This window comes from Pseudovibrio sp. W74 (genome assembly GCF_001623085.1).
Classification (GTDB): Bacteria; Pseudomonadota; Alphaproteobacteria; order Rhizobiales; family Stappiaceae; genus Pseudovibrio.
Genome location: NZ_LMCJ01000017.1, coordinates 191,754 through 249,424 on the forward strand (window position 1 = coordinate 191,754; position 57,671 = coordinate 249,424).

General features: G+C 51.0%; 55 protein-coding genes and 3 tRNA genes (1 of these 58 only partly in view). 27 read left to right on the top strand and 31 right to left on the bottom strand.

The window, feature by feature from the left end:
* From addB to PsW74_RS12235, 7 genes are all read left to right on the top strand, one after another.
* On the top strand, positions 1-2,375 hold a 2,375-nt coding region (gene addB / locus PsW74_RS12205), incomplete at its 5' end, for a double-strand break repair protein AddB (RefSeq protein ID WP_208987953.1).
* Positions 2,375-5,845: a double-strand break repair helicase AddA gene (gene addA / locus PsW74_RS12210; RefSeq protein ID WP_063286501.1), complete on the top strand. Its 3,471-nt coding sequence runs from the start codon at positions 2,375-2,377 to the stop codon at positions 5,843-5,845. The genes addB and addA, both read left to right, overlap by 1 nt.
* A 112-nt stretch (positions 5,846-5,957) precedes the next feature.
* Positions 5,958-6,278, top strand: a complete 321-nt coding sequence (gene trxA, locus PsW74_RS12215) for a thioredoxin (protein WP_063286502.1) — start codon at positions 5,958-5,960, stop codon at positions 6,276-6,278.
* A 197-nt stretch (positions 6,279-6,475) separates the two neighbouring features.
* A complete protein-coding gene (gene grpE, locus PsW74_RS12220) occupies positions 6,476-7,120 on the top strand; it encodes a nucleotide exchange factor GrpE (RefSeq protein WP_082830547.1) in 645 nt (214 codons plus the stop codon).
* 352 nt (positions 7,121-7,472) lie between these two features.
* Positions 7,473-8,990: a hypothetical protein gene (locus PsW74_RS12225; RefSeq protein ID WP_153041649.1), complete on the top strand. Its 1,518-nt coding sequence runs from the start codon at positions 7,473-7,475 to the stop codon at positions 8,988-8,990.
* Entirely contained in the window at positions 8,968-9,720 is a 753-nt protein-coding gene (locus PsW74_RS12230) for a PEP-CTERM/exosortase system-associated acyltransferase (protein WP_063286504.1), read from the top strand. The genes PsW74_RS12225 and PsW74_RS12230 overlap by 23 nt, the downstream gene beginning before the upstream one ends.
* A gap of 141 nt (positions 9,721-9,861) precedes the next feature.
* Positions 9,862-10,500: a trimeric intracellular cation channel family protein gene (locus PsW74_RS12235; RefSeq protein WP_063286505.1), complete on the top strand. Its 639-nt coding sequence runs from the start codon at positions 9,862-9,864 to the stop codon at positions 10,498-10,500.
* Between the two features lie 110 nt (positions 10,501-10,610).
* Here PsW74_RS12235 and PsW74_RS12240 read toward each other — a convergent pair whose 3' ends face one another.
* The 6 genes from PsW74_RS12240 to PsW74_RS12265 form a co-directional block, all read right to left on the bottom strand.
* Entirely contained in the window at positions 10,611-11,573 is a 963-nt protein-coding gene (locus PsW74_RS12240) for an ornithine cyclodeaminase family protein (RefSeq protein ID WP_063286506.1), read from the bottom strand.
* 43 nt (positions 11,574-11,616) lie between these two features.
* Positions 11,617-11,847 (bottom strand): LapA family protein, encoded by a 231-nt coding sequence (locus PsW74_RS12245; RefSeq protein WP_057462714.1) that lies wholly within the window; start codon positions 11,845-11,847, stop codon positions 11,617-11,619.
* Positions 11,848-11,982: 135 nt separating this feature from the next.
* Complete coding sequence (locus tag PsW74_RS12250; protein WP_057462715.1) at positions 11,983-12,285, bottom strand: integration host factor subunit beta; 303 nt, start codon at positions 12,283-12,285, stop codon at positions 11,983-11,985.
* Positions 12,278-13,285, bottom strand: a complete 1,008-nt coding sequence (gene sppA / locus PsW74_RS12255) for a signal peptide peptidase SppA (protein WP_057462716.1) — start codon at positions 13,283-13,285, stop codon at positions 12,278-12,280. Before sppA ends, PsW74_RS12250 begins: the two co-directional genes overlap by 8 nt.
* A gap of 222 nt (positions 13,286-13,507) precedes the next feature.
* Positions 13,508-13,819: a chorismate mutase gene (locus PsW74_RS12260; protein ID WP_063286507.1), complete on the bottom strand. Its 312-nt coding sequence runs from the start codon at positions 13,817-13,819 to the stop codon at positions 13,508-13,510.
* Positions 13,820-14,687: 868 nt separating this feature from the next.
* Complete coding sequence (locus PsW74_RS12265; RefSeq protein ID WP_063286508.1) at positions 14,688-15,392, bottom strand: SDR family oxidoreductase; 705 nt, start codon at positions 15,390-15,392, stop codon at positions 14,688-14,690.
* Between the two features lie 445 nt (positions 15,393-15,837).
* Between PsW74_RS12265 and PsW74_RS12270 the strand changes: the two genes are divergently transcribed.
* The gene (locus tag PsW74_RS12270) at positions 15,838-17,040 is read left to right on the top strand and encodes a GNAT family N-acetyltransferase (protein WP_208987955.1); all 1,203 of its coding nucleotides are present in this window, start codon (positions 15,838-15,840) and stop codon (positions 17,038-17,040) included.
* A 162-nt stretch (positions 17,041-17,202) separates the two neighbouring features.
* Here the strand turns inward: PsW74_RS12270 and rpsA are convergent, their stop codons facing one another.
* From rpsA to aroA, 3 genes are all read right to left on the bottom strand, one after another.
* Positions 17,203-18,900, bottom strand: coding sequence for a 30S ribosomal protein S1 (gene rpsA / locus PsW74_RS12275; protein WP_063286510.1), 1,698 nt, complete (start codon positions 18,898-18,900; stop codon positions 17,203-17,205).
* Positions 18,901-19,095: 195 nt separating this feature from the next.
* On the bottom strand, positions 19,096-19,731 hold the full coding sequence (gene cmk, locus PsW74_RS12280) for a (d)CMP kinase (protein WP_063286511.1): 636 nt from the start codon (positions 19,729-19,731) through the stop codon (positions 19,096-19,098).
* Positions 19,728-21,083 carry a 3-phosphoshikimate 1-carboxyvinyltransferase gene (gene aroA, locus PsW74_RS12285; protein WP_063286572.1) on the bottom strand — a complete coding sequence of 452 codons (1,356 nt, stop codon included), beginning with the start codon at positions 21,081-21,083 and terminating at the stop codon, positions 19,728-19,730. The genes cmk and aroA overlap by 4 nt, the downstream gene beginning before the upstream one ends.
* A gap of 205 nt (positions 21,084-21,288) precedes the next feature.
* Between aroA and PsW74_RS12290 the strand changes: the two genes are divergently transcribed.
* The 11 genes from PsW74_RS12290 to hutX all read left to right on the top strand — a co-directional run bounded on the left by PsW74_RS12290 (position 21,289) and on the right by hutX (position 31,432).
* Complete coding sequence (locus PsW74_RS12290) at positions 21,289-21,666, top strand: TIGR02300 family protein (RefSeq protein WP_063286512.1); 378 nt, start codon at positions 21,289-21,291, stop codon at positions 21,664-21,666.
* A 132-nt stretch (positions 21,667-21,798) separates the two neighbouring features.
* Positions 21,799-21,874, top strand: a tRNA-Ala gene (locus tag PsW74_RS12295).
* 124 nt (positions 21,875-21,998) lie between these two features.
* Positions 21,999-22,074, top strand: a tRNA-Ala gene (locus tag PsW74_RS12300).
* Between the two features lie 260 nt (positions 22,075-22,334).
* Positions 22,335-23,750: a deoxyribodipyrimidine photo-lyase gene (locus PsW74_RS12305; protein WP_063286513.1), complete on the top strand. Its 1,416-nt coding sequence runs from the start codon at positions 22,335-22,337 to the stop codon at positions 23,748-23,750.
* Positions 23,751-23,871: 121 nt separating this feature from the next.
* Positions 23,872-24,360, top strand: coding sequence for a fasciclin domain-containing protein (locus tag PsW74_RS12310; RefSeq protein ID WP_063286514.1), 489 nt, complete (start codon positions 23,872-23,874; stop codon positions 24,358-24,360).
* A gap of 685 nt (positions 24,361-25,045) precedes the next feature.
* Positions 25,046-26,353 (top strand): extracellular solute-binding protein, encoded by a 1,308-nt coding sequence (locus PsW74_RS12320; protein WP_063286516.1) that lies wholly within the window; start codon positions 25,046-25,048, stop codon positions 26,351-26,353.
* Between the two features lie 177 nt (positions 26,354-26,530).
* Positions 26,531-27,412, top strand: a complete 882-nt coding sequence (locus tag PsW74_RS12325; protein WP_057462725.1) for an ABC transporter permease subunit — start codon at positions 26,531-26,533, stop codon at positions 27,410-27,412.
* A gap of 10 nt (positions 27,413-27,422) precedes the next feature.
* On the top strand, positions 27,423-28,265 hold the full coding sequence (gene ugpE, locus PsW74_RS12330; protein ID WP_057462726.1) for a sn-glycerol-3-phosphate ABC transporter permease UgpE: 843 nt from the start codon (positions 27,423-27,425) through the stop codon (positions 28,263-28,265).
* A gap of 2 nt (positions 28,266-28,267) precedes the next feature.
* Entirely contained in the window at positions 28,268-29,371 is a 1,104-nt protein-coding gene (locus tag PsW74_RS12335; RefSeq protein ID WP_057462727.1) for a sn-glycerol-3-phosphate import ATP-binding protein UgpC, read from the top strand.
* 199 nt (positions 29,372-29,570) lie between these two features.
* Complete coding sequence (hutW, locus tag PsW74_RS12340) at positions 29,571-30,941, top strand: heme anaerobic degradation radical SAM methyltransferase ChuW/HutW (protein WP_063286517.1); 1,371 nt, start codon at positions 29,571-29,573, stop codon at positions 30,939-30,941.
* Positions 30,938-31,432 (top strand): heme utilization cystosolic carrier protein HutX, encoded by a 495-nt coding sequence (hutX, locus tag PsW74_RS12345; protein ID WP_063286518.1) that lies wholly within the window; start codon positions 30,938-30,940, stop codon positions 31,430-31,432. The genes hutW and hutX overlap by 4 nt, the downstream gene beginning before the upstream one ends.
* Before the next feature lie 112 nt (positions 31,433-31,544).
* Here the strand turns inward: hutX and PsW74_RS12350 are convergent, their stop codons facing one another.
* Positions 31,545-32,111 carry an MAPEG family protein gene (locus PsW74_RS12350; protein WP_063286519.1) on the bottom strand — a complete coding sequence of 189 codons (567 nt, stop codon included), beginning with the start codon at positions 32,109-32,111 and terminating at the stop codon, positions 31,545-31,547.
* Positions 32,112-32,462: 351 nt separating this feature from the next.
* Between PsW74_RS12350 and PsW74_RS12355 the strand changes: the two genes are divergently transcribed.
* Positions 32,463-32,891 (top strand): Hsp20 family protein, encoded by a 429-nt coding sequence (locus PsW74_RS12355; RefSeq protein ID WP_057462731.1) that lies wholly within the window; start codon positions 32,463-32,465, stop codon positions 32,889-32,891.
* A gap of 161 nt (positions 32,892-33,052) precedes the next feature.
* Positions 33,053-33,313 (top strand): DUF1150 domain-containing protein, encoded by a 261-nt coding sequence (locus tag PsW74_RS12360; protein WP_008548441.1) that lies wholly within the window; start codon positions 33,053-33,055, stop codon positions 33,311-33,313.
* A gap of 151 nt (positions 33,314-33,464) precedes the next feature.
* On the opposite strand, the gene ptsN is transcribed toward PsW74_RS12360, so the two are convergent.
* From ptsN to PsW74_RS12400, 8 genes are all read right to left on the bottom strand, one after another.
* Positions 33,465-33,932, bottom strand: a complete 468-nt coding sequence (ptsN, locus tag PsW74_RS12365; RefSeq protein WP_057462732.1) for a PTS IIA-like nitrogen regulatory protein PtsN — start codon at positions 33,930-33,932, stop codon at positions 33,465-33,467.
* A gap of 75 nt (positions 33,933-34,007) precedes the next feature.
* Complete coding sequence (raiA, locus tag PsW74_RS12370; RefSeq protein ID WP_082596743.1) at positions 34,008-34,598, bottom strand: ribosome-associated translation inhibitor RaiA; 591 nt, start codon at positions 34,596-34,598, stop codon at positions 34,008-34,010.
* A gap of 218 nt (positions 34,599-34,816) precedes the next feature.
* Positions 34,817-36,355: an RNA polymerase factor sigma-54 gene (gene rpoN, locus PsW74_RS12375; RefSeq protein ID WP_063286520.1), complete on the bottom strand. Its 1,539-nt coding sequence runs from the start codon at positions 36,353-36,355 to the stop codon at positions 34,817-34,819.
* 74 nt (positions 36,356-36,429) lie between these two features.
* Positions 36,430-37,173 carry an LPS export ABC transporter ATP-binding protein gene (gene lptB / locus PsW74_RS12380; RefSeq protein WP_244271713.1) on the bottom strand — a complete coding sequence of 248 codons (744 nt, stop codon included), beginning with the start codon at positions 37,171-37,173 and terminating at the stop codon, positions 36,430-36,432.
* A gap of 70 nt (positions 37,174-37,243) precedes the next feature.
* Entirely contained in the window at positions 37,244-37,813 is a 570-nt protein-coding gene (gene lptA, locus PsW74_RS12385; RefSeq protein ID WP_208981640.1) for a lipopolysaccharide transport periplasmic protein LptA, read from the bottom strand.
* Positions 37,810-38,472 (bottom strand): LPS export ABC transporter periplasmic protein LptC, encoded by a 663-nt coding sequence (gene lptC, locus PsW74_RS12390; protein ID WP_208980846.1) that lies wholly within the window; start codon positions 38,470-38,472, stop codon positions 37,810-37,812. Before lptC ends, lptA begins: the two co-directional genes overlap by 4 nt.
* A gap of 252 nt (positions 38,473-38,724) precedes the next feature.
* Complete coding sequence (locus tag PsW74_RS12395; RefSeq protein WP_057462737.1) at positions 38,725-39,345, bottom strand: ribonuclease D; 621 nt, start codon at positions 39,343-39,345, stop codon at positions 38,725-38,727.
* Between the two features lie 112 nt (positions 39,346-39,457).
* A tRNA-Leu gene (locus tag PsW74_RS12400) sits at positions 39,458-39,544 on the bottom strand.
* 230 nt (positions 39,545-39,774) lie between these two features.
* On the opposite strand from PsW74_RS12400, the gene PsW74_RS12405 reads away from it, so the two are divergent.
* Both PsW74_RS12405 and PsW74_RS12410 read left to right on the top strand, forming a co-directional pair.
* Complete coding sequence (locus PsW74_RS12405; protein ID WP_082830549.1) at positions 39,775-40,761, top strand: complex I NDUFA9 subunit family protein; 987 nt, start codon at positions 39,775-39,777, stop codon at positions 40,759-40,761.
* Between the two features lie 250 nt (positions 40,762-41,011).
* Positions 41,012-42,208 (top strand): hypothetical protein, encoded by a 1,197-nt coding sequence (locus PsW74_RS12410; RefSeq protein WP_063286522.1) that lies wholly within the window; start codon positions 41,012-41,014, stop codon positions 42,206-42,208.
* A 48-nt stretch (positions 42,209-42,256) separates the two neighbouring features.
* Here PsW74_RS12410 and PsW74_RS12415 read toward each other — a convergent pair whose 3' ends face one another.
* The gene (locus PsW74_RS12415; RefSeq protein ID WP_057462739.1) at positions 42,257-43,066 is read right to left on the bottom strand and encodes an undecaprenyl-diphosphate phosphatase; all 810 of its coding nucleotides are present in this window, start codon (positions 43,064-43,066) and stop codon (positions 42,257-42,259) included.
* Positions 43,067-43,215: 149 nt separating this feature from the next.
* Between PsW74_RS12415 and PsW74_RS12420 the strand changes: the two genes are divergently transcribed.
* Both PsW74_RS12420 and queG read left to right on the top strand, forming a co-directional pair.
* Entirely contained in the window at positions 43,216-43,908 is a 693-nt protein-coding gene (locus tag PsW74_RS12420) for a glutathione S-transferase family protein (RefSeq protein WP_057462740.1), read from the top strand.
* A gap of 20 nt (positions 43,909-43,928) precedes the next feature.
* The gene (gene queG, locus PsW74_RS12425; RefSeq protein ID WP_063286523.1) at positions 43,929-45,065 is read left to right on the top strand and encodes a tRNA epoxyqueuosine(34) reductase QueG; all 1,137 of its coding nucleotides are present in this window, start codon (positions 43,929-43,931) and stop codon (positions 45,063-45,065) included.
* 12 nt (positions 45,066-45,077) lie between these two features.
* On the opposite strand, the gene PsW74_RS12430 is transcribed toward queG, so the two are convergent.
* The gene (locus PsW74_RS12430; RefSeq protein ID WP_063286524.1) at positions 45,078-45,992 is read right to left on the bottom strand and encodes an oxidoreductase; all 915 of its coding nucleotides are present in this window, start codon (positions 45,990-45,992) and stop codon (positions 45,078-45,080) included.
* A gap of 118 nt (positions 45,993-46,110) precedes the next feature.
* Here PsW74_RS12430 and PsW74_RS12435 point away from each other — a divergent pair, with 118 nt between their 5' ends.
* A complete protein-coding gene (locus PsW74_RS12435) occupies positions 46,111-46,800 on the top strand; it encodes a TetR family transcriptional regulator (protein WP_063286525.1) in 690 nt (229 codons plus the stop codon).
* Positions 46,801-46,806: 6 nt separating this feature from the next.
* Here the strand turns inward: PsW74_RS12435 and PsW74_RS12440 are convergent, their stop codons facing one another.
* The 3 genes from PsW74_RS12440 to PsW74_RS12450 all read right to left on the bottom strand — a co-directional run bounded on the left by PsW74_RS12440 (position 46,807) and on the right by PsW74_RS12450 (position 48,987).
* A complete protein-coding gene (locus PsW74_RS12440; RefSeq protein WP_063286526.1) occupies positions 46,807-47,289 on the bottom strand; it encodes a helix-turn-helix domain-containing protein in 483 nt (160 codons plus the stop codon).
* Between the two features lie 132 nt (positions 47,290-47,421).
* Entirely contained in the window at positions 47,422-48,477 is a 1,056-nt protein-coding gene (gene hisC, locus PsW74_RS12445) for a histidinol-phosphate transaminase (RefSeq protein WP_063286527.1), read from the bottom strand.
* A gap of 57 nt (positions 48,478-48,534) precedes the next feature.
* Positions 48,535-48,987: a MarR family transcriptional regulator gene (locus PsW74_RS12450; protein WP_063286528.1), complete on the bottom strand. Its 453-nt coding sequence runs from the start codon at positions 48,985-48,987 to the stop codon at positions 48,535-48,537.
* A 115-nt stretch (positions 48,988-49,102) separates the two neighbouring features.
* Here PsW74_RS12450 and PsW74_RS12455 point away from each other — a divergent pair, with 115 nt between their 5' ends.
* Positions 49,103-49,420: a DUF1992 domain-containing protein gene (locus PsW74_RS12455; protein WP_063286529.1), complete on the top strand. Its 318-nt coding sequence runs from the start codon at positions 49,103-49,105 to the stop codon at positions 49,418-49,420.
* 109 nt (positions 49,421-49,529) lie between these two features.
* Here PsW74_RS12455 and PsW74_RS12460 read toward each other — a convergent pair whose 3' ends face one another.
* The 8 genes from PsW74_RS12460 to PsW74_RS12495 form a co-directional block, all read right to left on the bottom strand.
* Positions 49,530-50,030 (bottom strand): RNA pyrophosphohydrolase, encoded by a 501-nt coding sequence (locus tag PsW74_RS12460; RefSeq protein ID WP_063286530.1) that lies wholly within the window; start codon positions 50,028-50,030, stop codon positions 49,530-49,532.
* A 118-nt stretch (positions 50,031-50,148) separates the two neighbouring features.
* Positions 50,149-51,372, bottom strand: coding sequence for a divergent polysaccharide deacetylase family protein (locus PsW74_RS12465; protein WP_208980847.1), 1,224 nt, complete (start codon positions 51,370-51,372; stop codon positions 50,149-50,151).
* Between the two features lie 175 nt (positions 51,373-51,547).
* A complete protein-coding gene (locus PsW74_RS12470; RefSeq protein ID WP_057462750.1) occupies positions 51,548-52,882 on the bottom strand; it encodes a S41 family peptidase in 1,335 nt (444 codons plus the stop codon).
* Positions 52,879-54,255: a peptidoglycan DD-metalloendopeptidase family protein gene (locus PsW74_RS12475; protein ID WP_208981645.1), complete on the bottom strand. Its 1,377-nt coding sequence runs from the start codon at positions 54,253-54,255 to the stop codon at positions 52,879-52,881. The genes PsW74_RS12470 and PsW74_RS12475 overlap by 4 nt, the downstream gene beginning before the upstream one ends.
* 278 nt (positions 54,256-54,533) lie before the next feature.
* Complete coding sequence (locus PsW74_RS12480; RefSeq protein WP_153040669.1) at positions 54,534-55,733, bottom strand: hypothetical protein; 1,200 nt, start codon at positions 55,731-55,733, stop codon at positions 54,534-54,536.
* 122 nt (positions 55,734-55,855) lie between these two features.
* A complete protein-coding gene (gene rlmH, locus PsW74_RS12485) occupies positions 55,856-56,338 on the bottom strand; it encodes a 23S rRNA (pseudouridine(1915)-N(3))-methyltransferase RlmH (RefSeq protein WP_057461558.1) in 483 nt (160 codons plus the stop codon).
* A gap of 155 nt (positions 56,339-56,493) precedes the next feature.
* The gene (gene rsfS, locus PsW74_RS12490; protein WP_244271711.1) at positions 56,494-56,901 is read right to left on the bottom strand and encodes a ribosome silencing factor; all 408 of its coding nucleotides are present in this window, start codon (positions 56,899-56,901) and stop codon (positions 56,494-56,496) included.
* 150 nt (positions 56,902-57,051) lie between these two features.
* Positions 57,052-57,671 carry the 3' portion of a nicotinate-nucleotide adenylyltransferase gene (locus tag PsW74_RS12495; protein WP_082830550.1) on the bottom strand. Its footprint extends 46 nt past the window's final position, so the window shows 620 of its 666 coding nt (coding positions 47-666); its start codon lies off the right edge, out of view; the stop codon is at positions 57,052-57,054.

Below are 57,671 nucleotides of genomic sequence, written 5' to 3' on the forward strand. Positions count from 1 at the left end.
TCAGCCTTGAAAACGGAGCCCTTGTGCTTCCCGCGCTTGATAGGGGCATGGATCCAGAAAGCTGGCAGGCCCTCGGCACCCCGTCAGACCCGCAACGTATTCCCGGTCATCCACAATACAGCCTCCGCCAACTGCTCCTTGCACTGGATATCAAGCGAGAACACGTCACCCCGCTGGGCAAGCCGGAAAGCGAAGCCCTGCGCCTGCGCTGTGAGATCGTCAATGAAGCACTCCGCCCGGCAGAGACAACGGAAGAGTGGCAGAACTTCTTCACCTCAGAACTAGCAGAGCACAGAGAGACCGCCTTCGCAGGCACGCAGCTGATCACAGCGCGAAACGAATCCGAAGAAGCGCTCTCAATCGCCCTGCTGCTGCGTGAAGCGGTGGAAGCAGGCAAATCAACCGCGCTGATCTCACCCGACAGAACACTGGCCCGCCGTGTGGCATCAGAGCTGACCCGCTGGGGCATTGTGGTAGACGACACCGCTGGCCGCCCGCTGGAGCAAACGCCGCCCATGGTGCTTGCCATCCTCACCGCAAAGCTCGCCCTGCAAGGCCTCGATCCCGTCAACCTGCTGGCTCTGCTCAAACATCCGCTCGCCTTCCTCGGTATGAAGGCCAAGGAAGTCCGTTCCGCCGCCCGTGCATTGGAACGCGGCGTGCTGCGCGGCCCGCATCCAAGACCGGGGCTCAGTGGTCTGCGCGAAGCGGTTACTGCTGCCCATGATCTGGCCATGGAGAAGGCGGACAGACCAGTCTCCCGCTGGCGCAAGCTGGTGGAAGAAGACTGGAACGCCATCAACACCCTGCTGGACCGTCTGGAACAAGCGCTCGGCCCACTCGAAGCCCTGCTGCAAAACCCAAATGAGATCCCGGTCGAAGACATCATCAAAACCCATGTGGATGCAGTCCTGCTGCTTGGGGCTGATGAAAACGGCTCCACGGAAGAGCTGTTCAGCGGCGAAAACGGTAAGGCGCTTGCCGAAACTCTGACGTCCTTGCTGGAAGCTGACGCTGCTGGCCTCTGCGTGCCTGCCAATGAATGGCCCGGCGTGTTTGGTGCTCTTATCACCGGCGGTGCCGTCCGCTCCCGCACACCTGCTGATCCACGCATCCACCTGCTCGGCCCCATGGAAGCCCGCCTACAGCGCTACGACCTCGTCGTCCTCGGTGGCCTCAACGAAGGCACATGGCCGCAGCGCACACGCAACGATCCTTGGCTCAACCGCCCCATGAAAGGCCAAATCGGCCTCGATCCGCCAGAGCGTAAAATCGGCACCTCCGCCCACGATTTCCTCTGGAACCTTGGCGCGCCGGAAGTAGTGCTCTCCCGTTCTGAGCGTGTGGATGGGTCCCCAACCGTGGCTTCCCGCTGGCTCCAGCGCATTGTCACGTTGGCAGGCCAAAGCGTAGAGCAGCAAATGCGCGCCAAAGGCAAACGCTATACCGAGCTTGCCCTCGTGCTCGACCGCTCAGAAACACCTGTCCGCCCAGCCAAGCGCCCGGAGCCAAAACCGCCAGTGGAAGCGCGTCCGGTTCAGCTCTCCGTAACAGCCATCGAAAATCTGATCCGCGATCCGTACCTCATCTATGCCAAAAACGTCCTGAAGCTGGATGAAGTTGACCCGATCGGCGGCGAACCCGGCGCTGCCGACAAAGGCAACATCATCCACGATGCGCTGGCAAACTTCCTTGAGGATTGGGATGGGCCATTCGACGACAAGGCAGTTCGAGCACTAAAAACCGAAGGTGGCCGACTGTTCCGCCCACTGGATGCCTTCCCTGCCATCCGCGCTCTGTGGTGGCCGCGCTTTGAGCGCATCGCAGAAGAGTTTGTCGCGTACGAAGGTGAAGTCGCGCCTAAAATCTATGATCGTTTCCTTGAGGAGTACGGCAAAGTGGAAATGCAGCGCCCGGAGCGCAACTTTACGCTCACAGGCCGTGCAGACCGCATCGACCAGATGAAAGACAACAGCTTGCGCGTGGTGGACTACAAAACCGGCCAGCCGCCCTCCGCCAAACAGGTCGAATCGCTGCTCTCACCACAGCTGCCACTGGAAGTCGCTATGATCCGCCGTAAGGGCTTTGAAGATCTGCCCCATGACATGCCCATCTCCGACATGCTCTACATCCAGCTTAAAGGTGGCAGTGATGCCGTGAAGCTGGAAAGCCGTGTGCCAAAAGAAAGCACTGCCGAAGAGCTGGCAGAAGAAGCATGGAAACGCTTGGAACAGCTCGTCGCCGCCTATGAAAACCCACGCAAAGGCTATCTCTCCAGAGCACGTGTGCTGAAGGAGAGGGAATGGGCCGCCTCCTATGACCATCTTGCCCGCGTGCAGGAATGGTCCCTTGGAGAAGACGGGGAGGATGCATAATGGATATTCCGGCAAAAACCCTCGATAGCCAACAACGCGCAGCGCATCCTGAAAATTCCGCATGGGTGAGTGCAAACGCAGGCTCCGGCAAAACCTTCGTGCTTGCCCGCCGCGTCGTCCGCCTGCTGCTGTCCGGCACGGACCCATCCCGCATCCTCTGCCTCACCTTCACCAAGGCAGCCGCGGCGGAGATGGCAACCCGCGTATTTGATTCCCTCGCCAAGTGGACACAGCTGAGCGATGCCGAACTGGCTGCTGAGATTGAGGACATCGAGGGGCGTCCAACCTCTACCAAGCAGCTGGCTAACGCCCGCCGCCTCTTCGCCAAAGCACTGGAAACACCGGGCGGTCTGAAAATCCAGACCATCCACGCGTTCTGCGAAGCGCTGCTGCACCAGTTCCCGCTGGAGGCCAATGTTGCAGGCCACTTCTCCGTACTGGATGACCGCTTGGCTGAAGAGCTGCTCAATGAGGCCCGCGCAAGCGTTCTTCGTCGAGCAGAGAACGAGCCGTTATCTGATACTGGGTCAGCTTTATCCCGGCTGATTGCGCTCTTATCGGACTCAGGCGTCGAGAAGGCTCTCTCTGAGTTGATCAGCCGCCGCGATGCGTTCTATCGCTGGGTTGCTCCTTATGGTGATTTGGAAACCGCCATTTCTGCGCTATATTCTGATTTCTCCGTCATGCCGGGTGATGATATATCTGGCTTTGCATCTGCGTTACGACGGAATGTTTCTCTCTCTGACGACGAAGTAAAAGCGTTTGCGGAAGCCTTACGCGTCGGCTCCAAGACAGATCAGGACCGTGCGAATGATCTGAATCAGGCAATTACGCTCAAAAGCGATGAAGAATGGCGCATCGCATGGTTGAAGATCTTCCTCACCAGCACCCTTAACCCGCGCAAGTCTCTCGCCACCAAGAAGGTCCAAACAGCCTTCCCGGAAGTGGTCGAGCGCTTGTTTGCCGAGCAAATGCGCGTATTGGAGGCTCTGCAGCACCTGAATGCCGTCATAACGGTTTCTGGAACCAAAGCGATCCTCACCCTATCAGATGCGGTTCTACGCTATTACGAGACGGAAAAACTCCGTCGCGGTTATCTCGATTTTGAAGATCTGGTGGTTAAATCTGCGCAGCTCCTGTCTCGCGCTGAGGCCGCTCAATGGGTGCAGTACAAACTGGACCAAGGCCTCGACCACATCCTAGTTGATGAAGCACAGGACACCAGCCCGCGCCAGTGGGAGGTAATCCGCGCGCTGGCAGAAGAATTCTTCGCTGGTGACAGTGCACGAGAGAAAGTCCGCACCATCTTCGCGGTAGGCGACGAAAAGCAGTCCATCTACTCTTTCCAGGGCGCTGTTCCGGCTTACTTTGCTGAGATGCGCAAGTTCTTCGCCCGTCGGGCTGAGGAAGCGCAGAAGAACTTCGAAGGCATCGAACTCAACCTCTCCTTCCGCTCCACACCGGATGTGCTGGGCGCGGTCGATAAGGTGTTTGACACACCGGAAACCTACAAAGGCCTGTCGCAAGATAACGTTGCACCCGTGCACGAAGCCATCCGCCACAACGATCCGGGCCGTGTCGAAATCTGGCCTCTGGAAGAAGCCGTTGAAACGTTGGAGCCAGACGACTGGACCCAGCCGATTGATGCCATCGGCACCGGCAACCCCATGCTGCGCCTTGCCACCCGCATAGCAGAGCAGATCAAGGACTGGGATCAACGCAAAATCGCCGGTCCGGGGGATGTTTTGGTACTGGTCCGCAAGCGCGGCCAGTTTGTGGAAGCGCTCAACCGCGAGCTCAAACGCTTAGATGTTCCCGCAGCCGGTTCTGACCGCCTCGTCCTCACAGACCACATCGCCGTCAAAGATCTCGTTGCGCTGGGCCGCTTTATTCTGCTGCCGGAGGATGACCTCTCTCTCGCCTGCGTCCTCAAAAGCCCGCTCTTTGGCTTGGTTGATGATGATCTCTTCGAGATCGCCCACGAAACACCGGGTGTCCCAAGACCGGGCACTCTCTGGCATGAGCTGCTGAGAAAATCAGAAAACAGCGAGAAGTGGCAGGAAATTCGCAAGCAGTTGGTTGTCTGGCGTGACCGTGCCGACTTCGTTCCACCCTTCGAGTTTTTCGCCAAGATCATGGGAACCGACGGCTATCGCCAGAAGTTCCGAGAGCGCCTCGGCACGGAAGTCGATGACGTGCTTGATGAGTTCCTTTCATTGACGCTCACCTATGAAAAGAGCGGCACCCCCGGCATGGAAGGCTTCCTTGCGTGGCTTGCCGAAGCGCCAACTGAGATCAAACGCGAGCTCAACGCCGCCAAAGGTATGGTCCGCATCATGACGGTCCACGGCTCCAAGGGATTGGAAGCGCCCTACGTTATTCTCGCTGATGGCTGCAACGCACCCGTCTCCAGCCTGCATGCGCCGGTGATGGTTGAAAAACAGCGGGCAGGGGATACGCAGGCCGCACCCGCTCTTGTCTGGTTGCCCAACAAGGCACAGCGCACCGAATGGCATGAAGAAGCGCTGGAACTGCTGGCAGAAGAGCAGAAAGAAGAATATCGCCGTCTGCTCTATGTAGCGCTCACCCGTGCCAAGGATCGTCTTGTCGTGTGTGGCTGGTCACCAAAGCGTGGCCCGCATGATGAATGCTGGTACACACTTACCCGCAACGGTTTGATTGAGGAAGCACGCGAGCAAACAGATGCCAACGGCGAAGTGTCAGCGTGGATCTGGACCAAGAATGGCATAGAAAAGCCAGAACCGATCCTGCCGCAATCTGAGAAGATTGAGAGCCGGAAACAAGCTGTTATGCCGGACTGGGTCTCAACAAACGTCAGCACGCCTGAGCGTATCCGCCGCGTAAAACCATCTGCCGCCTTTGAGGAGATGGAAGCAAAAGAGAACATCGAGCAGCAAGACCCGAAAGATGCTCTGGAAGCAGCCCGCCAGCCAGAAGACTGGCCGCTGGTCCGTGGCCGTATCGTTCACAGACTGCTGGAGTTCCTGCCCGATCTGCCAGAAGAACAACGCATGGCATCTGCCGAAAGGTTCCTTGCCAGTTCCCTGCCAGAACGGTTTGAGGACAAAAAAGAACGTCTGCTGGATGATGTGTTGGGTACGCTGGGCAACCCAGAGTTTGCAGAGTTGTTCAGCGCCAATGGCAGAGCCGAAGTTCCAATACAGGGTATGCTCACGGGAGAGGATGGCAAGCCGGTTGAAATCTTCGGTCTGATTGACCGTTTGCTGGTCAATGACGAAGAAGTGATTATTCTCGACTTCAAGACAAATGCCTACGTCCCAAGGAGCGTGCACGAAGTCTCCGAAACGTATGTTGCGCAGCTGGCTGTTTATAGAAAATTGCTTTCTGAGCTTTATCCTGATCGGAGAATAAGAGCGCTGCTCCTCTATACGTCAGGTCCCCATTTGGTAGAAATACCAGTGGAACTGATGAAATCTTTTAAATTCTAGTCGAATGTTGAGAATTCGTTCGCTTGACGCTCGGCACTTGCGTTCTTACTTTCAGGGCAACAGAGTTTGCTCAGTTGGGGCGACTCAACCTGCACTATGAAAAGAGGCAAAAATGGCCACTGTGAATGTTGAAGACGGTAACTTCGAAGCTGAAGTACTCCAGAGCTCGACCCCTGTTCTCGTAGATTTCTGGGCGACCTGGTGTGGTCCTTGTAAAATGATTGCGCCGTCCCTGGAAGAAATCTCTGAGGAAATGGCTGGTCAGGTCAAAGTTGCTAAGTTGGATATCGACAGCAACCAGCAGAGCGCAATGAATTACGGCGTTCGCTCTATCCCAACCATGATCCTGTTCAAGGATGGTCAGCCAGCTGCAACCCTCGTAGGCGCACAGCCTAAGGGCAAAATTGCTGATTGGATCAAGCAGTACTCTTAATTTTGAGGGTATCTGCAACGAAATGCTGAGTAAAATCGGGCATTCTGAGGATCTCCGGTCATGGAAGTGGCCGGAGGTCTTTTGTTTTTGTCAAACAGCGACTAAATAAAGACCGGATAGATTTTTGCGCGGGCGCCTTAGGGCAGCCCTTGCAGTGCTTTGCTCCATGGTAAAAAGAGCAAGTTTTAAGAGACGGGATGACGATGAGCGATCAAAATAAAACTCCGCAGGCAGAAGAGCAGGTAAATCCGGAAGCTGTGGTTGACGAAACTGCGAATGGAGCCGAGCAGACAGAAGTTGCTGCGGAAGTAGATCCAATCGAGGCGCTGAGAGAAGAAAATGCTGCCCTGAAGGACCGCGCTCTGCGCACCATGGCAGAAATGGAAAACCTGCGCCGTCGGACTGAAAAAGAAGTTAAAGACGCCAAAGCCTACGCAGTCGCAGGCTTCGCGCGCGACATGCTGGTGGTCAATGACAACCTTGGCCGTGCAATCGATGCATTGCCAGATGACGCACGTGAAAACGACGAAAACCTGAAGGCGCTGGTTGAAGGCGTTGAAATGGTAGAGCGCGAAATGCTCAACCACCTGGAAAAGCACGGTGTGAAGCGTCTTTCACCTGAAGGCGATAAGTTCAACCCGCATTTCCATCAGGCAATGTTTGAAGTGCCGAACACAGAAGTTCCAAACAACACCGTTGTTCAGGTTGTTCAGGCTGGCTACGTCATCGGCGAGCGCGTCCTGCGCCCTGCAATGGTCGGCGTCTCCAAAGGCGGCCCAAAAATCGCTCCAGTTGCCGACAAAGCAGCAGAGCCAGGCTCCACAGTAGACAAAGAAGCCTAAACACCAAAGCCCTCAAAACACCGAGGGCTTCTCAAAGAATTTCAAAACGGAGGTCGATACACGGCCTCCGTTTTTTGTTGCGGGGGCTATGAAATATTGAGGCCCCAAATAAGTAAGATGTGGTGCGCTACGTGTTAATACTACAGAATTAATGACCTATCATTTTAGAAGTATTGATGCACTGAAAGAACATATGATTTAGTCACTTCCGCAAGTTGCAGAGTTAGTGCATATGAGAAATTTCCCATACTAAGAGCTTTATAAATATTCATTGCTCAGCAGGCTGAGGCTTTGCTGTAAAAATTTGAACTCTACTTTCATAACAGACCAATCCAACCTTCTGCGCATCATTGTGTCGAAGAATGATGATCTGTGCCCTGATCCGGGTGTTCACTCGGCTTTAATTACTAAATCAAAGAGATTTGTGATGTCGATACGTTCATGGCTGCAGAAACGGCAGAGACGCAGCACGTTAAAACAACTTGCGCAGATGCCCTCCGAAAAAATGAACAAGGTAGCCCAAAAGCGAAGGGTATCTACTTTGAAAGGGGCGTGCTCTCGCTCAGTGTTCTATAAGAAAATTCTGGATGAGCAAAAGTGTGACCTATCGTTTGACAGAGGCTTGGAACACTTATGGTCACGTCTTCCTATTTTAGATAAACACAACACCTTTGAGAAGTTTGACCTGAGTGACTTGATCATGAACGGCAGGCCGACTGATATTGCATCGGTTCTGACGAGTTCTGGCCACAGCGGTGTTTTCTCCTTTGGAATATGTAATCGTAAACAATATGATAGCAGCTATATCGACATGGATATGGTTCTGGAACAGCTTTGTGGTTCAGATCAGAAAAAGACGCTTGTTATCAATATGTTGCCGATGGGAGTGCGGTTCAGCTGCAGTACCGTAGCTATTGCTGAAACCAGCGTCCACGAAGATATGGCGTTTGGTATTCTGACAAAGCTGGAAAGGTATTTTGAGCAAGTTATTCTTGTTTCAGATCCCCTCTTCCTGAACCGCTTTTTCGAATATGCGAGAGAAAAGCAGTATGTCTGGCCTGCGAATAAGGTTGGCTGCATTATTGGGGAAGAGACGTTTCACGAAAACTTCCGAGACTATGTCGCATCGCAGCTCAATACGGATCTGAGCGATGACACAGCACCTCTGGTTAATTCCTCCATGGGAGTTGGAGAGCTTGGCTTAAACCTGTTTTTTGAGACCAGAGAGACCATCCGGATCAAACGTGCTCTAGATCGGAATGACGATTTGTTCCGGCGGCTATTCGGCTTTTCTCCTGAACGTGGAAACTTGATGCTGTTCTCGTACAATCCGCTTCGGACGCATATTGAGGCCAACGAGTGTAATGCCGACAAGATTGGAGATCTGCTCGTTTCCATACTTGGCTTGGACCATATGATCCCGTTATTAAGATATCGGACCGGAGACCGAATTCGGTTGCTACAGTGGGAGGAGGTTTCAGAAGCGTTCTCTGCAGCTGGTCTCCCTGTTCCTAACCGGCCATCGACGCCCCTGGTTGCTCTGCAGGGACGGGACAGAGATGTCCTGTCCAACGGAGTAAATCTCTCTCGTATTAAAGATCTGCTCTATAAAAATCCGTCGATTGCACAGGAGCTTACAGGCGCGTGGCGTATGGAGCAGCGAGGTGATGATTGGAACCTTAATCTGCAACTGAACCAGTCGGGCGCTTTGAATGATGCGCAGATCAAGGAACTCTCCAACTCAATGCCTATGAAAACTCATCTGAAAATATGGAGTTACTCGGATTTCCCGTTTGGTGTCAGCACCGACTATGAACGCAAGTTCTGCTATTTCGAGGAGCAGACGGATGTTGCGCCTGAAATCGCTTGAGAAGCTGAGCCTTGCAGAATTAAAGACCCGGGAAGAGGTTGTCTCCAGCTTCAAGCTACGCTTTCAGATCTTTTGTGAAGAGACCGGCTTTTTGCCAAAAGAAAACTATCCGAATGGGTATGAGCGCGACCGATATGATGACACCTCCATTCATATTGGCTGCTATTTTCACCCATCACCCACTGAAAGGATCTTAGCCGGGTCTGTTAGAGTAGTGGACACACCAAGCGGTCAAACGCCGATGTTGGACCACTGTATCATTGATGAAAAATTCAAGGACCTGTTTGGTGGGCGCGAGGATGTTGTCGAGTTGTCCCGAATGTGCGTGCGATCTTCTTTTCGGAGAAGATATACAGGTAGCCCAAAGGCTTCAGGAGCTTCGATAGATTTAGATCAGCCCGCACAGGAGTCCGCTATTTTTCTCTGCCTGATGAAGGGCGTTTATCAAGTCTGTAAGCGCAAAGAAATCTTGAACTGGTTGATTGCGACAGAAGCCTCTGTTCATCGAAACTTACAACGCAACATGATTTTCCTTCAACCGATAGGACCGGAAGTTGATTACTTTGGCCCTGTTAGGCCTTATCTGGTCAACATTCCCGCGATGGAAGAACAATTGCTTCGAAAAAACATCGGCTATTTGAAATTCATGAATGAGGGATTGGAGGAAAACCATAGATGCAGTTGTCTTGAGGCCAATCGTGTCACACCAAGGGAGTTCTCTTCTGTATGATGATTTCCTCTTGTTTTTTGCTCAGGATCTAAGGCTATTTAAATCTCACAAATGAAGTAGTGTAGTTCTCCGGTTGCTTTTTTAAGATGGCTGGCTAAAACCACCAGACTTGAAACCAACGAATTTGCGGGCATGACGTAGATGCAATCTGAGATCTGGCAGTATCTGGACTTTTTGGGAGTGGCCGTTTTCGCCGTGACTGGCGGTTTGGTGGCTGCACGTCTACGTCAGGATTTTATCGCTTTTTTGTTCTTTTGCTCGCTGACCGGAATTGGCGGCGGAACTCTGCGCGATACTCTTCTTGATGTGCCTGTGTTCTGGGTTGAGAATGAGAGCTACCTCTATGTCTGCCTCATCGTCTCTGTCATCATGTGGTTCTACGCCCATAAGGTTGAAGCATGGGGCCGTCCGCTGCGGTGGCTGGATGCTGTTGGAGTCGCGTCTTACTCAGTCATGGGCGCTGCGAAAGCGATCTCGCTTGGCGACAACGCTGCGGTGGCTGTGCTGATGGGAGTCGCATCGGCAACATTTGGTGGAATCCTGCGCGATATCATCGCTGGTCAACCCTCCGCCTTGCTGCAAAGAGAGATTTATCTGGCCGCTGCGTTTGCTGGGGCGATCACCTACTCCGTCACGCTTATGGCAAGCGGACAAAGCAACCTTGCAGCAGCCCTTGGCTTTGCTATGGCCATGGTTTTGCGCGGTGGTGCAATCGCAAAAAACTGGCATTTGCCCAGCTACACACCACCGAAGAAGAAAGACATGGATGAGCTGGACTAAGGTCCTCAGCTACAGCGTGATCCTGAAGAGCAGCTCCGATTTGCGATGAGATTACGCACGCAATATAGAACTAGAGCTTCATGTGCGAAAGCGCCTGCACGCGACACGCTTTAAACGCGCAGATAAACGTGTCCGGCAACGGCAAGATCAGCCAGAGCAGTGCCAGTTGACTTAAACAGCGTGATTTGCTCGTAAAAGCGCCGGCCTGCGCGGTCGCCCTGACACAACTCCGCCAGATCAGACGCAATGTCCTGCAAGTTCAGAACGCCATCGGTGAGCGGCTCTTTGAGATCACCAGCGGTTGTTGGTGTGTTGTCATAGCTGTCCAGAAACAACCGCGCCTGCGAGATAACCGTATCATCGCACTCACGCTGATCAGCATGCATGGAGCCAACCAGGTCCAGATGCGTGCCTTCTTGTAGCCATTCCCCTTGAATGATCGGCGTGTTCGCACTCGTCGCACAGCACACAATATCTGCGCCTCTGACAGCCCCACCCAGATCCGTCGTCGCTGAAACCTTAGAAGATTGCCCCTGCATATGCTCCACCAACTGCTGAGCAGCAGCAGGGCTTCGATTCCAGACCAGAACCTCCTTGATGGGGCGGACAGAAGCATGCGCATCAATCAGATAAGGTGCAAGGTTTCCAGCACCCACCATCAGCAAACGGGAAGAGTCTTCTCGCGAAAGATAAGAGGAGGCCAGCGCCGATGTTGCAGCTGTGCGCCAGTTGACGAGCGCTTTGCCATCCAGAAGCGCAAGCGGCGTCCCCGTTTTGCCAGACTGCAAAAGATACACACCAGCAACAGCAGGTGCGTCATGCTCCAGTGATGTGGGAAGACAACTTTCCAGACGCGTGCCAATAAAACCGCGCTCAACAGTGTCTTGAGCTGCAAAGTCATGCCAAGCAGAGGAGATGGTGAGAGAGCCGTCATCAAGGCCGGTTGGACGTGCAATTCTTTGTGTGTGCGGGGAAGGGGCCACCACACCAACACGAAATGCACGTCTCAGCGTCTCAAGAAGATCGCGAAAGCTCATCACCCCCTCAATGTCCTGAGCTGTGATGATCCGCATTCGCAATCCCCGTGTTAAACGTCAGGGCAGAGTAATAAAGCGGTTAGGCTGCTTTTTTATGGTCTGGTGATGGCAAACCGGGTGCAATGTCACCCTGTGCCACCTTACGCAGTGAATCCGCTTCATGTTTCAGTTGGTTCGCTTCGCGTCGTTGAACACGAGCCTCTTTGCGAAACCGTCCTTGTCGCATCCAGGTCGCCACTCCGCCAAGCATCACGCCCAGTCCAACAGCGCCAAACAGCAGCCAGAAAACCGGAATGTTGAACGTCAACATCGGATCCTCTGGGTTAAAGGGGTTAAGCGAAATCAGCGTGGAATGCCGGTTCGCAACCGCAAGGACAACAAGTAGAGCTGCTATAGGTATAAGCAGCAAATTCCGAAGGAAACGAGCCAATGTATTACTCCAGGATCAGTCGTCTTCGCCGTGATCCGTACCGTCGTTCAGTCGTTCGCGCATTTCTTTGCCGGTTTTGAAGAACGGAACGAACTTTTCGCCAACTTCAACTTTTTGGCCAGTTCTTGGATTGCGTCCAACGCGTGCCGGGCGGTTCTTCACTGAGAACGCACCAAAGCCACGCAGCTCGACGCGGTCACCGCGCATCAGCGCTTCAGTAACTTCATCAAGAATGGCGTTTACGATATTCTCTACATCGCGTTGATAGAGATGCGGATTACGCTCCGCAATAGTCTGTACTAATTCCGATTTAATCATGCTTTGCCCCCCCAAGTGCTGAGACTGTTGCCGCATCCGGAGCCTGCCAAACAGACACGAGACCGTCAAGCGGTAGGCTTGAATCTACGACACTTTTTGCTGTTTTGAGAAGTGAGATGACCAAATTCTGGTTCTCACTACCCAAAAAGCCTAATAAATTTGCAGGGAACGGGAGTGACCGCTCGTCTGATTCTGGTTTCCAGTCGATTATTTCCAAATCACTGGAAAGTCCTTTTTCGTCAATAAGCCACTGATGCGCGGCCTGCTCGCCACCAATCTCATCGATCAGTTCAAGGTCTTTTGCCTGGTGCCCGGTGTAAACCTGACCGTTCGCCAGCTGAAGTGCACGCTCTTTAGAAAGGCCTCTGCGCTCTGCAACAAGTCCAACGAACCACATATAAGTATCGTCGATCAGCTCCTGCAAAGTTTCTTTCACTTCCGGCGTGGCTGGCTCGTAAAAGTTTGGCTCAGCTTTCAATGGTGCGCTTTTGATCGCATCCATTTCAACGCCAATCTTCTCGAGCAACCCTTTTGCATTACCATACTGGAAGAGAACACCGATAGATCCGGTCAAAGAGGTGTATTGAGCAACAAGGTGATCACTGGCAATTGCGGAAAGATAAGCAGCCGAAGCGCCAAGCGTCGTGATGGACGCTGTCAAAGGCTTCTTCTCAGCAATCTTGCGCAGCGCATTGTAAAGCGCTTCACCACCGGAAGTGGTGCCACCGGGAGAATTAATGGAGACGATGACGCCTTGCACGGTGTCATCTTTTGCGATTGCTTCAAGCATCTCCAACTGGCGGCGATCATAGGTGATCGGTCCGTTGATTTCGATGCGAGCAATATGCTTTTCAGAACGGGCAAGCTCACCAAGGCCAGTTGCCTCAGCGCCTCCCCACAACAGCAAAGCTGCAAGTGCTAAAAAACTAACGACGCGCCAGAACGAAACTTTACGTCTCAGGCGTCTGCGATCAATAAGAACGTCACTGTCTAGACTCATGGGGTCTTCCCGGTCAAACTCATTTAAGCGACTATAGGGAAACAATACCTAAGCTTTTGAATAAGCCAAGTGTTCTTTCTCTGCAGACGGTAAAAACACGACCATAAATTAAGCTTTGTCCCTGCCAAACGGTTAATTTGGGGAAGTAGGCTCTTAATTCTCCGAAAATTTCTGGTTGTAATGCTAGTCGACTAAGATGCCAGAGAAAATGGCGATACTATGTTATTTTGCGTTTTCCTCTGCTTCCATAAGGTCTTCTTCGTGCGCAATCGCACTTTCCATCAGTGCGCGCCACATGGTCTCATAGGTCTGCGCATTCAGGCCATGCGCACGGGCATGGGCTTTTACGTTGCTGGCAACTTCCTCAACCCGGCTTTCAATGCGGGCAGACAGGCCAATTGGTTTTTTGATTTCAGCGGCGCGTGTGATGTAAGTCCAGCGCTCTGCAAACAGGGAAATCAGCTCGGAATCCAGACGATCAATTTCTGCGCGGATCTGAGTCATATCGTGACATTCGCTAGCAGAGTTCTTCATTAGTTTTTTGCTGCCTATCGGATTGAATGACGTGGCTGGGGAGTGCCACCTTTTGAAATGTCATACCCGAAATAAATGCATGGTCGCAACTAGCATATGTTTATCGCATAAAAAATCCGTTCCGTTCATCAGGAGGTGGGGGGGAGCTGAGAACGGAACGGGATCTGTATGGCCATGGGGCCAGTTGGACTTTTCGTCTTTTTTGGGCCACTGTTTTATCGATTGCTCTGAAAACCGATAGATTCAGTGATCTTAATTCTTGACGCGAGAACTAGGGGCATAGTTCACCGCGCGCTGTTGGAAACCCAAAGCCGATTGCTGCAAGGACGGCGTAAAACGGGTTTCCAGTTAGCCCTGCGGTTTCGGGCGGACCGCTAGGGCATTCCGAAGTCTTGAAGCTGCCGGACCTTATTTTTGTTATTGGCCTCAACGATGTTTCAAGACAAACAGCACAGTGGAGTTTGAGAGAATGGGATACTCTCTTGCTCTCCATGTAAAGTAATATACAGATGTTACTTGAAGATAAATAGAAATCAGAAATAGAAAATTTCAAAAAACGACTCTATCTTAGGTGGTGTATAGCAAATTAAAAGTTGTTATCAAAACTTATCATCAATTTACTATTGCTTATCTATTATGTTTATTTTGATTAAAGTGAATTAATATTTACATTAATTAAAATTGAGCACATGTAAATGCTCCATATCACACAATTTGCTTTGTTTCTTTCTGGAGAGGAGGAGTTGTGGCGTTAAAAAAGGGGCGTTTCCGCCCCTTTCGGATCGTACAGGTTTAAGATCTCTCCGATTAATCGAGAGAGAATGGCATCCCGCAAATTGCGACAGATGCCTTCGTAAAATTGTCCAGCCTATATTGAGCGCGTAATTCCGCCATCAATGCGGATATTTTGTCCGGTCATGTAGCTGGAGGTGTCTCCCGCAAGGAAAGCAATCAGATCAGCCACTTCCTGCGAGGTGCCATAACGCCCCATTGGAATGCGACCCCGGCGCTCTTCCTTCTCTGGCAAGCTGTCAATAAAGCCCGGCAGCACGTTGTTCATGCGAATGTTTGAGGAAGCATACTTGTCTGCGAACAACTTGGTAAAAGCAGCAAGGCCAGCTCTGAACACACCGGAAGTCGGGAAAAGCTCCTCGGGCTCAAACAAGGCATAGGTGGAAATATTGACGAAGCTGCCTTTGCCCTGAGCTTCCATGATTGGGGTAACGATGCGAGTGATACGCACCACGTTCATGAGATAGAAGTCCATCCCTCTCGCCCAATCTTCATCGGTGAGCTCAAGGACCGGCCCTTTAGGCCCATGGCCAGCACTGCTGACAACCGTATCAATACGGCCCCACTTCTCCATCGCAACATCAACAAGACGCTGGAGGTCCGCAGTTTCAAGGTTGGAGCCAGTCACACCGACACCACCAAGTTCCTCAGCCAGCTTCTCGCCTTTGCCAGAGGAAGAGAGGATGGCGACTTTATAACCGTCCTCTGCCAGCTTACGTGCAGCAGCAGCACCCATACCACTGCCACCAGCAACAATCAGCGCAACTTTCAAATCACTCATGAAACCCTCCTGAATTAAATCAGGACTATTCCATTTTCTGCTGGGCAATAAATCAAGTGACGATTTGTCATCACCCTGAGAGAAACCATGCTGAGGAGACAATATTTCTAGAACTGAGGTCCCTAACGGAAATGTGAGAAATTCAAATGCTCAGATTTCTATAAAATACTTCTACTTTTAACTGGTTGAAAATAACTATGTATAAAAATCAGGTGTTAGAGCGTGTTCTGTTTGATTGGATTCAATCAAACGATCAGAATTCGCTCCACCGAAGATATTAGAGCATGGTGTGTGAATGCGAATGAACGCGACGTGCTCTAGGGCGAGAGCCACGAGATTCAGTCATTTAAAGCATATCGCCGAAAAGTAGACGCCGGATTTCGGACAAAGATACGCAAACTGCTTTAGTTAAAGTCATTTTATGCATCAATAAGGGAGAAGTTTGTTGCAGGCAGATGTTATCACATCAAACGAGCTCGCCTTTGTGCAGCAGAGCTCTGCAACAAAAGCACTTCAAAACCCGTCTGTGTGCGTGTTGCAGTCTGCTGTTGAAGTAGCTGAACTGCAGCAGCAATGGCACCAGCTGGAGCAGGCCTCCAAAGGCAATCCGGTCTTTCAAAGCTATGCCTGGACCATGGCGATGCTTGAAAATCCTGCATCGGTCCATTCAGCCAAGATCTTCGCTGTCTACGACCAGCAAAGCCTGATCGCGGTTCTGCCGCTGTGCATTGAAAAGCAAAAGTCCCTGAAAGCACTGACTGGTTTAGGAGAGCCTTTTCAGCAGTACTCAGAGATGCTGCTGACTCCCGGCTATAACCCTGCTGCCGTATTGGATTACCTGAAGCCACACCTTCAAAAGGCTGGTGCAGATGTCATCCACCTCCGCCAGATCAGAGAGGGCGGTGCACTCTATGAGTACGCCAGCACTCATTTTACCGAGGTCGGAGAGGCTGATGGCGCTCCATGGCTGGATCTGAACCAGTGGGATAGTTTTGAGGACTATCTGAAGTCCATCTCCGCCCGTTCCCGCAAAACCATCCGCAACCAGCGCAATCGTCTCCACAAATCAGCAGGCCTTTCGCACCGCGTGATCCGGCAGGAAGACCCGGAACTCGAAACCATGCTTCTACGAACTCTAAATGGGCGAGAGAACTGGGTCGAAGCCATGGGTTACTCATCGCGCGCTCTGGAAGGCGATGGCTTGCAGAACGTCCTTCTGTCATTAAGTAAGGGCACGGCCAAAGGCTGCGAACTCATCGCTTTCGAGCTGAAGCATGGTGATTTGCCAATCTCTACCGAATGGGGTTTCCTGTTCGAAGGCTGCTATTCCGCTTACATGGCCGATTGGAACCCGGACTACGAACAATCCAGTCCCGGTAAACTTCACCAGATGGACGTCATCGAGGCGTGTTTTGCGCTTGGGATCGATAAAGTCGATTTCCTCAAGCCAGCATCCCGCTACAAGATGACATGGACCTCACAGGTCGCCAGCGTCTTCGATGCCGTCAGCCCGCTTTCCTTCAAAGGACAGCTCTATGCCAGCCTCTGGCTCAAGAACCTGCGCCCGTTAGCAAAGCGCATCGTACTCGCAATGCCAAAAGGTCCGAGAGCATTCCTGATGAGCTCCCTGAAGAAGATCAGGGGCTAACTCTGCCGAGAGGCAGAACTCCCTGAAACAGGACGCTCCAAAGCTCTTTTCAGACATAAGCGCGCAAAAGAATGCCAAACAACGCAAATGAACGCACTCATCAACGCAACAAAAAAGCCCGCTCAAATGAGCGGGCTTTTTCGCAAAATCTATTGCTAGATCTTATTCGTCGTCGTTCTGCTTCTTCATAGCTGCAGCGAGGATGTCGCCGAGAGAAGAGGAAGCGTCAGAAGAACCGTACTGTGCAACCGCTTCTTTTTCTTCAGCGATTTCAAGTGCCTTGATGGATACACCAACGCGGCGGGTCTTCTTGTCGAACTGAGTGATACGAGCTTCGATCACATCGCCAACGTTGAAGCGGGTAGGATCCTGCTCACCACGTTCACGGGACAAGTCAGCGCGACGGATGAATGCAGAGAGGTCGCCGTCTACGAGTTTAACGTCGAGACCACCGTCTTTGATTTCAGTCACTTCACACTTAACGATTGCGCCCTTACGAACAACATCGCCAGCGGATTCAAACGGATCAGCGTCGAGCTGTTTGATGCCGAGAGAGATACGCTCTTTCTCAACGTCAACGTCAAGAACGACTGCTTTAACAACGTCGCCCTTCTTGTACTCTTCGATGACCTGCTCGCCCGGACGGTTCCAGTCCAGATCGGACAGGTGAACCATGCCGTCAACATCGCCTTCAAGACCGATGAACAGACCGAACTCGGTCTTGTTCTTAACTTCACCTTCTACGGTGGCGTTAAGTGGGTACTGCTGTGCGAATGCATCCCATGGGTTCTGCAGAGTCTGCTTGAGGCCCAGGGAGATACGGCGTTTGGAAGCGTCCACTTCAAGGATAACCACTTCAACTTCCTGGGAAGTAGAAACGATTTTGCCTGGGTGTACGTTCTTTTTGGTCCAGGACATTTCGGAGACGTGGATCAGGCCTTCGATGCCTGGCTCCAGTTCTACGAATGCACCGTAGTCGGTGATGTTGGTAACACGACCGGAGAACTTGGAATCCAGTGGGTATTTGGCTTCGATGCCATCCCATGGATCGGTTTCCAGCTGCTTCATGCCGAGGCTGATGCGGTGTGTTTCCTGGTTCACACGAACGATCTGCACCTTCACGGTCTGACCGATTGTCAGAACTTCGCTTGGGTGGTTGATACGACGCCATGCAATGTCGGTAACGTGCAGGAGGCCATCGATGCCACCAAGGTCAACGAATGCACCGTAGTCAGTGATGTTCTTAACAACACCCTCAACGGTCTGACCTTCTTCCAGGCTCTGAACGAGTTCAGAACGCTGTTCAGCGCGTGTTTCTTCCAGAACGGTACGACGGGATACAACGATGTTACCACGGCGCTTGTCCATTTTCAGGATCTGGAAAGGCTGTGGAGTGTGCATCAGAGGAGTAACGTCGCGTACTGGACGGATGTCTACCTGAGAGCGTGGCAGGAATGCTACTGCGCCGTCCAGATCAACGGTGAAGCCACCTTTAACCTGGTTGAAGATCTGACCAGTAACTTTTTCACCAGCTTCGAAAGCAACTTCAAGGCGAACCCAGCTTTCTTCGCGGCGTGCTTTGTCGCGGGACAGAACAGCTTCACCCATCGCGTTTTCAACGCGCTCAAGGTAAACTTCTACTTCGTCGCCAACGGCCATTTCGCCGTCACGGCCTTTAGCGCCGAATTCCTTCATAGGAACGCGACCTTCAACCTTAAGACCTACGTCGATGACTGCGAGGTCTTTTTCGATAGCAACAACGATGCCTTTTACAACGGTGCCTTCAAAAAGGTCGGAAGTCGCAAAGGATTCTTCCAACAGAGCTGCAAAATCTTCAGCAGCAAAGTTTTGATTTTCCATAAAATCTCCTGATGCCATAAGAATGGCGCTCGCCGGCGGGTTTGTGTTAACACTAAAGGACAAGGGCTCCCGGTTTTCAACTCGCGTTGAAAAACAACCACTTACAAGTAAGTGGGCCGGCGAAAGCGGTCACACTTGTCCAAATTCGGTATCGTAACAGTCGCTTGATATAACAAACGCGAACTCCGAAGGCTGTTATGAAACAGCTGAATTCCGGGCGCGTTCGACGATATCCACAGCCGCACGAAATGCGGAGTCTATATCCATTTCTGTCGTATCAAGCAAGTGTGCATTTTCAGCGGGTTTTAATGGAGAGTCTTTTCTGGTGCTATCGCGCTCGTCACGACGCTCCAGATCCACTAGGATTTCATTAAAATCTGCTGGAATTCCCTTGCCGTTCAACTCGTCTGTCCGGCGCTTTGCACGGGCGGCCGGAGAAGCGGTAATGAACAGTTTCGCGGTCGCGTCCGGGCACACAACAGTCCCGATATCACGGCCATCTAAAACAGCACCTGGCTCTTGCTCAGCAAACGCACGCTGAAGGCTCACCAGTTCCTCGCGCAGGCCAGAAAGAACTGCAATGCGAGAGGCCGCCTCACCAATTTCATGGGAAGAGAGCTGATTGCGATCCAAATTACCCAGATCAAGGTTCTGGGCGACAGAGATTGCAACGTTTTCATCACCAAGTGGCAAGCCGCGCGCAAGCAGCGCAGCGGCGACAGCACGATACGTCAAACCAGTATCCAGATGGCGGAGTCCAAAATGCGCAGCGAGCTGGCGTGCGAGCGTTCCCTTGCCAGATGCCGCTGGTCCATCCAGAGCAATAATCATGCAGCTTCCTCATTTTTATTTTCAAGCTTGCCACCCAGCTCACCAAACATGGAGAGGAAGGTTGGGAAGCTTGTCGCGATTGGCGCTGCATCATCGACCTGAACCGGCTTGTGTGCAGCGAGCCCCAGAATAAGGAAGCTCATTGCGATCCGGTGATCCAGATGTGTTGTAACAGTGCCACCGCCAATATTGTTTGCCCCACCAGTAACAGTCAGACTGTCCTGTTTTTCAACGCACGGAATACCGTTTGCTTCCAAACCACGTGCAACAGCAGCCAGGCGGTCTGACTCTTTGACACGCAGTTCTTCAAGACCAAGCATGACAGTGTCACCTTGAGCAAAAGCAGCAGCAACAGAAAGAATTGGATATTCATCAATCATGGAAGGTGCTCGGTCCGCTGGAACCGTAATACCCTTTAATCGCGAATACTTGGCGCGAATATCGCCAATCTTTTCTCCGCCGCTTTCCCGTTCATTCGAGATGGTAATGTCTGCGCCCATTTCAAGCAGACTAGTAATAAGTCCAATGCGATGCTCATTCAAAAGCACACCTTCAACGGTGACATCAGAACCCGATGTGATCAGGGCAGCAACAATCGGGAAGGCAGCTGAAGACGGGTCACCAGGAACCGTAATATCCTGAGGCTGCAGCTTCGGTTGGCCTTGCAGCGTGATGATACGCTCACCGCTCTCGTTCACTTCAACCTTCAGGTCTGCGCCAAAACCAACCAGCATTTTCTCTGTATGGTCACGTGTCGCAACAGGTTCGATAACAGTTGTTGTACCAGCGGTATTCAAACCAGCCAGCAACACAGCGGATTTCACCTGCGCAGATGCCATTGGCACGCGGTAAGTGATTGGAATTGGTGTGTCACTACCGCGGATAGAGGCTGGCAGACGGTCGCCGTTACGCGCAACAACCTGAACACCCATCTCACGCAACGGGTTAAGGACGCGACCCATTGGGCGTCCAGATAGCGAGGCATCGCCAGTCATGGTGACGGCAATCGGGTGGCTCGCAAAAATACCCATTGCCAGACGTACGCCTGTACCCGCGTTTCCAAAGTCAATAGGAGCTTCCGGCTCAAGCAGGCTACCCAGTCCTACACCCTCAACCGTCCATGTGTCATCTTCCTGACGAACACACTTGGCGCCAACCGCATTCATAGCATTTGCTGTGCCAATCACATCTTCTGATTCGAGAAGGCCAGAGATGGTGGTTTTGCCAAGCGCCAACGCGCCAAACATCAGAGAACGATGGGAGATAGACTTGTCACCTGGAACTTTGATTTGACCATTGAGCGGAGAGCCGCTGTGAGCGGTCACAATTTGCGGTGACGAATTATGGGACATGTTCATTTCCGGGGTTGCGAGACTTAAAAAACTAGTTCCTCCTAGCACGGAAGAAAAAGACAGTCACCCTAGGGCGCATTGAACTATTGCGAAATTTCGGCAGTGAATGTACGACTTCGGGTAGATTTCTAAGATTTATCTTTGACATGATGGCCAACCTGAGGCTAAGGGGGCCGTCAACGAGATACAAACAAAGGTGAGAACCGTGGCAAGACCGGAACTCGGAACCAAGCGCCTGTGCGCGGCGTGTGGCGCTAAATACTACGATTTGAAACGTGACCCGATCATCTGTCCTAAGTGCGGCGACATGTTTGATCTGGGCATGACAGCAAAAACAGCCAAGGCTGTAAAAGCTGTTCAGAAAGAAGAAGCTAAGGAAGCATTGGTCAAAGACGATGCAGAACTGGTTTCTCTGGAAGAAGCAGACGCTGAAGCATCTGGTGAAGATATTCCTGAGCTGGAAGATGAAACGATCACTGATGATATCAGTGGTGATGACTCCGATGTGTTCCTCGACGATGAAGATGATGAAGACGCTGCCGTACCAGGCATCGTTGTGGCTCGCGACGACGACGAAGTCTAAAATTTCCACAGCTTGTGAAACTGCAGGCTGTTAAGAGAGTATTCTCTTGAAATGTGGGGGCGGCCCATCTATGTTCCGCCTCCATCGGCACACAAACTTCATTGAAGTTTCAGTGCCTAAGGAAGAAATGATGGGGCCTTAGCTCAGCTGGGAGAGCGCTTCGCTGGCAGCGAAGAGGTCAGGAGTTCGATCCTCCTAGGCTCCACCAAAGACATTTTACAAAAATGTCTGATGTTCTGCGAAGAATGTCTAGTATTTCGCGAGAAATGCACACCTTCCTTGAAGATTGCGTAGCAGGGCAACCCAAGCCCGTTTCAAATGCTACATGGTATGGGGCCTTAGCTCAGCTGGGAGAGCGCTTCGCTGGCAGCGAAGAGGTCAGGAGTTCGATCCTCCTAGGCTCCACCAAAATCATTCTGCCAAAAAATTCAGCTAAGAATATCCGGCTCTTTCAAAAAAGCTCCCAACAATGCTTTTAGTTTATACCTGATCGTCCTCTCAACGTTTTGGGCTGACTTTACGTCGTTTTTGAACGTGTTTGATAAACAAAGCCAATCTCGCGGCAATGATGCTTTGCGCACTATGAGAATTGAAGCTCTATCGCCATTGATACGCAAGGAAATTGCTATACATCTGCCGCAACTGGTTCTTTTGAGCAGAGGCTGTCGATGACTGCACCCGTTGTTATCCATTGGTTCCGTCAGGATCTTCGTTTGAGTGATAATCCTGCTCTGACTGCGGCCTGCGAAGCCGGCGCGGTTATTCCACTCTACATCCTGACTGACGGCGAAAAAGGCGCGCGCGAACATGGTGGAGCGACGCTGAACTGGCTGCACCATTCTTTAAAAGCTCTCAATAAAAGCTTGAAGGGGCAGCTGTTGATAATGCGTGGTGACCCATCTGTCATTATCAAGACCCTTCTTCAGGAGACGGAAGGGACGGGCGTTTTCTGGAACAGATGCTACGAGCCCTGGCGCATAGAACATGATGCACAGCTGAAGTCTGAGTTGGAAGAGACTGGCGTAACTGCTAAGAGCTTCAACGGTTCGCTTCTTTGGGAACCATGGCAAGTGGCAAAGCCAGATGGTGACCCATACAAAGTCTTCACTCCGTTTTATCGTAAAGGTTGTCTGCAGGCTTCAGAGCCGCGTAAGCCCATACCTACCCCTGAACCTATGCAGTTGCATCAGGTGAGTACAAATGGAGCGCTGTCTCTTGATGACCTGGGACTGATCGACAACCGTCCATGGTCAGCGCGACTGAGCAACTGTTGGGAGCATGGAGAGCAGGCGGCACAAAACAGGCTCTATTCGTTTCTCGAAGACGGTATCTCCAATTACAAGGAGGGGCGTAATTTCCCCGCTCTCACGCATACTTCACGGCTTTCGCCTCACCTGCATTTTGGAGAGATTTCGCCCAATCAAGTCTGGTGGGCGCTCAATATGCACGAAGAGACACATGACATTGACCATTTCCGGAGCGAGTTAGGCTGGCGTGAGTTCTCTTATTCCCTGCTGTTCCATAACCCAACGCTTCCTCAAAACAATCTCAATACTAAATTCGATCGCTTTCCGTGGGTTTCTGACGACCAACGCTTGTTGGCTTGGCAAAACGGGCAGACGGGTATCCCAATCGTAGATGCAAGTATGCGCGAGTTGTGGCAAACCGGTTATATGCATAACCGCCTGCGGATGGTCGTCGGCTCGTTCCTCGTAAAGAACCTGCTGCTGGATTGGCGCTCAGGTGAGGCATGGTTTTGGGATTGCCTGGTGGATGCAGATCTCGCCAACAACTGTGCAAGCTGGCAATGGATTGCTGGCTGTGGTGCAGATGCAGCCCCGTACTTCCGTATCTTCAATCCCGTGCTACAGGGCGAGAAGTTTGATGGCCACGGTGATTACACCCGTCGCTTTCTCCCGGAGCTCAAAGAATTGCCGGACAAATACCTCTACAAACCATGGGGAGCTCCCAAGGACATCCTGCAAGATGCAGGTGTTGTCCTAGGAAAAACGTATCCGCTGCCAGTCGTTGATCTCAAAAAATCACGAGATGAAGCGCTGCGTGCTTTTGAGGAAACAAAATAAAATTCAGAACAGAGTGATCTGCCTTCAATACCGGTCAGTATAAGAACTTGTGCGCGGCAGGATGTCGCAGTCAAATCTAATGTAATTCCCTGGTTTACATCTCTGGGGAGTGGAGGGTTCTATGCGTTTATCTATGATTTCTTTTGTAAGCTCGCTTGTTCTTGTTGGATCAGTAAGTGCTAATGCAGGAACTATTGTAGAAGTAGCTCAAGGGGCAGGGCAGTTTAACACCCTTATCGCTGCAGCTCAGGCCGCTGGTTTGGACGGCGCATTAGCGAACGGTGAAAATCTGACGGTCTTTGCTCCGACCGATGAAGCGTTTGCTGCTCTTCCGGATGGAACAGTAGAAATGTTGCTGAAGCCTGAGAACAAGGATCAGTTGATCGCGGTCCTGAGCTATCATGTCCTGCCACGAAAGCTCGCGTCCACTGACCTTCCAGGCCGGACAATTCATGTGAAGACAATCAAGGGTTCTGGAGACAAGACACTTTCCGTCTCAAAAACATCGTCAGGTGTGACAGTCGACAAGGCAAACGTGATCAGCGCCGATATTCCTGCAGATAATGGAATTATCCATGTGGTCGATGCAGTATTGCTACCCTCCAACTAGTTTGGGGCATATCTTCAGTCTGAAGAAGCTCAACTTGGGGGCGTGGAGCGTAAGTTTCGCGCCTTCAGTGCTGTCACAAAACGCGATTAGATGACTCTATTTGATTGAAACGAATACATTTCATCTTTTCGAGCATGCAAACTTTTGCATTAGAAGTTGCATTCGGTGAGTTGCACACAGTGCGCCTGTGGATAAGTTTGAGCGCCTTTCGCATTCGAAAAACTGCGCCTTAAAGCATTAAGACAGCTCATCCGCAGAAACGTGCAAGGCGCAAAAATAGATTTTATTCGCCGTCTAGGTATTTCTCCTTTATATCAAGTGATTAGCCGACAAATTTTTGCATAATGCTCAACATTCGAAATCTTTCGTATCGAATTTTTTCGAAACAAAACTTCCAATTTTAGACACTTCAATCATGCTGAACGGCAGAAAATATTGCATAAAAAACAGTCGCCTTGGATCGGTTTCACTTTTCCGAAACATGACAATCTCATGATAATTATGAAAAAAAACGAAGATCCAATTGCAATTCATCGAAACTTCAAGAAACTGTCATCCTAGTGTGAAACACCTAAGTGATATCGCAGATGAGGCGTAGGGGATGGATCGTCACTGCGATGGATCAGGTGTTAACTCCGCTTCGCATGTTAGATTTTTTCAACTTTCCCAATGGGGGGCAACAAAAATGACTCTTCGTAAAGCAACTGGTGTCGCAACCTTTGCAGCACTCGCAATGTCTTCAACAGCATCTTTCGCTGCGACAGAAATCAACTGGTGGCACGCAATGGGCGGCCGTCTGGGTGAAGTTGTCAACGAAATCTCCACCAAATACAATGCGTCTCAGGACGCGTGTCAGCTGACCCCAGTCTATAAAGGTAACTACGAAGAAACCTTGACTGCTGGTATTGCGGCATTCCGTGCTGGCGAACAGCCAAACATTCTTCAGGTATTTGATGCAGGTTCCGCTACCATCATCGGTGCAAAGGGCGCAGTTGTTCCAGCTGAAGACCTTCTGAAAGACGCTGGTGTTGAATTCAACATCGAAGATTACATTGCTGGTGTTCGTTACTTCTACGCTGACGCAGCTGGCAAAATGATCGGCATGCCGTTCAACTCCTCTACCCCGATCCTCTACTACAACGTAGAAGCACTGGCGAAAGTAGGCGTTGAAGCTCCTAAGACTTGGGAAGAGTTCGAAGCGATCGCTCCTAAGCTGAAGGCTGCTGGTTATATTCCTTTGGCACAGTCACACCTGCCATGGATCTTCACCGAAAACTTCATGTCCCGCCACAACCTGCCATTCGCAACCAACAACAACGGTTACGACGGCGCGAAAGGCACTAAGATCCTCGTGAACAACGATGCGATCAAAATGCACTTCACAAAGGTTAAAGGCTGGCTCGACGCTGAGCTGTTCGGTTACTACGGCACTGGCTGGGGTGACAACCAGAAGGTATTCCAGGACGGTTCCGCTGCAATGTGGCTCGGTTCTTCAGGTTCCTTCGGTGGCCTGACAAAATCCACAGACTTCAAATTCTCCGCAACCTACCTGCCTCATTGGGCTTCTGTTAGCGAAACAGGCACCAACACCTTCATCGGTGGCGCTGCACTCTTCGCAATGTCCGGTAAGCCAAAAGCAGAAAACGACTGTGTTGCGAACTTCTACTCCTTCCTGACTTCCGCAGAAATGCAGTACTACTGGCACCAGGAAACTGGTTACGTGCCAATCACCAACGCTGCATATGAGCTGGCAACTAAGGATGGGTACTACGACCGCGTACCTGCAGCTGAAATCGGCATCAAGCAGCTGACACTGCCAGGTGGAGACAACACCAAGGGTTACCGCATGGGCTTCTACGTTCAGGTGCGTGACGTGATGAACCGTGAATACGGTAAAATCTTCTCCGGTGACAAATCCGTAGACGACGCATTCCAGACCATCGAAGACGAAGCTAACAAGCTTCTGGCTCGCTTTGCTAAGACGTCTAACTAAGACTTAGCATTGAGACTTTCGCTAAGACCGGAGACGCTTTTAAGTGTCTCCGGTCTCAGGTTGTTTTGGAAATAGAATGTTCCCATGCGTCAAAGAGCGCAGTGAGCTTTTCTGAACAAGCGGTCAGGCTTGCTAAGCAACCGGCCACCACAACGAAAACAGCGACCAGGCCAGTCCATGAAACGAGTTCAATTCTCACATCCATTGATGCCATACATGCTGCTGCTTCCGCAGTTGGCAATTGTTGGCGTCTTCTTTCTGTGGCCAGCCGCAGAAGCAATCAGGGCGTCTTTCTATCTTGAAGACCCGTTTGGCTTCGGCTCCACCTTTGTTGGCCTAGACAACTTTAAAGATGTTGTTTCCGCGAGCGAGTACAGCAGAACTGCATGGTTCACGCTGATCTTCTCAGCTGCGGTGACATTCTTTTCTCTCAGCATTGCTCTTTTGCTGGCAGTCAAAGCAGACAACGTTATCAAAGGCGCCTCCACATACCGCACTCTGCTCATGTGGGTTTATGCGATCGCCCCTCCCGTCGCAGGCCTTGTAGGCGTGATGCTGTTTGACCAGCACATTGGCCCACTCAACGATCTTGCCCACGCCCTTGGTTGGAACATGCAGATCGGTGTGAACTATTTTGATACTGCATTTGCTATGACCGTGATTGCGGTTTGGAAGCAAATTCCGATCAACTTCATCTTCTTCCTCTCTGGTCTCCAGAGTGTTCCAAAATCCGTTCAGGAAGCAGCTGCGGTTGATTGTAGATCTTCTTCACGTCGCTTCTGGACTGTGACTTTCCCACTGTTGGCTCCAACCAGCTTCTTCCTGCTGATCATCAACATCACTTACGCGCTCTTTGATACATTCGGTATTATCGATCTGGTGCTTAAGGGTGAGCCAGGCAACAACCCTGTAACGCTCGTTTATAAGGTGTTCCTTGATGGCTTCCGCGGAAACGACCTTGGTGGGTCCTCAGCACAGTCTGTGATCTTGATGATACTCGTGTTCGCTCTCACTGTGGTTCAATTCCGCATGATCGAACGTCGCGTGCACTACAGTTAAGGAGGGATAGATGAAACGCTCACAGTTTTGGGATCACGTGATCCTCGTTCTCGGCGCCCTCTTTATGCTGGTGCCAGTTGTCTACGCACTCATGACGTCCAGTCATGATGCTGTATCCATTTACAAAGATGGCCTTCAGCTCTCTCCAGGCGGCCATTTCGTTGACACTTATAAGCAGGTGTTGACAGAAGCTGGCGGTTTTACCAAGTCTGTGACTGGTCTGACTATGCTGTGGAACTCTTTGGTTCTCGGCCTCGGCTTTGCCTTCGGTAAGATCATCATTTCCATGCTCGCGGCTTACGCAATCGTGTATTTCCGTTTCCCGCTTGGAACGTTCTTCTTCTGGATCATCTTCTCCACCCTGCTGCTACCTCTGGAAGTGCGCATTCTGCCTTCCTACGAGATCGTACAGGGCCTCGGTATGGCGAACACCTATTCAGGCCTGATCATCCCATTGATTGCGTCTGCAACAGGCACTTTCTACTTCCGCCAGTTCTTTAAGTCCGTTCCGGATGAGCTGGTTGAAGCTGCGCGTATCGATGGTGCAGGACCGCTGAAGTTCTTCATCGACATTCTTGTTCCACTCTCCAAGACCATGATTGCTGCAATCTTCATCATCATGTTCGTGTTTGGTTGGAACCAATACCTCTGGCCAACACTCATCACCACAGATGAAAGCCTCTTCACGCTGGTGCGTGGTATGAAGCAGATTCTGCAGGTGTGGATTGGTGCGCAGATCCCAGATACGAACCAGGCAATGGCGCTTGCAGTACTTGCAATGCTTCCACCTGTTCTGATCGTGGTGATCTTCCAGTCTTGGTTTGTTAAAGGGCTCGTGGAAAGCGAGAAATAAAAATGGCAGGCATTCAACTTAATACCCTTCGCAAAATCTACGCAGGCAACGTAGAAGCGGTAAAAGGCATCTCCATCGACATTAAGGATGGTGAGTTCATTGTTCTCGTCGGCCCTTCCGGTTGCGGTAAGTCCACTCTGCTGCGCATGGTGGCAGGTCTGGAAACCATCACAGATGGTGAGCTGTTCATCGGGGATCGCCTGGTCAACAATGTAGAGCCCGCTGATCGTGACATCGCAATGGTGTTCCAGAACTATGCGCTCTATCCGCACATGACCGTTTACGGCAACCTCGCGTATGGCCTGAAAAACCGCAGCATCCCTAAGGATGAGATCGAAAAGCGCGTTCGCAAAGCGGCTGAAATTCTGGAAATCGGAGATTTCCTTGATCGTCGGCCACGTCAACTTTCCGGTGGTCAGCGCCAGCGTGTTGCAATGGGTCGCGCGATTGTTCGCGAACCTGCCGCGTTCCTGTTCGATGAGCCTCTGTCTAACCTTGATGCAAAGCTGCGTGTGCAGATGCGCATGGAGATCAAGAAGCTTCAGAAAGAACTAGGCACCACAAGCCTGTACGTGACCCACGATCAGCTTGAAGCAATGACACTGGCAGATCGCCTCGTTGTTCTCAGCGGCGGTGTTGTAGAGCAGATCGGGTCTCCGATTGATGTCTACGAAAAGCCAGCGTCTACATTCGTTGCGACCTTCATCGGCTCTCCTGCGATGAACCTGCTGCCTCTGGCAAAGAGCGGCAATGAGTGGAAACTCGACAATGGCGCAACCGTTGACGTGAAACTGAACACAGATCTGTCTGACCTGATCCTCGGCGTTCGTCCGGAAGATTTGGTCATTGAAGAGCTGAGCGAGAAGTTCGACTCCGGACTGCACACTGCACTGACCGTGCATGTTGTTGAGCCTGTGGGCGCTGAGAGCTACGTTCACGGCACCATTGGTGAAGGCAGCGTTGATGTTGTTGTTCGTGCTCCTGGTAAGCTGCACTTCGAGCCAGGCCAGATCCTGAAAGTGACAGCAAAGCCAGAAAAGCTGCACACGTTTGACACCAAATCCGGCAAACGTATCGAGCTGGAAGGCGCACTCGAAACAGCTTAAACGCTGCTCAGATAGAACTTTCAAAAGGCCCGGCATCTGCTGGGCCTTTTTTGTGTGGTACACATAGATGCAGTCGAAAACCTGTGCCATTTTATCGCACATGAGCGAACTTCTCTTCTCAAAAACAAAACTTGATGTAAATACTCATATTTAGCCAGCGCATTGCGAGCCAACCAAATTAACAAAGCTAGGTTGACCGATGAAAGCTGCGCTGGAAAAATTCTTCGCTCAGGAAACAGACGATCCTCTCCGCTATGCATTTGAGCGCCGTGGTGCCCATATGCTCGGCTCTGCTGGTGAGGCTGTATCGGAAGAGGAGCACCAGCTTGTTTGGCAGGAAATTCAAAAGCCCAAACGGTCAGGCATGGCCGTCATGTATTTGCATGTCCCATTTTGCGCCAACCATTGCTTGTTCTGCGGGTTCTACCGCAACAAATGGCATGAAGAACACTCAGCCCCATATGCTGATGCATTAATCAAAGAACTTGAGCTGGAGGCATCTTCCACCGCTTCTCAAAGCTCACCAATCAACGCCGTTTATTTTGGCGGCGGCACTCCGACAGCTTTGCATGCCAATGACCTTGCAAGAGTGATACGTCGTATCCGAGAACTTTATCCTCTCTCAGCCGATTGTGAGATCACAGTTGAGGGACGCATCTTTCACTTTGATGATGACAAGATTGATGCCTGTCTGGATGCAGGTGCCAACCGCTTTTCAACTGGAGTTCAATCCTTCAACACCAAAGTCCGCAAGCGGCAGGGTCGTAAGGCGAGCGGATCAGAAGCAATCCGCTTTTTTGAAGGCCTGAGAGACCGTAACCGTGCTGCAATCGTCTGTGACCTGATATTAGGTCTGCCCTATCAAACCGCAGAAATCTGGCGTGATGATTTAAGAACTGTTGTGGATCTGGGCTTGGATGGTGTCGATCTATACACACTCGCAGTCTTTCCCGGCAGTCCCCTTTCAAAAGCGATTGAGAAGGGGGCTTGTGATCCTGCAGCGACCTTACCGCAGCAGGGAGCCATGTACGGCGAGGGTTTAGAGTACATGCACCGCCAAGGTTGGAAACAGATCTCTTCCAGTCATTGGGGCCGACAGACCCGCGAGCGCAATCTTTACAACACATTGATCAAGTCCGGTGCGGACTGCCTAGCCTTCGGTTCCGGGGCAGGCGGCAACATCAACGGATATTCCTACGGCATCCATGGAGGAATCGTGGACTACATGCGGTGTCTGGAGGAGGGGGAGAAGCCATTGTCGCGTTTGCACAGGACCGACCCAATGTCTTCTCCCCTCAATTTCCTGGCTGCTGGAATAGAAGAGATGCGCCTCGACCTCGGGCATCTGGAGCGCACAGAAGTCAGCGCCCGTGGTTTTCGCAAATCCATAGACTCATTGTTGAGTAACTGGCAGTGCTCTGGCCTGATCGCGGGTGAGGAGCTCATCTCCCTCACCACAGCAGGGCGCTTCTGGCACCAAACCCTTCTCACTTATCTCAAGGCTGCCTTTAAGCTGCATTCCCCAAGCTTGCAGCCAGAAACCAAAACCTATCAGGAAGAGGCAGCATGAACGCACAAATCACAGAGCTAAAAGAGAAACTTGCAGAAAACCCCGCAGGCATTCTGGAGAGCATTGCCAAGGAGCACGGCCTCTCAATGGCTGACACAATCCGCTGCTTGCCAGAAGAAATGTGGCGTGAACATTCAGGCGAACGTTTTGACGAGGTGATCAAGGCGATCCCTGCCTGGGGCAACGTCACAAGCATCGCAAACACTGGAGACATGATCTTTGAAGTGAAAGGTCCGTTCCCGGAAGGCAGCTATGCGCGCGGGTTCTATAATCTTAAGCAGACAGAAGGCGGCTTCTCCGGCCATATCAAGGCAGATGCGTGCCACTCTATCATGTTCTTGAAGCGCCCATTCTTCTCCAAGCTGGCGGTGTCCATCAATTTCCTGAATGCAGATGGTAACTGTTATCTGAAAATCTTCCTTGGCCGTGATGAGGAAGGTCAGATCAAGCCGGATCAGATTGAGAAGTTTGATGAACTCGCGAGCTGGTGAGTTGGTGAGCCTGTGAGACGTCGAAAATCACAGACCACCGATTTCGCTCACGGTGATCTGTGAAAAGCAGAAGTCGGGGCATTGCCCCGGCTTTTCTGTTTGGCGTTGAGGATCAAACAAGCATCGCCATTACGAGATAACTGGCCATCCCATAAAGGCTGAGCAAGCTCAGGCTCATAAACAAGCCTCGTAGGCCGGTTTGGGCTGACAGATAGCTGTAAGTGTAGCCAAGCCGGGCAACGGCAAATCCAACTATCCAAACCTGCACCATAAGAGTGGCAGGCGAAACGACAGCCACAACAGTTGCCAACAGCACAAAGTAGACCATGTTCTCGGTGGTGTTGCGATGAGCATTGTGACGACGTTCCAGCGCGTCACGAGCATCCTGAGCAATTGAAGACGGACGCCCGCCTTTCTGCTCCCATTCTTCTGGTGTTGTCGCCAGATCATGCTTAGCGCGCGTGAGCTCAGTGACAGTCATCAGCCAGGTATGATTGCCAAGAAGCAGGACCGCAGCGATGATCAAGGCTTCGATTGCTTCTGGAGAGGGAAGAGTGATGACGAGCGGTTTAATGCCGAAGACGAACAAGTTGATGAGCAGGCTGATAGCGATCAGCGCAAACGGATAAGCCTTCACCATCAAAGTGGCACGTGAGTTATCTACCTCAGCAATATCCATTCCTATCACTCCCCTTGAAGCAACTTTCTCCAAAAGCAGACGCTACGATTTCTTAAGGGGGACGTAAACCTGTCATTCCCGGCATGGCAGCAGAGAAGCGAACCGAAGGACCAAACAGACCAAAGGCTCAAGGTCGCACTGTTTAAAGTCCTGCGAGTTTACCACCCAAGCTTGTCGTGGGGCCTGAGAATGCCGTTGCGATCCGGGAGAATTAATTGAGTATCATTAAGTTAACTTGAAACCTTCGCCGCTAACCGCCATATTCCAGAGGAAAGACCGAGGGCGAGATGCTCTCACACCGGATGCCTAATGAGGGTCTGGAGCTGGGTCGCTTGAAGAAGGACTTGGATTATGACGCGAGTATCTGCGTTTTCGAGCCCATTTATGTTGGGGTTCGATGATATTGAGCGCGTATTGGACAGGGTGAGCAAAGCAGCCAATGACGGCTACCCACCCTACAATATTGAACGCCTCGTTGCCACTGAAGAGAAAGGTGAAGTCATCCGCATCACGCTTGCGGTTGCTGGCTTCACACGTGACCAACTGGATGTTTCTGTTGAGGAAAGCCAATTGGTAATCCGTGGTCGCCAACAAGAAGACAAAACTCGCCAATACCTACACAGGGGTATAGCTGCACGACAGTTCCAACGCGCATTTGTGTTGGCCGAAGGCATTGAGATTTTAGGGGCAGACCTGCGAGATGGTCTGTTGTCTATTGATCTTGCTCGTCCTGAGCCAGAGCGTATCGTTCGCCGGATTGAAATCTCGGCGGGGGACTGAATTAAAGGAGCAATCCTTTCTTCGCGCTGATCTGAATATTGAAGCGTATCTCCGGAAAGCGGAAAATCGATTTTTGGGCAAAGATGCGCGCGACAATAAAGACTTAGAGCTTGAAGCGAAAACATGCGCAGCCTGCTCTAGTAACTCTCAAGGAGAAGGCGATGACACGCGCCCCTTCTGTGCTGGCCGACGACCCGTACGAAAATTTTGAAGAACTCGGAGCTGGTGAAGTCGCCTATGTTAGGCGCGTTTCTCCAAATGATCTGAAGAAGATGTTCCCTGATGCAGAGCTGCAGGATGCAGACCTTCCTGCTTGGGCTCTTTTGGCTGCTGACGGAACACCACTGGTTCTGACTGATACACGCAATGCAGCAATTGCAAACGCAATTGAGAATGATCTGGAAGCTTTGAGCGTCCACTAAACCAATTACTGGGAGCTCTCAGAGGGAGTAATAGAGAAAGACAGCGTTTCACAGCGTAGAAAAACTCTTCAGACCCAGTGAATTAGGCAAAGAAAAAGCCTGGATTGGAATGCGTCCGATCCAGGCTTTTTTGTTTTTGAGCTGACGTGCCTCAGGCTGCGTTAGGCGAAGCCTGTGGGTGGGTCAGAATAGAATAAATTGCAGCAGCATCTGTTGTTGCGCGCAGCTTGCTTGCAACATCAGAATCCCTCAAAAGTCGTGCAACACGTGCCAGAGCTTTCAAGTGGTCCGCTCCAGCGCCTTCTGGCGCAAGCAAAACAAAGATCAGATCAACAGGCTGGTCATCCAAGCTGTCGAACTCGATCGGTTTGTCCAGTCGCGCAAACAGGCCGTGTAACCCGTCAAGGTCCACGATTTTTCCATGCGGAATTGCAATGCCGTTTCCGACACCTGTAGAGCCGAGACGTTCGCGTTGCAGCAGCGTATCAAAGATATCGCGCTCAGTTTCTCCGCAAATCTCAGAGGCCCGTTCTGCAAGTTCCTGCAGGGCTTGTTTCTTGCTGTTTGCCTTGAGGTTGGCAATGACAGCCTCAGGACGAAGAAGTTCGTTCAGATCCATTCCTTGATCCGTGTCCATGCAAAATACAAAGCCGGTGAAAACCGGCTTTGTACAGGGTCGTGATGACCATGATTATCAGTTAGGAGCAGCCCCGTTAGCGAGATTTGGATCAATCCAGCCAACGTTTCCATCGTGACGACGGAATACGACATTTACCTCACCATTACCAGCGTTGCGGAACACTACAACGGGAGCTTCACTTAAATCTAGCTCCATAACTGCCATTCCGACAGTCAGTGTTTTCACTTTCGCTTCAGTTTCTGCAACCACAAGTGGGCTGTAGTCGGCGGGTACCTCTTCTTCCTGCTCAGGATCAGCAAGAACATACGATGTTGCGCCGTATGTTTCCCACTCTGCAGGGAGGCCATTTGTGTGGTGGTCGTTTAACTTTCTGTTGTAGCGCCTTAGCCTTTTCTCAATGCGTTCGGCTGCTTTGTCGAAACTTTGTCGCGGATCCTGACTGTCACCCGAAACCTGAAGCACAACTCCCGTGCTGAGGTGGACTGTGCAGTCGGATCGGAAGCCTGAGCCTTCGCGAGCGATTGTCACATGACCCGTGTATGCTCCTGGGAAATATTTATCCAGTGCATCGGAAATCCGGTCTTCGACGTGTGTCCTGGTTGCGTCACCAATGTCCACGTTCCTCCCCGAAATTCTAATTGTCATGGGAACCTCTTATGTTGTGTCGACTTATTCGCTGACAGGTTCTTCAGCCAAAGAGCAAAGAACCCTTCAACACATGTAGTTTGGACCAGCTAAGTTTAAAGTGCTACTGTTTTCGAGTTCTTATAAAAATCTATGAGAACAGAAAAACATCCTATAGAGGTTATTAACTGATCGGGACCCTATTATGTCTCATTGAAACCATGAGAAATATCAGTGGGTTAGGCTAAGCTTTTCTTTTCTCTCCGACGCTGAACTGAGCTCGGAATCTTTAATGCTTCCCGATACTTAGCTACAGTTCGTCGCGCTATATCCACACCGTCGTCTTTCAAAATTTTCACAAGAGCGTCATCTGAAAGAATCTTCTTCGGATCTTCGGCGTCAATAAGTTGCTTAACTCGATAGCGTACTGATTCCGCTGAGTGCGATTCACCGCCCTCAGAAGAGGCAATTGCGGCAGAAAAAAAGTATTTCAGCTCGAAAATGCCACGTGGCGTAGCGATGTATTTGTTGGATGTGACACGGCTGACGGTGGATTCATGCATGCCAATGGCGTCTGCCACAACGCGCAGATTCATTGGCCGAAGGTGCTGTACACCATAAGTAAGAAAACCGTCCTGTTGACGAACAATCTCAGAGGACACCTTCAGAATTGTCCGCGCCCGCTGATCAAGGCTTTTGACCAGCCAGTTTGCGGTCTGCAGGCTATCGGTGAAGTACGCCAGTTCCTTATCGTTTCTGGAGCCCTGAGAAATCTCGGAGTAGTAACTCTGGCTCACCAGAACCTTAGGCAGGCTCTCTGTGTTGAGCTCAACGGTCCAGCCTCCATCTGAAGCAGGCCGAACAAATGCATCTGGCACAATTGGCTGGGTAATTTCGGTATTGAATGCAGCGCCAGGCTTCGGATTGAGCTCTTTGATCTCAAGGATCATGTCCTTGAGGTCTTCATCATCCACTTTGCAAATACGTTTGAGCTTTACGAGGTCATGCAAAGCCAGCAACTCAATGTTCTCGACCAGCGCCTGCATGGCAGGGTCGTAGCGGTCTTTTTCTTTGAGTTGCAGTTTTAGGCACTCAGACAAATCACGCGCAAACACACCAACCGGATCAAGCGCCTGCAAAGTAAGAATAACCCGCTCCAGATCTCGCTCCGAAACCCCGAGGCGCTCAGACATCTCAGCACCGTCAATGCGCAGATAGCCATTTTCATCGATGCAATCGACGAGTTGATGAGCGATCAGAACATCGGCTGGGTTCGTGAGCACAAAACCGAGCTGTTCCTGAAGATGCTCACTCAGGGAGATTTCTGCGGCGACAAACGCTTCAAGATTGTAGTCAGAGGCTCCTGAGGAAGTGCTGTGGCTCGGTGCTTGCCAGTTATCCGCCTTCTGCTGAACCGGATCAACGGCCTGGTGCTCGCCGTTATCATCAGGGAAGACGTTAGAGAGTTCAGAATCCAGATTGCTCGATATTGCTTCCGGAGTTGTTTCCAGCTCGTTATTGAGCCAATCCCCCTCCTGCATCTCTGCAGGGCCACTGTCAGCTTCTGGAGTACTTTCTGAATTGGAGGTCTCTCCAGCGGGTCCAGCACCATCCGGGCTGTCATCTCGCTCTAGAAAGGGGTTACTTTCCAACTCACTATTAACGTGTGCAATCAGGTCCACATTCGACAGCTGCAACAGCTTGATCGCCTGCATCAGTTGCGGCGTCATGACAAGCTGTTGGCTTTGTCTGAATTCTAATTTTGGACCGATTGCCATAGAGTTGTTTCGTCCTCCAAGTGCTGCAAGCTAGCCTGCAACACTCTTCTACGCAATTCGGCATAGGTTGGAAATCAAAGAGTGAACTGTTCCCCGAGATACAAACGCCTTACATCCGGATCTGCAACGATCTGATGTGGCTTGCCTTCTGTCAGAACTTCACCTGCCGCGATAATATATGCGCGGTCAATCAGCCCAAGCGTTTCACGAACGTTGTGGTCTGTAATCAGCACGCCGATGCCACGTTGGGTCAAATGACGTACGAGCTGCTGAATGTCACCCACCGCGATCGGGTCAATACCCGCAAACGGCTCATCAAGCAGCATAAAGGACGGGCGAGTTGCCAAAGCGCGTGCAATCTCAACGCGACGGCGCTCACCACCACTGAGTGCGATACTTGGTGATTTACGCAGGTGTGTGACACCAAATTCGGTCAGGAGCGAGTCGAGATCTTCCTCACGACGCTTCTTGTTCGGCTCCACCACTTCCAGAACAGCACGAATGTTGTCTTCAACAGAGAGACCACGGAAAATCGAGGCTTCCTGAGGCAGATAACCAACACCCAGACGCGCACGGCGGTACATTGGCAGCTGCGTCATGTCGAAGTTGTCGAGGCGAATTGAACCATGATCCGGACGAATAAGACCGGTGATCATATAAAAGCAGGTTGTCTTACCAGCTCCGTTTGGACCCAGCAGTCCCACAGCTTCGCCACGCCGCACATTCAAGCTGACATGTTTGACAACCTGACGACGTCCGTAACTCTTGCCGATGCCATCAACTTCAAGCACCGCCTCTGATGGGTCGGCGTACTTGATGCCTTCTGGCTGGTGCGTTGGGATCTGAGGATCAATTGGGTGTGCACTCAAGAGCGTGGCCTATTTTGCTTTAGTTCTTATTTTCAAGGCTGTTTGGCTGCAAAAGCATCCGCACACGACCGGTGTTACCGCCAGTTTCGCTGGAATCCAGGTTCGCTTTGCCTGTCTCCAGGTTGATCACAAGGCGCTTGCCAACAATTACGTTTGGTCCCTGGCTGAGAACAACGCGCTTACCGGTCATCACAACAACCTGCTTGTCCATATCAAAGCTGGCATCGTCACCGGTTGCGACCTGATCCTTAGAGGAAATCAGAACCTTACCTTTTGCTTCAAGACGGGAAATGGACTGTTGGACAGCCTGGCCATCCGCTGTGCCATTGGCCATAGAGCCAGCATAAAACACGATCAAGCGCTGGGTTTCCAGCTTGGTTTCACCTTGGGTAACAACAACATTGCCGCTGAAGATAGCGCTTTTGTCTTTGTCACGAACCTGAAGGTTAGTCGCTTCAATCTCAATAGGTTCTTTATTGTTAGAACCAAATCCGGCAAATGAATCGGAGAACGTTTGTGCGTGGGCCATTCCAGCCAGCCCGAATGCCATAAGACAAGATAGAGAGAATATTCTCATCCGGTTAATCATTGACCGTTCTCCAGTGCCCAGGGCAGAAGCTTCATCTTGACGCCCCGGCGAAAATTCAAAACATTGTTTTTCTGATCAAATTCCATAGATCCAGCATCGATATAGCCACCATCAGACATGACATCAACTGTATCGTTGGTCTGGATTGTACCTGTCTTCATATCGATATCGAGATACTCAAATTCTGCGGAATAGCCTTTACTGTACGCGACCGTAATCCCATTGGTGAGATTCAGGGTTTCCATCTCTGTATCAAACGTCCCGTTTCGAGAGGTGATACTAACAGTTTCCCCGGGAGCTATTGTGATTTCGGCCACAATATTCTCCAAATCAATCACTTGCGGGTTTGTGATACGCTGAATAGCCCGATCCGCCTGAACGTTGTATGAACGATCACCATCATTTCCCGACAGATGAGGGTTAGACATGACCAGTCCTTCGGTTGTCAGGCTGATATCTCCAATGCTCAGTCCGGCAAGAATGTTCTGGAAAACGATCATGCCAATCACACCAGCGGCGATCAGTAATCCGCCAGCAGGAAGAGCAAATCGTAGAATGCGAACGAGAATGGAATGTCGACGCGCAGATTTGCGCGCTTTTTCAAGCCGTGTTTGCGCTTCATTCGCAAACTCTTTGGGCATGTTTTCCATTGTTGTCATTCATAGTCCTGGAACATTCTGGACGCGATGTAGACGGGGATCGCTGTCCGGTTGCCATTTTCCGGTCTCTCGTACAGTGAGTAACCAGTATCTTACAGGCACAAGCCGCTTCCGTTGATACGCAAATTTTCAGGTAAAAACCCGAAAGGAAGCAGTAAGTACACACTAGCTGCCTAAATGGGGGGGCTTCAACAAATTACAAATGCTGAAGCCCATTAAACCGCAAATACTGGTAGAAAACTCGAGTTTCACTTAAGAATGTGCGAAAATATCGTTCTCAGGCCATCCTGCAAGGTCAAGCTGCGCGCGTGTCGGCAGAAATTCGAAGCACTTCTGCGCAATTTCGGTACGCTCTTCACGTTCCAGCATAAATTCAAGGCGTTCTTTAAGCTTATGAAGGTGCAGAACATCTGATGCAGCATAGGCCAGCTGTGCATCTGTCAGCTTTTCAGCTGCCCAATCAGAGCTCTGCTGCTGTTTGGAAAGGTCAACACCAATCAACTCGCGGCAGAGATCTTTCAGTCCGTGACGGTCTGTGTAGGTGCGCACGAGCTTGGAAGCGATTTTTGTGCACCAGACCGGAGAAACGGAAATGTCCAGATACTCTTTCAATATGGCAACATCAAAGCGGGCAAAGTGAAAAATCTTTGGCTTGCTTTCATCTTCAAACAGCGCTTGCAAATTAGGAGCAACCAGCTGGCCGCGCTCAATCTGCACCACGTCAGCAGAGCCGTCGCCAGAAGAAAGCTGTACAACGCACAACCGATCCCGGTGTGGGTTCAGACCTAGAGTCTCGGAGTCTACTGCAACAGCGTCAGCTGAAGCATAGTTGGAAAGGTCTGGAAGATCGTTCTTGTGATATCTGATTGTCATTGTTGCTCTCGAAGAATAAGCGCGATTTGGTACATGAGACGTGTTTTGTCTCTTCTACACCAAACGGTCAAGTTACTCTGTAATTTTTAGGGAGAGCTTTGTGAAGAAAAGATGGTGCCCAGAAGAGGACTCGAACCTCCACGCCCTTGCGGGCACTAGCACCTGAAGCTAGCGCGTCTACCAATTCCGCCATCTGGGCATATCATCTTTTTCTTTCAGAGGGTTGCTGCTTGGCAGCGCCGCTCTGTGAGGCTGGGTTCTAGTGATCTGGGTTGAGATTGTCAATCACACATTTGCAAAGAGTTTTAATTTCTCCACAGAGTGCCTTCACATCCCAAAACCTTGAGCGTATTAACATCCCATGAATTATAGCTTTTTTGAGGGTTATGCGCGCTAATACGCGTACCTGCAAAATTTTGGCAAAGGTGGATGAAAATGGCGCAAGCGCTTAACGGGAAACTTATAACCGTTTTTGGCGGGTCAGGATTTATTGGTCGTCACGTTATCAGGATCTTAGCAGAGCGCGGATACAGCGTCCGCGCCGCTGTTCGTCATCCTGACCTTGCAGAGCATTTGCAGCCGCTGGGGGCTGTTGGGCAAATCATGCCTGTCGCTGCGAGCGTGCGTAACAAAAAATCTGTCGAGCGCGCCGTTGAAGGCGCCTGCGCAGTCATCAACCTTGTGGGTATTCTCTATGAGAGTGGTGCTCAGAAGTTTGACAGTGTTCAGGCAAAAGGCCCTGCAACAGTGGCCGAGGTCTGCAAAGAGCAGGGCATTGATAATCTGGTGCACGTTTCTGCAATTGGCGCGGACGAAAATAGCCCGGCTGTTTATGCAAGAACAAAAGCTGCAGGCGAAAAGGCCGTTCTGGATGCAATGCCAGATGCCGTCATCTTCCGTCCGTCCATTGTATTTGGCCCCGAAGATGATTTCTTCAACCGCTTCGGCAGTATGGCGCAGCTCTTCCCGGTATTGCCTCTGATTGGCGGCGGTCACACCAAATTCCAGCCTGTTTATGTGGGTGATGTTGCGCTCGCTATTGCGAATGCCATCGAGGGCAAGGCTGAAGCTGGCAAAATTTACGAGCTAGGCGGCCCTCAGGTCGCGACCTTTAAGGAATGCTTGCAGCTGCTGATGCAGGTCATTCATCGCAAACGCATGCTGGTTACTTTGCCGTTCCTGATTGCCCGTATTCAGGCAAAGTTCATGCAGATGCTGCCAAAGCCAATGTTGACAGTTGATCAGGTCAATCTGCTGAAGAGCGATAACGTTGTAAGCAAGGAAGCCCAGTCGGAGAAGCGTACTTTTGAAGGGCTTGGCATTGAGCCGCATTCCATGGAAGCAATTCTACCAACGTATCTCGATAAGTTCCGCCCACATGGGCAGTACGATGCAAAAAGACCTGCTAAGTCATAGTGATTTTTAGATTTTAAGCCACAAAGCCCCGCCTCTGGCGGGGTTTTTTCGTGCCTGAGACGACTGTGATTTGCGTAGTCGCAACCTCAATGGAGCGGCTCATTCAATTTTAACCTAAGCTCACAGGTGCTGCATAAGCATATGTTCACCACCAGTTCTAAAAGCCGTCCTGCCTTCATCATACTAGCGCATATTGTTCGATACTAAGTAGTTTCCTTAGCAGTAGAGCTTTCAAAACTGGAATGAGATCATGCCGCTGACCGACTTGACCCCAGAAGAGCATCGATGGACAGAGGATATGTTTAAACTCCTGCGTATCAATGCAGGCGGTGCAGAAGGTGCAGAAGGTGCAGAGACAGGCGAAGCATCAGCTGAAGCTGCCTTACCTGCGGACTTTTCTCAGCTAGAGCATTCTATTTCTGAACTAAATGCTAAAAGTGACATTCTGAGAAATTATAAGGCACTGAATTCATCTTTCAAAAAATGCGATAAAGCGACTCAATCCGCTCTCAAGGCGGCTCTGGCTGCGATCCATGACAAGAATGAGAATGCTGTTATCTCTACCGTCTCTCTCTTGCAAAAGTGCGTTTCGGAACACTCAGAACTGATCAATGATGCAGAAAGAACGCTCTCTGAACTGTCCGATGAAGTGGGCGGTCTGCGAGAAGAATACAATGAACATGCAGACCGTAAGGGCGAGTTTGTGAAGCGTGCTTATTTTAGTAAGGCCAATGCTAAAAAGCTTAACAAGTTCACATCAGCTTGTGAGGATGTAAACAAGGAGCTCGCCCACGCAGAAGCATGCGTTCAGGCCCGCAATATTGATGATGTCAACAAGGCACTGAAGCCAGGCAACAAAGCCCTTCAAAAGCTCCGTAAAGAGATGGATTGGCTGGATTCAGCGGAAGCAAGCAAGCCTGAAAGCAAACGTATGGGCGATGAAAAGCTTCAGGGTAGCCTTACTGCTGACTATGATAAAAAGAGAGAGAGCTGGCGCCCGCAGGTTTGCTACAACGCGGCAATGAAAGTCGGTGTCATAGAGGGCAACCTGCCAGAGTTTTTGCGATCGAGCCTGATGGGGGAGAACAAGGTAAATGGCTACCCGGAAGGATATCCAAAACTAATGGGCGTATCTCCCGAAACAGTCGAAAAAGAGTTTGACCACACCAAAGTGGAAGAGTCTGGTGTTCTCAATTTTGTTGATGATAAAACGGGCCACATCTCTCATACCGCCTATCTTCAAAAGACGGACAAAGGATCCGTCGAGCTTTATCACACCAACTGTCAAACACTGGACATGGCCTTGCTGCGTAAAGATCAGGATATTCCAAAATCTGGACTGGTTACTCATTACGAGCTCAGCGATCCCGACACACAGAACAGGTTTCAGGAATGGTTGAACAAAGGGTACAGCTTCAAACATACCCCGGCTTCTGATCTGAAATAAAAAAGCGCCGCATGTTTGCGACGCTTTGAAGGTGATTTGTAGCTGCGGTTAGCTCTGAGTGAGGATGAGCCCCAACAGTCCAAGCCCGCCTACAATGATGCGCCACCAGCCGAACAGAGCGAAGCCGTGCCTGGAAACATAATCCAACAAGCTGCGTACAACGAAGAAACCGGCAATGAAGGAAGAGACGAGCCCGATGATAATCAGGGTCCAGTCATCCTGCCCCAAGGCGTCCTTGTTCTTCAGAAAATCAAAAACAAACGCACCAACCATGGTCGGCATTGCAAGGAAGAATGAAAACTCCGCCGCAGACCGCTTGTCCGTGCCCATCAGCAAGGAAGCGACAATCGTAGCGCCACTACGAGATACGCCGGGGATCATAGCCATGCACTGAGCAAAGCCGATCTTGATGTAAAGCGAAAGTGGGTAGTCTTCCACGTTGGTATAGCGCGCTTGCAAAGGCATTTTATCAACCAGCAGCATGATGATGCCACCGAAAATCAGCGTCACGCAGACCAGAGCGGGAGTTTCAAACAAAACCGCTTTGATGAAATCGTAGGCCAGTGCGCCAATCGCTGCAGCAGGCAGAAAAGCAAGCAGAACGCCAAGTGTGAAATGCCGCGCTTTTGCACTTGTTGGCAGTGCAACTGCAATTCTTGTGAGCCGTGTGAAGTAGACAGTCAGGATAGCTGCAATAGCTCCAAGTTGGATCATCACCTCAAAGGCGCGACCTTCACTTTTAAACCCGATAAAATGCCCGATCAGCAGCAGATGCCCTGTGGAGGAAACTGGGATGAATTCAGTCAGGCCTTCAATGATGCCGAGCAGTAATGCGCCGACGATACTTTCAGTTGTCATTAAACGATGGTCTCCACGAATTTTCCCCAGATGACATTGGTGAGGTTGTCCCCGTGTTTTCGTATGGTTTACCGTCTCAAGACTCTTTTGAGACAAATTACGTTTCTATAGCAACCTTTTAGTTACAGGTTTGCTCATAAATCAGAACAATGCTCAAGCTCTATCATCATCCTTTCTCTCCTGAATCGCGCTTCGCACGCTTAGCGCTCGGAGAATATGGAACTCCGTTTGAATGTCAGACGGAGTACCCTTGGGCACGTCGTCACGACTTCCTCATGATGAACCCAGCAGGAACGCTCCCCGTTCTGAAGGAAAATGATGGCCCTGCTGTGTGCGGGCCCATGGTTATCATGGAATACTTGGACGAAACTCGCGGCTATGCGATTCCTAACAGCCGCTTGTTGCCGGATCATCCTGAAGCACGTGCAGAAACGCGTCGTCTCGTCTCTTGGTTTTTGCAAAAATTCCTCGGTGAGGTTATTGGCTACATCGTGCAAGAACGCATTTACAAACAGGAGATGCCGGATAGCCAGGGTGGCGGACAGCCAGACTCAAGCATTCTTCGGATTGCACGGGTCAATATGCTGAACCACTTGCGCTACATCGGATACCTTGCTGCGACACGAAAGTGGCTGGCTGGTGATCGGCTCACATTCGCTGATCTGGCTGCAGCAAGTCTTCTCTCCTGTGCAGACTATCTTGGTGAAGTTCCATGGTCCGAGGACGAAAACGTGAAGAGCTGGTACGCACGGATGAAATCTCGTCCGAGCTTCCGCCCAATTCTGGCGGACAAGATGCTCGGCATGCCAGCAGCAAAGACCTACGCGGATCTGGACTTCTAAAATCTCATTCAGACACTCAGTTGACGGAGAAGCAAGCTGCACGCGTCAAGGCGGATCTGATCAAACGCGCACGTGCAGTCGGGTTCGATGACATCCGCATCACCTCAGCGGATGCAATCCCACTTGCGCCAGAGCGCCTGCATCACTTCATTGAGCAGGGTTATCACGCCACAATGGAATGGATGCCGGAAACCGAAGTCCGGCGTTCAAGCCCGTTAGAGCTATGGCCGGAAGCTCGCTCTGTTGTCATGCTGGCGATGAATTATGGGCCTGACCTCGACCCCATGGAAATGCGCGACAAGCCAGATAAAGCGCACATTTCGGTCTATGCTCGCAATCGCGATTATCACGACATCGTCAAAGGCAAAATGAAAGAGCTGGCCAGCCTATTGGTTTCCAAAGGCGGTGGGGATGTAAAGGTGTTTGTGGACACGGCCCCGGTAATGGAAAAACCTCTGGCTCATTCCGCTGGGCTCGGCTGGCAAGGCAAGCACTCAAATCTCGTGTCCAGGGAGCTTGGCTCCTGGTTTTTCCTCGGGGCGATTTTCTCAACACTGGACTTGCCATTGGATGAGCCGGAAGTCGACCATTGTGGCAACTGCAAACGCTGCCTCACAGTTTGCCCGACGAAGGCTTTCCCAGCGCCGTATCAAGTAGATGCTAACCGCTGCATTTCCTATCTGACCATCGAGCACCACGGCCCGATCCCACTGGAATTCCGCAAACCAATTGGCAACCGCATCTATGGTTGTGATGACTGTCTTTCCGTTTGCCCTTGGAACAAGTTTGCCCAGTCCGCCAGTGAGGCCAAATTACAGGCCCGCGAAGACCTGATGGAACCGGCTCTTGCAGATCTGCTGCAAATGGACGATCCAACCTTCCGCAAGTTCTTCTCTGGTTCCCCTGTCAAGCGCATTGGCCGCAACCGCTTCATCCGCAACTGCCTCATCGCAGCAGGCAACAGCGCAGAAGAAAAACTCATCCCCCACGTGCTAAACCACCTGCAAGACGAAGATGAAACCGTCCGCGCCACAGCCGTCTGGGCTTTGGTCCAACTTGTCTCTGCTGACGAGTACAATAAGCACAAGTCAGCAGCGCTCTCTAATGAGCAGAGCGAAACGGTTAAAGCTGAATGGGATCAGGGCACCTCTTCCTAGGGTGCCACACCCTCAGGCATTTTCGGTGGCTTTGGGATACTGAAACTCAGTGAGTTCCTCCGAAATAGCCCAGAGTTTCTCTTGCACCTTTTCGTCAATAGCTAGGCCGGAAAGCTTGATTGGGCTTGGGGAACCCCACATGCCAAAGCGCGGACCGAGGAAGGTGCAGGCTGGAAGGTCAGGAGCTGTGGCTGCCATCATCTGAGGGCGAGCGCCAAATGAGACTGGTCGTGCCATTACACGGGACAACCATCCGCCAATGCCAATAGATTGTTGCCGCTCTGTCGCCGCAAGACCGGGATGAGCAGACATAGACTTAGCGGATGAGCCAGCCGCATCAAATCGGCGTTGCAAAGCAGACATGAACAGGAGATTGGCAAGCTTACTCTCTGCGTAGCTACCAATCCGTGCATATGGGCGGTTTTCCCAATGCAGGTCATCAAAGTTCATTTTTGCAGCTTTGTATGCACCACTGGAAACGGTCACCACGCGTGCATCAGGTGTTGCAACGAGCGTTTCAAACAACAAACCAGTCAAAAGAAAGTGCCCTAGATGGTTGGTTGCGAAGTGCATTTCCCAACCTTCTTTGGTGCGCGCCAGCTCTTTCAGGTTCACGACACCTGCATTGCTGAGCAGAATATCCAGTCGGCCATGCTTGCTGCTGAAAACCTGAGCAAACTGGTGAATGCTGTCCCGGTCGGTCAGATCAAGCGGTATCACTTCCAGCGAAGCAGAGCTCACCTTTTGGTGAATCCTTGCCATTGCTGTCTCGCCTTTTTCAACGGACCGGCAAGCAATCACCACGTGTGCACCGCTCTCAGCTAATTCCAATGCAGATTGAAAACCGAGACCCACATTACCGCCCGTAACCACAGCCGTTTTGCCTGTAAGGTCTTGACTGTTTTTATTATTTGGCTGTTGTTGCAAAGTATCTCTCCTGAGATTGTCAAAATAACAGAACATCGGTAGTTTATTTGGAGAGTTTGTGAGAGTCAATAACCGACCATTGGTCGTTTATATGATGTGCCGAAGAGTGATTGAGAATATGAGCGAAAAATCAAAGGCTTATAAGCGTGCGCGGACAGCAGAACATTTTGCTGAACGAGAGAAGATGATCCTCACATCAACGCGCATCTTGATGGATAGAGAAGGTATTGAAAACACGAGCCTTTCCGCAGTTGCGCGGGAGGTCGGCCTCGCAAAATCCAGTCTCTATCGATACTATGAAAGCCGGGAGCAAATTCTTGTCGCGCTGCTTCAGGAAGAGGCAGATCTCATGATTGCCGACTTCGAAAAGTCCCTGAGTGAGCCTAAAAGCCAACGAGATCTCAAAGGTATTGCAAAGCTCTGGGCCAAGGTGTGCTTCACCCATCCACGCCTGTGTTTATTGGTCAGCCAGCTTTCGCCAATTCTGGAGCACAATCTCTCAACACAGCGCATTGTAGAAGCGAAGCTGCAGTTCCTGCATCGCCACCGACAGATGGCAGAGATACTGACCGCTGCCCTTCCACACATGAGTGAGGCAGGAGCTCTTGCGGCAGTCCAGTACGTTTTTACAATTGTTGCAGGGCTTTGGCCGATGAAAGCAGACCGCAAAAATTCATTGGCAGCGCTGGAACATCCTGAACTGGCTCATCTGAAGATGAACTTTGAGGATACGCTGGCCAGCGCTATCGAGCTGTGCTTGCTCGGTATTCTGGCGAAAGAGCAGAATTGGGAGCCGGTGTTGGAATAACAGCGGCTACTGCCGCTGCCTCAGCTGTTTCTTTATCTGACGCTTTTCCCAATCACCACCAAATGGATTGATGACCTCGAACACACTCAAACCATGAGCAACAAGGCCGATGCCAAACCCAAAAGCAACCCACAGGAACCAGAGGTAACCTGGCGATGTGAGCAGGTTCAGCACTGCCAAAGCTGTGATCACAACGGCGTACTGGATCAGGTTCATGTAAAAGCTTCGTATGTCCCGCACATACTCCATAGCTTCTTGTTCCCTGCCGGAAAGCTCGGGCAAAATTCCATTGGATGCTGAGGGCATGTCCTGTTCCTTCCTGAGATCACCAAAATCCGTGTCCAGAGCAGAAGCAATGCATTTCAGGGTTTCGGGGCTCGCATTCGCGCCGCGCTCAATACGCTGCAGTGTCCGCGTGCTGATACCTGCCATGTGTGCGAGCTGTTCCTGAGAGAGCCCTTTTTCGATGCGTAATTTTCTGACAATCACGGAAAAATTCCTGTTCTTCAACTAGGAGCAATCTGGAAGCTTCTTAAATAAAACACCACGACAAACAGCCGCCATGACCACGACAGGAGCAGGACATTCAAACCTAACACCCTGTAAAATAACAAAATATATTCAGAGCATCGTCCGAAGCACTTTCACCAGTGTGGTACATTCTTCAGAGGTTCCGATAGAAATACGCAGCCAGTCGTTGATCCGCTCTTTCTTGAAGTATCGAACCAGAATGCCGTGATCTCTCAAATCGGCATGTAACCGCTCCGCCGGAACATGCGCGTGAGAGGCGAAAATGAAGTTTGTCGAAGATGGCAACACCGTAAAGTTGAGCGCCTGAAGGTTCTCGGTGAGCTTCTCTCTATCTACAACAATCTGGTCGCGTGTCTTTTCAAACCACTCCGTGTCCTCCCAGGCAGCAAGCGCGCCTGCAAGTGAAAGCCTGTCGAGGGGATAGGAGTTGAAGCTGTCCTTGACCCTGTGCAATCCCTCAATCAAATGCGGTTGCCCCACGGCAAACCCAACACGCATTCCTGCAAGGCTGCGAGACTTTGAGAAAGTCTGCACCACCAGCAAGTTGTCATAATCTGGCACAAGCTGAACCGCGCTTTGCCCTCCAAAATCGATGTAAGCCTCATCAACAAGAACCACCACATCCGGGTTTGCTTTGAGGATTGCTTCGATATCCTCCAATGGCATGGCAAGACCGGTTGGCGCATTCGGATTTGCGATGACGACACCACCACAAGTCCCGGCAAAGTCGCTGGGATTGATACGGAAGTCACTGCCGAGAGGCATCAGCTGATGTTCAATCGAGTAAAGCTTACAATAGGTTGGGTAGAACGCGTAGGTGATCTCCGGAAAGAGAATTGGCTCTTTCCCGCTGAAGAAGGCATGAAACGCATGTGCCAACACCTCGTCACTGCCATTACCTGCAAAGATATGGTCAGAGGTCAGCTGAAGAGAGGATGCAATACTCGCTCTCAGGTCAGAAGCAGACGGGTCAGGATACAACCGTAAGGCATCGCCTGTGGCCGCAGCAATTGCTTCCAAAGCACGCGGAGAGGGCCCCCATGGGTTCTCATTGGTATTCAGTTTGATAAAGGTCTGTTGCTTCGGTTGTTCCCCTGGGATGTAGGGCTCCAGTTTTTGGACAATCGGGCTCCAGAACCTGCTCATATCTCAATCCAATCTCAGCATACCGCAATCAATCGCGCATCTTTAAACTCGTGGATCCTAAGAGCGCTTGGACAATGCGTCATTCAAAACGCACTGCATGCGATAATAGGTTTCCACCTCTTCCTCGGAAAATACCTTCGCGAACTCTTCTATCCGTTTCATCTCGGCCTTGCGAACTTTTTTAATCAGCGCTTTGCCTGATGGTGTCAAACAATAAAACACGGAGCGCTTGTGCCGCGGATTGCTCACCTGTGCCACTTGCTCCTTGTCCAGCAATTCTTTGAGGACCTTGGCCACAAATTGGCGCTTCAGCTGCAGAAAATCAGTGAGTTGCGGCGCTGTTGCCTGCTCCAAAGCAAGCGTAGCTTCCAGCATAGCACGCTGACCGACAGTAAGGTCGGTTCCTTCAAGATCCGCCTCAACCCGATTGCTGATGGTACGGAGCAACGGTCGGGTCATCTGAATGCCAGCATAAAGCATTTCGGGTTTGGATTCTGGTTTTTTAAGCATTTGATTTACATGTTTTAATTCGTTTTATTGTCAATAAAATTGACAAATATCGCGTTCTGACTTACGTCTACCCTACAGATTTTCAGGTAATCTCAAAGGAAAATGAGTACAGATCATGGGTTTTAAAAATCTTGCAGAGCGGCAAATCCTGAAAGCACAAGCAGAAGGGCAGCTGAATAATCTTGAAGGAGAGGGTAAGCCGCTGCCAGCGCGTGCACCTGGTTCTCTTGATACAGCTGCAGGCATGAGGATCATGGCTGATGCCGGGGCTGTACCGCGCGAGATTGAATTGAAGAAAGAGATAGATGCTCAGCGGCTTGTTGTTCAAAAAGCTGAAGGCACGCCAGACTGGAAATCCGAAATGGCAAAACTAGCAGACCTGCAACTCCGGCATGCGATCGAACAGGAAGCCCGAAAAAAGTTCTTCACGTGAGCTGCTTAGCGCATTCCAAATGTATGCGCTAAGCAAAACCTGATGGTTGCCGATATTCTACGTATTAGAAAACCACACTGGCGAGATGGTACAACATCTCCAAGCCGTATCAGCTTGTGAACTCAGAGAACGCTTCAACCACATCCAGATAGACTTGGTGCTTGAACGGGATCACAAGGCCGGCAAGGTTCTCGGCTTTTTCCCAGCGCCACTCACAAAACTCCTGCGCATGCCCGTCAGGTGGAGTCAGGATGTTGATTTCGCTGTCATCACCATCAAAGCCGAATGCAAACCAGCGTTGTGTTTGGCCGCGATACTTAGCCTTGCGCACTTGGCGTTGAATCTCCTCAGGAAAATCGTAGGAGAACCAGTCAGGCGCTTCAGCCAGCAGTGTGATGGACTTCACAGAGGTCTCTTCATAAAGCTCACGTCTCGCAGCTTCCAGCGGGTCTTCCCCTTTGTCCAGGCCACCCTGTGGCATCTGCCAGGCAAACTCTTCAGGAATAGGCTGTTTGTCACCATAGCGTTTGCCGGCCCAGACAAGCCCATCCCTATTGATAAGCATGATGCCAACACAAGGGCGAAAAGGAAGAGCGCTGTAATCGGTCATGTCTGGTCCAATAAAGAGAGTTGAGTACGTAGTCCCGAAAACCGGAGCTATCTTTCGGGACTACGCGCAGAAGAAAGATTGGAGCATGATGCGTGAGTTCATATGAACGCAACAGGCTCTAGCGTGTGGAATTGATAGCAGAGCTGATTGGAACGAGAGAAAGACCGCGCTCCTCCAGCCGCTGTGACCACGCCTCCAAAGCATTTAACGTAACAGGGAAAGCAGTCGCAGTTGCGACGGCAATGCCGCGTTGACGAGCAATTGTTTCCAATTCCAGCAACTGTGTACCAATGGCTTCGGCGCTCAGGTTCTGGTCCAGAACCAGATCAGCCTGCACAAATGGCACTTTCTGCGTCCCGGCAACCTCGCTTGCTCTTGAGCGGGGAGACGAACCGTCATCAACATACATCAGGCCACGATCACGAACCTTGCTGAGGAACTCACTCATACGGGTCTCGTTAGAGGTGAAACGGTCGCCCATGAAATTGACAAGCCCTACATAATTGCTGGTCTGCCCAAGAACCCAGGAGAGGCGCTCCTCGTTCTGCTTCCTGTCCAGATTGGTCAACAGGCTTTGCGGGCCAGCGTCGTTGTCAGGATAATCAAACGGCTCCATTGGAGCTTGAAGAAGCACTTCATGCCCGGAAAGGCGTGCGGATTTCATCCAGCTGTTGATGTCATCACCATATGGAGAAAGCCCCAAAGAGATGTCAGCCGGGAGATCCTCAATGGCCTTGAGCGTCATATCGGAGTTAAGCCCGATACCATTGATTAAAATAGCAATCCGCGCCTGTGTCAGCGCTGCAGGGTTAGGCCGCCGTGCATAGGCATCAAGCGGTCGAATACCCTCAGCAGAGATCTTGGGAAGGGAGCCGAACTTGTTGGGCTCGAGTAGCTGATCAATTGGGTCGGTAGAAAGCGACTCGCTTGAGAAGCCACCATCCAGCCCCTCATAATCAACACGCCGGGCCAAGTCGACGAGTGATGTAGGTCCACTGGCCTGATCCTGCGCGTTTGCGCCTGCCGGACGAGAGGGACGATAGCTGCCATCCTGTCCAAAACCATTGGCATTAAACTGGTCAGACCCAATCTGGGCCAGTTGAGAACCATCCGGTAGATCAACAATCTCGATATCACTGGGAGCAACACCATCAAGAGCGCTGGAAAGCTCGATAGTCGCCATCGGCTCGCCACCGTTGGGGTCATCAACAATGCCGATCCAGATAAAGCCGGTGGTGAAAATAACAGTCATGATGGCGACACCAATCAGGCCGAGCGGCAATCGCCCGATGCTCCGACGCTTGTTCATTCCAAGCGGAGCTGTCAAATCGCTCCTAACCATTGGTGCCCCCACCCTGTCATAAAATTCCGCCGCGCCAAACGAAGGTTTAGCGCGGCGTCCTTAATCACTTTATAGCATATCCCCGAAATGTGGCTACCGGTTTTCGGAGAGGTATATGCCTGAAAACAAATAGATAGAAATCGAGCGCTCCGGATGAAGCGCTCGATACTCTGAATTATTTGGATTCGTTTGCTGCACTGTCTGCACTTGGTGGGAAGGCTGCATCAGTCTTCTCGCCGCGGAGCAGGGATTTTGCCAGGTTCAGCTGCACATCTTTGTCTTTGTCCTGTGGCACATAAGCCTGACTGCCAGAACCCTCGTCGCCTTCTTCAGCCTGAAGGTGACCACGCAGACCTGCTTCGCCTTTGGTTTCAGCACGGCCTTTCAGCTCATCAGGCAGTTCCTGCAAGGAAATGATGTCAGGGCGGATACCCTTAGCCTGAATGGAGTTGCCAGACGGTGTGTAATAACGAGCAGTTGTCAGACGGATCGCACCATTCGCACCAAGTGGAATGATGGTCTGTACAGAACCTTTACCGAAGGAACGTGTGCCCAGAATAGTTGCGCGGCGATGATCCTGCAGAGCACCAGCTACAATCTCGGAAGCTGACGCAGAACCGCCATTTACCAGAACGATCACAGGCGCGCCTTCAGTCAGGTCACCATTGCGAGCGTTATAGCGCTGGGTCTCTTCAGCATTACGGCCACGGGTAGAAACAATTTCACCACGGTTCAGGAACGCATCAGAAACAGCAATCGCCTGATCCAGCAAACCGCCTGGGTTGTTGCGCAGATCCAGCACAAAGCCCTTCAGGTTATCTTCGCCGATTTCAGCAGTCAGCTCATCAACAGCGTTTTCCAGGCCATCAAAGGTCTGTTCGTTAAACTGCGTGATGCGGATGTAACCGATGTCGTCTTCTTTGTTCCAGCGAACAGAGCGAATGCGGATCACATCACGGGTGATGGTGATATCGGTTGGTTCGTTGATACCTTCACGACGCACTGTAATGACGATGTCTGTGTTCACCAGACCGCGCATTTTTTCGACAGCCTCATTCAAGGTAAGGCCCATAACCTGTTCCCCATCAAGATGGGTAATCAGGTCACCTGCCTGTACGCCTGCTTTGTAAGCCGGAGTGTCGTCGATAGGAGCAACAACCTTCACAAGGCCGTCTTCCATGGTCACTTCAATACCAAGGCCACCAAACTCGCCGCGGGTCTGCACCTGCATATCGCGGAAGCTCTTTGGAGGCAGATAGCTGGAGTGCGGATCAAGGCTGGTGAGCATGCCGTTGATAGCGGTCTCGATCAGCTTGGAGTCAGCTGGCTCCTCTACATAATCAGAGCGCACACGTTCAAACACGTCGCCAAACAGATTAAGCTGATTGTAGGTATCAGGAGACGCAGCAGAAGCTGGTTCAGCAAATCTGAATGGTGCCTGAGAATATGTTACGACCGCCGTAGCCCCCATGACTACGCCAACCAACAAAAGCGATGCTTTCCGTATCATCCGCGAACCTTTTCGTTTTCGGCGCGTGACCACCATGGGTTGGGGTCGATTGCAGTGCCGTCTTTCCTGAATTCTACATATAAAACCGGCTGGTCCAAACTAAAATTAAGGTTATTAGCGCTTGCGAGGCGCGTTTCTCCCATTTTAGCGATTGGCTCTCCAGCTAGAATAAACTGCCCTAACTCCACCATGACATCGTCCAGCCCGGACATAAGGACATGGTATCCGCCGCCTGCATTAACAATTACCATCTGCCCGTAAGAGCGGAAATCCCCTGCATACACCACCCAACCATCAGTGGGGGAGGTGACCTGGGCATTCGGGCGTGTCGCAATGGATTGGCCAGTTGTTACGTTGCCAAAACCATCTGCAACCCCAAAGTCTTGCAGGAGCGTTCCAGACACCGGATCAGGCAAAAGCCCAAGGGTATCCGAAAAAGCAACAACCGGTTTCAATCGGCTCGGATCAGCAAACGGATCACCGGAGGCGATCCGGTTTTGCCGCTCAATGTCCGCAAGTCGCGCTGCTTCTGCCGCACGACGGCTGCTATCCACTTCTCTTTCAAGGTTAGCAAGCAACTCTTTCAAAGAGGTTGCCTTTTCGGCTAGTTCCCTGGCGCGAGCCTTCTCGGCTTCCAGCGCTGCAAGGCTCTCCTGCCGTGCTGCCTTCTTCTTTTCTAAAAGCAATTCAACACGATGACGCTCTTCAGCCATCTGTATTGCACCACTTCGAACCCGGTTGCGCTCTGCTTCAATTTTTGCTCGAAGCCGAGACAATTCAGCAAGATCACTCGCCAGTGCTTCCGCCTCAATCCGCACTTCTGGCATGATTGAGTTGAGCAGGATCGCACTGCGTACCGCACCAAGAGCATCCTGAGGACGCACGACCATTGCTGGCGGCGGGCGATGACCGATCCGTTGCAAAGCGCTTAAAACTTCAGCTAAAACATCTTTACGTTCATTCAATGACGCCCGGACAGATTGCTCATTTTTTCTATGCCGGCCCAAACGCGCTTCAGTGGCTTCCAACTGGTTTTCCAGTTTCTTCATGCGCTCACCGGTACGGATCAACTCTCCGCTCAGGCTCTCGCCATCACGCTCCAGCGCACGAATGGATCTCTGAATTTCTTCACGTTTTTCTTTGGAGAGGGAGATATTCTCATTCAGGCTGCGAAGCTCTTTTTCCCGTTCCTTTTTTTGGAGCAGGGCAATCGCAGCCGGATCTTCGGGATCAATCTTGCCATCTTCAATTTTAAAGGAAACGTTCGTCAGTTTTTGCGCAGTACTTTGCAGCGGCAGAACAAGCGCTACCGCAAAAAACAAGGCAAAGCTTGTCACCAATCGGAGGATCAGGTTTCCCCTAAGACGCAACAACTGAACTCCCAAAGTGCAGCGCAGAGCAAAACGCTGACCTTAATACTAAAATATCGACGTAGACCAACCCTGCAAAACAACAGGCACGCAGCCCCAAAGTTAACGCCGAGGATAATGCTCCAGACAGCGTTAAGGAAGTGTCAACCACGTTGAAGGCTTAGCGACTTCCAATAAAAACATCAATATCTACACTGAACCCTCAGCCGAGCGAGGTTCAAGGGGCAAACGGAATGCAGCTACTTATTTGAAAGAAACAATAAGTGATTGTATCTTCTTTATTAGTCAGTCTCGCGCGGGTCGGAAAATGCCGCCATGCATGCCGCATTAAGGTCTTTGTGTAGTGCGTGTTTCTTAGGGTCAACAGCTTCGATTTTCTGTCTATCCTTTGCCCAGCTGGTGTTGATTGACCAGAAATGACACATCCTACCTGCTTTGAGAAAAGGTCTAAGTCTAGAAAAGAATGGATGAAATAAAGCTTGATGCTTCGGCTCAGGCCTAATCCCGTGAGCTTTGAACTGCATACCCCGAGGTATCCTTGAAGGAACAGCAACCCATTTGGGATTTGTTTTCGAGGGGGGATTGCTTGTGTACTGGAACATGAAGTGACGACGGTTTTCGATTGATGCTAGTTTTTCAGGCGCAAGTTGAGTTGCGGGCTCAATCCAGGTTCCACGAAGCATGTAATATCCAAGGAAGCTCTTTTTGACATGATCAAAAATGGACTGCCTATCGTCGCAGATGATAAGTTCATCAATGTCACAGAACAACAGTGCTTCTGAAGTCTGTACGTATTTCCAACGAACTAGCTGTAGTATTGATCTTTGCAGGAATTTGATTTCATGAGGATATGGTGGCCCATATTTAAATGGGGCGTGAACTATCTCATGTTCAATATCTAAGTCAGCGTCTTCAATGGCACGATGAATATTTTGTGCGTGTTCAAGGTCAATACTATTCTCGAATAGTACAACAGCATTTGCGCCATGATTTACTACATGAAATTTTATCCAGTCTAAAATCCACGGAATTGGAGTGTCTACGCACAAAGTTGAAAGTACGCGCTTTCCTTTGAAACGCGAGGAGGTTTCTTGCGCCACTTTTAGCTCAACCTGGACATTGTTCATTTCCATTACGAGAGAGGTAATTTCTTTGTCCACTGGAACCTTGATCCAAATTTCATGGACCCGCTTTAGTTTCCTCTGTTTTACTTTCAGTTTTTTGCCTTCAAGAAAGAACTTCGCAGCAGAGAGCTCTTTCTCATATCCAATTGGTTTAGGACCGATAAGAATTATGTGCTGACAATCATGCGATCTGAAAACATCATAAAAAAGTGTAGTAGTGTCGTATTTATCTCTATGCTCAGAAAAGCTGCGTCCCTCCATTTTAGGAAATATTCTCTTCAAGCCGAATGGCTTAAGGTGTATGGAGCGGTCAAGTAATTGTGTAAGCATACAAAAATTTACTTCTGATCTAAGCATAAGATACATGCTTGATTAATAATATTCCGCCAACTTAGACAGACATGTAGGATGTGTTTTCCCATTAACAACCAAATTAGTGGGGGTTTTGTATTGTTAAAGAGAGGTAACCTCCGCACCATTCACGCGCGATGATAGGGATGCCCAGTCAGTATCGTGATAGCGCGGTAGATTTGCTCGCCGCACAGGATGCGGACGAGTTGGTGAGGCCATGTCATGGAGCCCAGAGCGAGCTTCAGGTCTGCGCGTTGCAGCAGCGCCTGGCCGTGGCCGTCGGCACCGCCAATGGCGAGCACCATATCCGAAATACCCTGATCGGCCCAACCGCCAACTTTTTTGGCAAAGGCTTCGCTGGAAAGTGCCTTGCCGTGCTCATCCAGTGCAATCAGGATCGCACCGGAAGGAAGCGCATTGAGCAACAGTTGCGCTTCTTCGTCTTTTCGATCACTCGTACGGGCAGCCCGACTTTCTGAAAATTCCACCACAGACACAGAAGTAATGCCAACGGAGCGGCCAGCTTTGCGGGCTCGGTCCAGATAGCGTTCAAGCATGTCCTTTTCCGCGCCAGCTTTCATTTTGCCGACGCAGGCAATCGTGACTTTCATAAAGTCTCCGGGATTAGATCGTAGTGACCCGCAAAAAGATCTCATGCAGATGGAGCAGCATCTGCATCAGCGGCATTTGCCCAGACTCCCTCATTCCCCCAAAGGGGCAGAGAATTGACTGGTGTAATAGTCAGTGCTTCAAAGAAGCACTGATACTATCCGATGAACTGCGTCGGTGCAGAGCTATCCGCAGACCACATTTTTTCTACATTGTAGAAACTGCGGACTTCTGGGCGGAAAATGTGAATGATTGCATCACCGATGTCGATGAGCACCCAGTCACAATGCGGCATGCCCTCAACGCGAGCGTTACCGTAGCCAGCATCTTTCAGATCACGGAGCAGGTAGTCGGCAACAGCACCCACATGGCGATGAGAGCGGCCAGAAGCCACAACCATGTGATCAGCCAGAGCAGATTTGCCTGTAAGATCTAGAGATACGATATCCTCAGCCTTGGAATTCTCCAGGCTGTTGAGGATCAGTGCAAGCACGTCCCCCTCATTGGTGGGATCATGCGGTTGAAGAGGAGCGATGGTGTCCGTCCCTTCATGTTGAGTTGTCATGGTCAGCTTAAGAGCCCTCGCCATGGTTAGAGAAAGCAGTACTCTGCCGGTCGAAAAGCCTGAAATGCACAAACTCAAGCCTTCCGTCAAGAAGAATACTCAGGTCCCTATGGCATTTTCAAGACACTACTTGCCGTAAAAAGCGTAAAGTTACCCTGGGGTGTGTCCTCTATTCCTCAGGAGGGTGGAAGAGGTTTCATCCAGCGGACCACGTAAAATGGTCCAGCACGGGGCTTTGCACTCAGGCAGTTGGTCTGCACTTTTTTCTTTTAATTGAGCAAAGGCATACCTTTGGCAAACTTGAGCGGAAAGAGACGAAAGGGTCGCTTTAGGCCGGTCAACAATTGCCACAGGCACCCCTTCTATAATGCTCTGCCAGTTTTGCCAATGGTGAAAATTGGAGAGATTGTCTGCACCCATAACCCAGACAAAATTCAGATGCGGTCTGCGCAGCTTTAATTGCTCCACAGTACTTGCCGTGTAAGAGGTGCCAAGCACCTTCTCATAGGCCGTCACCTTCATGCGTGGGTGCCGTGCCAAAGCCTGCGCGGCGGCAACACGTTCTTCCAGGGGCGCGAGGTTTCGGTGAGACTTCAGCGGGTTTCCGGGCGTGACCAACCACCAGATCTGATGCAGGTTCAAGCGCCGCAACGCCGTCTCCGCCACCATAAGATGGCCAGGATGTGGGGGATTAAACGACCCGCCAAACAAACCAATGCGATTGCACGGTGCAGCATAGGGAAGGCGCATCCAGTCTGGTTGCACAATCC

Coding starts and splice junctions, on each gene's coding strand:
- rlmH (WP_057461558.1), bottom strand. CDS start 56,338: ATGAAAGTCACGATTGCCTGCGTCGGCAAAATGAAAGCTGGCGCGGAA.
- PsW74_RS12480 (WP_153040669.1), bottom strand. CDS start 55,733: ATGCTTAGATCAGAAGTAAATTTTTGTATGCTTACACAATTACTTGAC.
- PsW74_RS12240 (WP_063286506.1), bottom strand. CDS start 11,573: ATGCGGATCATCACAGCTCAGGACATTGAGGGGGTGATGAGCTTTCGC.
- PsW74_RS12305 (WP_063286513.1), top strand. CDS start 22,335: ATGACTGCACCCGTTGTTATCCATTGGTTCCGTCAGGATCTTCGTTTG.
- PsW74_RS12320 (WP_063286516.1), top strand. CDS start 25,046: ATGACTCTTCGTAAAGCAACTGGTGTCGCAACCTTTGCAGCACTCGCA.
- PsW74_RS12325 (WP_057462725.1), top strand. CDS start 26,531: ATGAAACGAGTTCAATTCTCACATCCATTGATGCCATACATGCTGCTG.
- trxA (WP_063286502.1), top strand. CDS start 5,958: ATGGCCACTGTGAATGTTGAAGACGGTAACTTCGAAGCTGAAGTACTC.
- rpoN (WP_063286520.1), bottom strand. CDS start 36,355: ATGGCAATCGGTCCAAAATTAGAATTCAGACAAAGCCAACAGCTTGTC.
- PsW74_RS12310 (WP_063286514.1), top strand. CDS start 23,872: ATGCGTTTATCTATGATTTCTTTTGTAAGCTCGCTTGTTCTTGTTGGA.
- PsW74_RS12235 (WP_063286505.1), top strand. CDS start 9,862: ATGCAATCTGAGATCTGGCAGTATCTGGACTTTTTGGGAGTGGCCGTT.
- aroA (WP_063286572.1), bottom strand. CDS start 21,083: ATGTCCCATAATTCGTCACCGCAAATTGTGACCGCTCACAGCGGCTCT.
- PsW74_RS12245 (WP_057462714.1), bottom strand. CDS start 11,847: ATGTTGACGTTCAACATTCCGGTTTTCTGGCTGCTGTTTGGCGCTGTT.
- PsW74_RS12395 (WP_057462737.1), bottom strand. CDS start 39,345: ATGACAATCAGATATCACAAGAACGATCTTCCAGACCTTTCCAACTAT.
- rpsA (WP_063286510.1), bottom strand. CDS start 18,900: ATGGAAAATCAAAACTTTGCTGCTGAAGATTTTGCAGCTCTGTTGGAA.
- grpE (WP_082830547.1), top strand. CDS start 6,476: ATGACGATGAGCGATCAAAATAAAACTCCGCAGGCAGAAGAGCAGGTA.
- ugpE (WP_057462726.1), top strand. CDS start 27,423: ATGAAACGCTCACAGTTTTGGGATCACGTGATCCTCGTTCTCGGCGCC.
- addA (WP_063286501.1), top strand. CDS start 2,375: ATGGATATTCCGGCAAAAACCCTCGATAGCCAACAACGCGCAGCGCAT.
- hutX (WP_063286518.1), top strand. CDS start 30,938: ATGAACGCACAAATCACAGAGCTAAAAGAGAAACTTGCAGAAAACCCC.
- hisC (WP_063286527.1), bottom strand. CDS start 48,477: ATGAGCAGGTTCTGGAGCCCGATTGTCCAAAAACTGGAGCCCTACATC.
- PsW74_RS12405 (WP_082830549.1), top strand. CDS start 39,775: ATGAAAATGGCGCAAGCGCTTAACGGGAAACTTATAACCGTTTTTGGC.
- PsW74_RS12455 (WP_063286529.1), top strand. CDS start 49,103: ATGGGTTTTAAAAATCTTGCAGAGCGGCAAATCCTGAAAGCACAAGCA.
- ptsN (WP_057462732.1), bottom strand. CDS start 33,932: ATGGATCTGAACGAACTTCTTCGTCCTGAGGCTGTCATTGCCAACCTC.
- lptA (WP_208981640.1), bottom strand. CDS start 37,813: ATGATTAACCGGATGAGAATATTCTCTCTATCTTGTCTTATGGCATTC.
- sppA (WP_057462716.1), bottom strand. CDS start 13,285: ATGAGTCTAGACAGTGACGTTCTTATTGATCGCAGACGCCTGAGACGT.
- PsW74_RS12260 (WP_063286507.1), bottom strand. CDS start 13,819: ATGAAGAACTCTGCTAGCGAATGTCACGATATGACTCAGATCCGCGCA.
- PsW74_RS12420 (WP_057462740.1), top strand. CDS start 43,216: ATGCTCAAGCTCTATCATCATCCTTTCTCTCCTGAATCGCGCTTCGCA.
- rsfS (WP_244271711.1), bottom strand. CDS start 56,901: ATGACAACTCAACATGAAGGGACGGACACCATCGCTCCTCTTCAACCG.
- PsW74_RS12250 (WP_057462715.1), bottom strand. CDS start 12,285: ATGATTAAATCGGAATTAGTACAGACTATTGCGGAGCGTAATCCGCAT.
- PsW74_RS12465 (WP_208980847.1), bottom strand. CDS start 51,372: ATGGTTAGGAGCGATTTGACAGCTCCGCTTGGAATGAACAAGCGTCGG.
- PsW74_RS12435 (WP_063286525.1), top strand. CDS start 46,111: ATGAGCGAAAAATCAAAGGCTTATAAGCGTGCGCGGACAGCAGAACAT.
- hutW (WP_063286517.1), top strand. CDS start 29,571: ATGAAAGCTGCGCTGGAAAAATTCTTCGCTCAGGAAACAGACGATCCT.
- PsW74_RS12460 (WP_063286530.1), bottom strand. CDS start 50,030: ATGACCGATTACAGCGCTCTTCCTTTTCGCCCTTGTGTTGGCATCATG.
- PsW74_RS12265 (WP_063286508.1), bottom strand. CDS start 15,392: ATGAGTGATTTGAAAGTTGCGCTGATTGTTGCTGGTGGCAGTGGTATG.
- PsW74_RS12410 (WP_063286522.1), top strand. CDS start 41,012: ATGCCGCTGACCGACTTGACCCCAGAAGAGCATCGATGGACAGAGGAT.
- raiA (WP_082596743.1), bottom strand. CDS start 34,598: ATGACAATTAGAATTTCGGGGAGGAACGTGGACATTGGTGACGCAACC.
- PsW74_RS12350 (WP_063286519.1), bottom strand. CDS start 32,111: ATGGATATTGCTGAGGTAGATAACTCACGTGCCACTTTGATGGTGAAG.
- PsW74_RS12415 (WP_057462739.1), bottom strand. CDS start 43,066: ATGACAACTGAAAGTATCGTCGGCGCATTACTGCTCGGCATCATTGAA.
- PsW74_RS12335 (WP_057462727.1), top strand. CDS start 28,268: ATGGCAGGCATTCAACTTAATACCCTTCGCAAAATCTACGCAGGCAAC.
- PsW74_RS12450 (WP_063286528.1), bottom strand. CDS start 48,987: ATGCTTAAAAAACCAGAATCCAAACCCGAAATGCTTTATGCTGGCATT.
- PsW74_RS12470 (WP_057462750.1), bottom strand. CDS start 52,882: ATGATACGGAAAGCATCGCTTTTGTTGGTTGGCGTAGTCATGGGGGCT.
- lptC (WP_208980846.1), bottom strand. CDS start 38,472: ATGACAACAATGGAAAACATGCCCAAAGAGTTTGCGAATGAAGCGCAA.
- PsW74_RS12355 (WP_057462731.1), top strand. CDS start 32,463: ATGACGCGAGTATCTGCGTTTTCGAGCCCATTTATGTTGGGGTTCGAT.
- PsW74_RS12360 (WP_008548441.1), top strand. CDS start 33,053: ATGACACGCGCCCCTTCTGTGCTGGCCGACGACCCGTACGAAAATTTT.
- PsW74_RS12230 (WP_063286504.1), top strand. CDS start 8,968: ATGTTGCGCCTGAAATCGCTTGAGAAGCTGAGCCTTGCAGAATTAAAG.
- cmk (WP_063286511.1), bottom strand. CDS start 19,731: ATGATTATTGCTCTGGATGGACCAGCGGCATCTGGCAAGGGAACGCTC.